The organism is Arenibaculum pallidiluteum, assembly GCF_017355985.1.
In the GTDB taxonomy this organism is placed as follows: Bacteria; Pseudomonadota; Alphaproteobacteria; order Azospirillales; family Azospirillaceae; genus Arenibaculum; species Arenibaculum pallidiluteum.
This window is the reverse complement of sequence record NZ_JAFIQU010000008.1, coordinates 1-53,466: the sequence shown is the minus strand read 5'-3', so window position 1 is coordinate 53,466 and position 53,466 is coordinate 1. Positions and strand designations below refer to the sequence as shown.

Annotated in this window: 57 protein-coding genes and 1 pseudogene (1 of these 58 only partly in view); 37 read left to right on the top strand and 21 right to left on the bottom strand. The window is 70.7% G+C overall.

The features are described 5' to 3' along the window. From JUB13_RS17170 to JUB13_RS17160, 3 genes are all read right to left on the bottom strand, one after another. Positions 1-286: the 5' portion of a hypothetical protein gene (locus JUB13_RS17170; protein ID WP_207481142.1), read on the bottom strand. Its footprint begins 227 nt before the window's first position; only the first 286 of its 513 coding nucleotides appear in the window; its start codon is at positions 284-286; the stop codon falls past the left edge of the window. Between the two features lie 127 nt (positions 287-413). Further along, on the bottom strand, positions 414-1,031 hold the full coding sequence (locus tag JUB13_RS17165; RefSeq protein WP_207481140.1) for a hypothetical protein: 618 nt from the start codon (positions 1,029-1,031) through the stop codon (positions 414-416). Beyond that, positions 1,022-1,717 carry an extensin-like domain-containing protein gene (locus JUB13_RS17160; RefSeq protein ID WP_207481138.1) on the bottom strand — a complete coding sequence of 232 codons (696 nt, stop codon included), beginning with the start codon at positions 1,715-1,717 and terminating at the stop codon, positions 1,022-1,024. The genes JUB13_RS17165 and JUB13_RS17160 overlap by 10 nt, the downstream gene beginning before the upstream one ends. A 131-nt stretch (positions 1,718-1,848) precedes the next feature. Here JUB13_RS17160 and ruvB point away from each other — a divergent pair, with 131 nt between their 5' ends. After that, the gene (gene ruvB / locus JUB13_RS17155; RefSeq protein ID WP_207481135.1) at positions 1,849-2,928 is read left to right on the top strand and encodes a Holliday junction branch migration DNA helicase RuvB; all 1,080 of its coding nucleotides are present in this window, start codon (positions 1,849-1,851) and stop codon (positions 2,926-2,928) included. A 90-nt stretch (positions 2,929-3,018) separates the two neighbouring features. Beyond that, the gene (locus JUB13_RS17150) at positions 3,019-3,450 is read left to right on the top strand and encodes a GNAT family acetyltransferase (RefSeq protein WP_207481133.1); all 432 of its coding nucleotides are present in this window, start codon (positions 3,019-3,021) and stop codon (positions 3,448-3,450) included. 21 nt (positions 3,451-3,471) lie between these two features. Here JUB13_RS17150 and JUB13_RS17145 read toward each other — a convergent pair whose 3' ends face one another. Next, positions 3,472-4,095, bottom strand: coding sequence for a DUF938 domain-containing protein (locus JUB13_RS17145; protein ID WP_207481131.1), 624 nt, complete (start codon positions 4,093-4,095; stop codon positions 3,472-3,474). A 141-nt stretch (positions 4,096-4,236) separates the two neighbouring features. Here JUB13_RS17145 and JUB13_RS17140 point away from each other — a divergent pair, with 141 nt between their 5' ends. Further along, entirely contained in the window at positions 4,237-4,623 is a 387-nt protein-coding gene (locus tag JUB13_RS17140) for a response regulator (RefSeq protein WP_207481129.1), read from the top strand. Positions 4,624-4,630: 7 nt separating this feature from the next. On the opposite strand, the gene JUB13_RS17135 is transcribed toward JUB13_RS17140, so the two are convergent. Beyond that, positions 4,631-5,041: a response regulator gene (locus tag JUB13_RS17135; protein WP_207481127.1), complete on the bottom strand. Its 411-nt coding sequence runs from the start codon at positions 5,039-5,041 to the stop codon at positions 4,631-4,633. A gap of 71 nt (positions 5,042-5,112) precedes the next feature. Beyond that, positions 5,113-5,583 (bottom strand): MarR family winged helix-turn-helix transcriptional regulator, encoded by a 471-nt coding sequence (locus JUB13_RS17130; RefSeq protein WP_207481125.1) that lies wholly within the window; start codon positions 5,581-5,583, stop codon positions 5,113-5,115. Between the two features lie 223 nt (positions 5,584-5,806). Between JUB13_RS17130 and JUB13_RS17125 the strand changes: the two genes are divergently transcribed. From JUB13_RS17125 to JUB13_RS17105, 5 genes are all read left to right on the top strand, one after another. Then, a complete protein-coding gene (locus JUB13_RS17125; protein WP_207481123.1) occupies positions 5,807-8,023 on the top strand; it encodes a S8 family serine peptidase in 2,217 nt (738 codons plus the stop codon). 132 nt (positions 8,024-8,155) lie between these two features. After that, complete coding sequence (locus JUB13_RS17120) at positions 8,156-9,571, top strand: YcjX family GTP-binding protein (protein WP_207481121.1); 1,416 nt, start codon at positions 8,156-8,158, stop codon at positions 9,569-9,571. After that, the gene (locus JUB13_RS17115) at positions 9,568-10,536 is read left to right on the top strand and encodes a TIGR01620 family protein (RefSeq protein ID WP_207481119.1); all 969 of its coding nucleotides are present in this window, start codon (positions 9,568-9,570) and stop codon (positions 10,534-10,536) included. Before JUB13_RS17120 ends, JUB13_RS17115 begins: the two co-directional genes overlap by 4 nt. A 26-nt stretch (positions 10,537-10,562) precedes the next feature. Beyond that, positions 10,563-11,153 (top strand): NAD(P)H-dependent oxidoreductase, encoded by a 591-nt coding sequence (locus tag JUB13_RS17110; RefSeq protein WP_207481117.1) that lies wholly within the window; start codon positions 10,563-10,565, stop codon positions 11,151-11,153. Positions 11,154-11,259: 106 nt separating this feature from the next. Then, on the top strand, positions 11,260-11,703 hold the full coding sequence (locus JUB13_RS17105) for a hypothetical protein (protein WP_207481115.1): 444 nt from the start codon (positions 11,260-11,262) through the stop codon (positions 11,701-11,703). A 39-nt stretch (positions 11,704-11,742) separates the two neighbouring features. Here JUB13_RS17105 and JUB13_RS17100 read toward each other — a convergent pair whose 3' ends face one another. Further along, positions 11,743-11,907, bottom strand: a complete 165-nt coding sequence (locus JUB13_RS17100) for a hypothetical protein (protein ID WP_207481113.1) — start codon at positions 11,905-11,907, stop codon at positions 11,743-11,745. Between the two features lie 145 nt (positions 11,908-12,052). Next, complete coding sequence (locus JUB13_RS17095) at positions 12,053-12,217, bottom strand: hypothetical protein (protein ID WP_207481111.1); 165 nt, start codon at positions 12,215-12,217, stop codon at positions 12,053-12,055. A gap of 178 nt (positions 12,218-12,395) precedes the next feature. Between JUB13_RS17095 and JUB13_RS17090 the strand changes: the two genes are divergently transcribed. The 4 genes from JUB13_RS17090 (at position 12,396) to purU (ending at position 16,245) form a co-directional block, all read left to right on the top strand. Beyond that, on the top strand, positions 12,396-13,199 hold the full coding sequence (locus JUB13_RS17090; RefSeq protein ID WP_207481109.1) for an N-acetylmuramoyl-L-alanine amidase family protein: 804 nt from the start codon (positions 12,396-12,398) through the stop codon (positions 13,197-13,199). A gap of 126 nt (positions 13,200-13,325) precedes the next feature. Continuing rightward, positions 13,326-13,907 carry a BON domain-containing protein gene (locus JUB13_RS17085; RefSeq protein WP_207481107.1) on the top strand — a complete coding sequence of 194 codons (582 nt, stop codon included), beginning with the start codon at positions 13,326-13,328 and terminating at the stop codon, positions 13,905-13,907. Next, a complete protein-coding gene (locus JUB13_RS17080; protein ID WP_236025019.1) occupies positions 13,894-15,261 on the top strand; it encodes a hypothetical protein in 1,368 nt (455 codons plus the stop codon). Before JUB13_RS17085 ends, JUB13_RS17080 begins: the two co-directional genes overlap by 14 nt. Positions 15,262-15,381: 120 nt before the next feature. Further along, positions 15,382-16,245, top strand: a complete 864-nt coding sequence (purU, locus tag JUB13_RS17075; protein WP_207481105.1) for a formyltetrahydrofolate deformylase — start codon at positions 15,382-15,384, stop codon at positions 16,243-16,245. A gap of 11 nt (positions 16,246-16,256) precedes the next feature. Here purU and JUB13_RS17070 read toward each other — a convergent pair whose 3' ends face one another. Both JUB13_RS17070 and JUB13_RS17065 read right to left on the bottom strand, forming a co-directional pair. Next, the gene (locus tag JUB13_RS17070) at positions 16,257-16,958 is read right to left on the bottom strand and encodes an SGNH/GDSL hydrolase family protein (protein ID WP_207481103.1); all 702 of its coding nucleotides are present in this window, start codon (positions 16,956-16,958) and stop codon (positions 16,257-16,259) included. A gap of 129 nt (positions 16,959-17,087) precedes the next feature. After that, entirely contained in the window at positions 17,088-17,897 is an 810-nt protein-coding gene (locus JUB13_RS17065) for a PhyR family response regulator anti-anti-sigma factor (RefSeq protein ID WP_207481101.1), read from the bottom strand. Positions 17,898-18,186: 289 nt separating this feature from the next. Between JUB13_RS17065 and JUB13_RS17060 the strand changes: the two genes are divergently transcribed. The 4 genes from JUB13_RS17060 to JUB13_RS17045 all read left to right on the top strand — a co-directional run bounded on the left by JUB13_RS17060 (position 18,187) and on the right by JUB13_RS17045 (position 22,306). Continuing rightward, the gene (locus JUB13_RS17060) at positions 18,187-19,440 is read left to right on the top strand and encodes a glycosyltransferase (RefSeq protein ID WP_207481099.1); all 1,254 of its coding nucleotides are present in this window, start codon (positions 18,187-18,189) and stop codon (positions 19,438-19,440) included. A 120-nt stretch (positions 19,441-19,560) separates the two neighbouring features. Continuing rightward, positions 19,561-19,794, top strand: a complete 234-nt coding sequence (locus JUB13_RS17055) for a DUF4170 domain-containing protein (RefSeq protein WP_236025017.1) — start codon at positions 19,561-19,563, stop codon at positions 19,792-19,794. Positions 19,795-20,099: 305 nt separating this feature from the next. Next, positions 20,100-20,627 carry a hypothetical protein gene (locus tag JUB13_RS17050; protein WP_207481097.1) on the top strand — a complete coding sequence of 176 codons (528 nt, stop codon included), beginning with the start codon at positions 20,100-20,102 and terminating at the stop codon, positions 20,625-20,627. A gap of 5 nt (positions 20,628-20,632) precedes the next feature. After that, the gene (locus tag JUB13_RS17045) at positions 20,633-22,306 is read left to right on the top strand and encodes an AMP-binding protein (RefSeq protein ID WP_236025016.1); all 1,674 of its coding nucleotides are present in this window, start codon (positions 20,633-20,635) and stop codon (positions 22,304-22,306) included. 31 nt (positions 22,307-22,337) lie between these two features. On the opposite strand, the gene JUB13_RS17040 is transcribed toward JUB13_RS17045, so the two are convergent. Beyond that, positions 22,338-23,174 carry a ChbG/HpnK family deacetylase gene (locus tag JUB13_RS17040; RefSeq protein ID WP_207481096.1) on the bottom strand — a complete coding sequence of 279 codons (837 nt, stop codon included), beginning with the start codon at positions 23,172-23,174 and terminating at the stop codon, positions 22,338-22,340. Between the two features lie 180 nt (positions 23,175-23,354). On the opposite strand from JUB13_RS17040, the gene JUB13_RS17035 reads away from it, so the two are divergent. From JUB13_RS17035 to JUB13_RS17020, 4 genes are read left to right on the top strand one after another with little or no spacing between them, the layout of a single operon-like run. After that, positions 23,355-24,938, top strand: coding sequence for an ABC transporter substrate-binding protein (locus JUB13_RS17035; protein ID WP_207481095.1), 1,584 nt, complete (start codon positions 23,355-23,357; stop codon positions 24,936-24,938). 19 nt (positions 24,939-24,957) lie between these two features. Then, positions 24,958-25,914: an ABC transporter permease gene (locus tag JUB13_RS17030; protein WP_207481094.1), complete on the top strand. Its 957-nt coding sequence runs from the start codon at positions 24,958-24,960 to the stop codon at positions 25,912-25,914. Beyond that, the gene (locus tag JUB13_RS17025; RefSeq protein ID WP_207481093.1) at positions 25,895-26,734 is read left to right on the top strand and encodes an ABC transporter permease; all 840 of its coding nucleotides are present in this window, start codon (positions 25,895-25,897) and stop codon (positions 26,732-26,734) included. Before JUB13_RS17030 ends, JUB13_RS17025 begins: the two co-directional genes overlap by 20 nt. Further along, positions 26,731-28,743, top strand: coding sequence for a dipeptide ABC transporter ATP-binding protein (locus JUB13_RS17020; RefSeq protein ID WP_207481092.1), 2,013 nt, complete (start codon positions 26,731-26,733; stop codon positions 28,741-28,743). The genes JUB13_RS17025 and JUB13_RS17020 overlap by 4 nt, the downstream gene beginning before the upstream one ends. Before the next feature lie 69 nt (positions 28,744-28,812). Here the strand turns inward: JUB13_RS17020 and JUB13_RS17015 are convergent, their stop codons facing one another. Next, positions 28,813-29,235, bottom strand: a complete 423-nt coding sequence (locus tag JUB13_RS17015; protein WP_207481091.1) for a CBS domain-containing protein — start codon at positions 29,233-29,235, stop codon at positions 28,813-28,815. A 308-nt stretch (positions 29,236-29,543) separates the two neighbouring features. Between JUB13_RS17015 and JUB13_RS17010 the strand changes: the two genes are divergently transcribed. From JUB13_RS17010 to JUB13_RS32225, 10 genes and pseudogenes are all read left to right on the top strand, one after another. Next, positions 29,544-30,194, top strand: coding sequence for a MotA/TolQ/ExbB proton channel family protein (locus JUB13_RS17010; protein ID WP_207481090.1), 651 nt, complete (start codon positions 29,544-29,546; stop codon positions 30,192-30,194). Then, positions 30,187-30,798 carry a hypothetical protein gene (locus JUB13_RS17005; RefSeq protein ID WP_207481089.1) on the top strand — a complete coding sequence of 204 codons (612 nt, stop codon included), beginning with the start codon at positions 30,187-30,189 and terminating at the stop codon, positions 30,796-30,798. The genes JUB13_RS17010 and JUB13_RS17005 overlap by 8 nt, the downstream gene beginning before the upstream one ends. Positions 30,799-30,812: 14 nt before the next feature. Further along, the gene (locus tag JUB13_RS17000) at positions 30,813-31,352 is read left to right on the top strand and encodes a hypothetical protein (protein ID WP_207481088.1); all 540 of its coding nucleotides are present in this window, start codon (positions 30,813-30,815) and stop codon (positions 31,350-31,352) included. A 230-nt stretch (positions 31,353-31,582) separates the two neighbouring features. Continuing rightward, positions 31,583-33,178: an ABC transporter substrate-binding protein gene (locus tag JUB13_RS16995; protein WP_207481420.1), complete on the top strand. Its 1,596-nt coding sequence runs from the start codon at positions 31,583-31,585 to the stop codon at positions 33,176-33,178. Positions 33,179-33,263: 85 nt separating this feature from the next. Beyond that, on the top strand, positions 33,264-34,274 hold the full coding sequence (locus JUB13_RS16990) for an ABC transporter permease subunit (protein ID WP_207481087.1): 1,011 nt from the start codon (positions 33,264-33,266) through the stop codon (positions 34,272-34,274). A gap of 4 nt (positions 34,275-34,278) precedes the next feature. Then, the gene (locus tag JUB13_RS16985) at positions 34,279-35,190 is read left to right on the top strand and encodes an ABC transporter permease subunit (RefSeq protein WP_207481086.1); all 912 of its coding nucleotides are present in this window, start codon (positions 34,279-34,281) and stop codon (positions 35,188-35,190) included. 5 nt (positions 35,191-35,195) lie between these two features. Then, the gene (locus tag JUB13_RS16980; RefSeq protein ID WP_207481084.1) at positions 35,196-36,176 is read left to right on the top strand and encodes an ABC transporter ATP-binding protein; all 981 of its coding nucleotides are present in this window, start codon (positions 35,196-35,198) and stop codon (positions 36,174-36,176) included. A 17-nt stretch (positions 36,177-36,193) separates the two neighbouring features. Continuing rightward, the gene (locus JUB13_RS16975; RefSeq protein WP_207481418.1) at positions 36,194-37,189 is read left to right on the top strand and encodes a peptide ABC transporter ATP-binding protein; all 996 of its coding nucleotides are present in this window, start codon (positions 36,194-36,196) and stop codon (positions 37,187-37,189) included. 103 nt (positions 37,190-37,292) lie between these two features. Continuing rightward, positions 37,293-38,441 (top strand): annotated as a pseudogene (locus JUB13_RS16970) (sensor histidine kinase); the annotation flags it as partial. 103 nt (positions 38,442-38,544) lie between these two features. After that, positions 38,545-38,880: a response regulator gene (locus tag JUB13_RS32225; RefSeq protein WP_407928156.1), complete on the top strand. Its 336-nt coding sequence runs from the start codon at positions 38,545-38,547 to the stop codon at positions 38,878-38,880. Between the two features lie 16 nt (positions 38,881-38,896). On the opposite strand, the gene JUB13_RS16965 is transcribed toward JUB13_RS32225, so the two are convergent. Together JUB13_RS16965 and JUB13_RS16960 are read right to left on the bottom strand one after the other, a co-directional pair. Next, positions 38,897-39,658 (bottom strand): metallophosphoesterase family protein, encoded by a 762-nt coding sequence (locus tag JUB13_RS16965; protein WP_207481081.1) that lies wholly within the window; start codon positions 39,656-39,658, stop codon positions 38,897-38,899. A 127-nt stretch (positions 39,659-39,785) separates the two neighbouring features. Next, positions 39,786-40,466, bottom strand: a complete 681-nt coding sequence (locus tag JUB13_RS16960) for a hypothetical protein (RefSeq protein WP_207481079.1) — start codon at positions 40,464-40,466, stop codon at positions 39,786-39,788. 147 nt (positions 40,467-40,613) lie between these two features. Between JUB13_RS16960 and JUB13_RS16955 the strand changes: the two genes are divergently transcribed. Together JUB13_RS16955 and JUB13_RS16950 are read left to right on the top strand one after the other, a co-directional pair. Further along, positions 40,614-41,675: a DNA topoisomerase IB gene (locus JUB13_RS16955; RefSeq protein ID WP_207481077.1), complete on the top strand. Its 1,062-nt coding sequence runs from the start codon at positions 40,614-40,616 to the stop codon at positions 41,673-41,675. A 60-nt stretch (positions 41,676-41,735) separates the two neighbouring features. Then, positions 41,736-42,176 carry a hypothetical protein gene (locus JUB13_RS16950; protein ID WP_207481075.1) on the top strand — a complete coding sequence of 147 codons (441 nt, stop codon included), beginning with the start codon at positions 41,736-41,738 and terminating at the stop codon, positions 42,174-42,176. Between the two features lie 35 nt (positions 42,177-42,211). On the opposite strand, the gene JUB13_RS16945 is transcribed toward JUB13_RS16950, so the two are convergent. Next, entirely contained in the window at positions 42,212-43,360 is a 1,149-nt protein-coding gene (locus tag JUB13_RS16945; RefSeq protein WP_207481073.1) for a pentapeptide repeat-containing protein, read from the bottom strand. Between the two features lie 187 nt (positions 43,361-43,547). Here JUB13_RS16945 and JUB13_RS16940 point away from each other — a divergent pair, with 187 nt between their 5' ends. Beyond that, the gene (locus tag JUB13_RS16940; protein WP_207481071.1) at positions 43,548-45,290 is read left to right on the top strand and encodes a L,D-transpeptidase family protein; all 1,743 of its coding nucleotides are present in this window, start codon (positions 43,548-43,550) and stop codon (positions 45,288-45,290) included. 230 nt (positions 45,291-45,520) lie between these two features. Further along, positions 45,521-46,093 (top strand): DUF882 domain-containing protein, encoded by a 573-nt coding sequence (locus JUB13_RS16935; RefSeq protein WP_207481069.1) that lies wholly within the window; start codon positions 45,521-45,523, stop codon positions 46,091-46,093. Between the two features lie 124 nt (positions 46,094-46,217). Here the strand turns inward: JUB13_RS16935 and JUB13_RS16930 are convergent, their stop codons facing one another. Together JUB13_RS16930 and JUB13_RS16925 are read right to left on the bottom strand one after the other, a co-directional pair. After that, on the bottom strand, positions 46,218-46,397 hold the full coding sequence (locus JUB13_RS16930; protein ID WP_207481067.1) for a hypothetical protein: 180 nt from the start codon (positions 46,395-46,397) through the stop codon (positions 46,218-46,220). A gap of 252 nt (positions 46,398-46,649) precedes the next feature. After that, the gene (locus JUB13_RS16925; RefSeq protein WP_207481065.1) at positions 46,650-47,003 is read right to left on the bottom strand and encodes a hypothetical protein; all 354 of its coding nucleotides are present in this window, start codon (positions 47,001-47,003) and stop codon (positions 46,650-46,652) included. A gap of 243 nt (positions 47,004-47,246) precedes the next feature. Between JUB13_RS16925 and JUB13_RS16920 the strand changes: the two genes are divergently transcribed. After that, the gene (locus tag JUB13_RS16920) at positions 47,247-47,687 is read left to right on the top strand and encodes a hypothetical protein (RefSeq protein ID WP_207481063.1); all 441 of its coding nucleotides are present in this window, start codon (positions 47,247-47,249) and stop codon (positions 47,685-47,687) included. A gap of 57 nt (positions 47,688-47,744) precedes the next feature. On the opposite strand, the gene JUB13_RS16915 is transcribed toward JUB13_RS16920, so the two are convergent. Together JUB13_RS16915 and JUB13_RS16910 are read right to left on the bottom strand one after the other, a co-directional pair. Further along, positions 47,745-48,737 carry an aldo/keto reductase gene (locus JUB13_RS16915; RefSeq protein WP_207481061.1) on the bottom strand — a complete coding sequence of 331 codons (993 nt, stop codon included), beginning with the start codon at positions 48,735-48,737 and terminating at the stop codon, positions 47,745-47,747. Between the two features lie 196 nt (positions 48,738-48,933). Further along, complete coding sequence (locus tag JUB13_RS16910) at positions 48,934-49,755, bottom strand: universal stress protein (protein WP_207481059.1); 822 nt, start codon at positions 49,753-49,755, stop codon at positions 48,934-48,936. 276 nt (positions 49,756-50,031) lie between these two features. On the opposite strand from JUB13_RS16910, the gene JUB13_RS16905 reads away from it, so the two are divergent. After that, positions 50,032-51,012, top strand: coding sequence for a S1C family serine protease (locus JUB13_RS16905; RefSeq protein ID WP_207481058.1), 981 nt, complete (start codon positions 50,032-50,034; stop codon positions 51,010-51,012). 61 nt (positions 51,013-51,073) lie between these two features. Here the strand turns inward: JUB13_RS16905 and JUB13_RS16900 are convergent, their stop codons facing one another. Next, a complete protein-coding gene (locus tag JUB13_RS16900; RefSeq protein WP_236025015.1) occupies positions 51,074-51,295 on the bottom strand; it encodes a DUF3072 domain-containing protein in 222 nt (73 codons plus the stop codon). A 68-nt stretch (positions 51,296-51,363) separates the two neighbouring features. Then, a complete protein-coding gene (locus JUB13_RS16895) occupies positions 51,364-52,203 on the bottom strand; it encodes a DUF3108 domain-containing protein (RefSeq protein ID WP_207481053.1) in 840 nt (279 codons plus the stop codon). A 256-nt stretch (positions 52,204-52,459) separates the two neighbouring features. Here JUB13_RS16895 and JUB13_RS16890 point away from each other — a divergent pair, with 256 nt between their 5' ends. Beyond that, on the top strand, positions 52,460-53,365 hold the full coding sequence (locus JUB13_RS16890) for a trypsin-like serine peptidase (protein WP_207481050.1): 906 nt from the start codon (positions 52,460-52,462) through the stop codon (positions 53,363-53,365). Positions 53,366-53,466: the final 101 nt, after the last annotated feature.

Below are 53,466 nucleotides of genomic sequence, written 5' to 3'. Positions count from 1 at the left end.
CCGCCGCACGGCCGAGGCCCGGCCCGGGCGGCCGCAGCGGAACCGGTTCGGGGTCGCGCAAGGAGACGGCGCGGCGGCGCAGGGCGTCGGTCAGCAACTCGTCGCGGACGGTCGCGTCGAGCCCCGAGGCCATGGTCGGGCCCGCCAGGCGGTCGATGGCGCGTCTCAGCAGGCGCAGGCCCGCGAGCGCGGCATGGACGAGATCGCCGGCCGTTGCACTGGCTGGCCCGGCGCGGCGTGCGGTCTGGAATGCGCTTTCGATCAGGATCTCAGCCGTCGGCTGCATGATGGTCCTACCCTCACCTGGAGCGATGGACGGGAGGGGCCCGCGAGGCGGCGCCCCCAGCGGTTCGATCTCGGGTTTTGATCTATTGCGCGTGGATCGCCCGTTCAAGGGGGGCGCCGGGAGGCCGTCAGGGCGGCTCCGCGCGCAGGGCCCGCAGTGCGCTGCGCAGCCGTCCGAGATCGTCGAGGAGCTCCTCGACCGGGCTGTTCCAGGAGAACGCAAAGAGCGGTCGGGGCAGGGTCCAGGCGAACTGCCGGGGCGGATCGCCCTGTGTCCGCCCCACGAGGAGTCCGCGTCCATCACGGTGCCGGGCGGCGAGCAGTGTCCAGCCGGCGCCGGCCGCGCTCCCCTCGATATAATCCTCCACGATCCAGCCGTCGCCTGAGACGAGCGGGCCCAGCGCCGCGTCGGGCGGCCGATGCCGGTGGGTGACGCCGGCGCCAAGCTCGGCCAGCAGCAGGATCCGCACGGCCTCGCGGAAGTCCCGGCCGGGCGGCACGGTCAACTGAAGCGCGGCATAGCCAAGGGCGCCCAGCAGCGGCACGAGGCCGAGCAGGGCCAAGCCGCCGGTGGCCGAGGCCCAGACGCCGTAGACCAGCGTGGCTCCGCCGATGGTCGCCGCGCGGCGCCGCAGAATCATACGCGAGACGCGCCGCGCCGCATCGAGCTGCCTCAGCGAGCGCGCGATCGCGCTCTCGTCCTCGGCGCCGCCATGGGGCTCCCTGTCCGCCAGTTCTAGCTGCACGCGCGGTAACGGCCCCTGTCCAGGTGGAAATGGTCTTGGTGCGCGCGATTGTAGTCGGGACCGAGCACCACGTCGAAGAAGCGACATGCGCCGGCATGGACCTCGCGCAGGAATGCCCCCTCGGGCCCGCCGGAATCCCAGTCGCGCGCAACCGAGATAGTGCGTCCGTCGGCCGTGCGGAAGGCGGCTATGTCGATGGCATTGGCACCTGCATGTTCGCTGCGGCGCCCGGTGCTCCGCCCATAGAGGTTGCGGCAGGCATAGGTGCCGAGATGGTCTATGCGCCGGATCTCCGTGCCGAGCCGGTCGCGGGCTGCCGGCGCAACCACGTGACGTTCGAACATGGCCAGGGACGCGACCAGCGGGCAGGTGGCGACGAAGCCCTGCGCCGCGCCGAGAAGGCCCGGCCTCGCCCTGCCGGCATCGGTCCATCCGCAGCCTTCCGACACCGCCCGGTCCGGGACCCGCTCGAGCGCGATGCCCGCGGCCTGCAGCGCCGCGAAGCAGGCGTTCCCGTCGCGCTCCAGCCGCGTGAGCTGCATGCCGGTGAACGGCCCCGGCGGGGCATCGATCACGAGCGGCCCGAAGGGGTTCCAGCCCGGGGAAAGCCGCAGATCTCCACGGTGTATGGCGGTGGCGAGGACGCCGGAGGCAAGGACGGCCAGAAGCAGGAGGATGCGCAGCATGGGGGCTCGTGCGTCGTTCCCTAGCTCCGAACACGCGAGGGCGCAGGGCAGCCATCCGCAGCGGCAGTTTTCAACGATCGTTCCGGGTCGGAAAGAATCGAAAATCCTGGAGTCCGCGTCATGTTCACTGTATGTTCTGGTTTCCGTTTCGCAATCGTAACAAGGGCAATCCCGTGGACGACAGGATCGTGGACCCGCACGAGATCGGGACCGACATCCATCCGGAGGATGAGGGCCATGGGCGTGCGCTGCGCCCGGCGAGCCTGGACAGCTTCATCGGCCAGCGCAAGGTGCGCGACAACCTGGCGATCTTCATCGCCGCAGCCCGGGACAGGGGCGAGGTGCTCGACCACGTGCTGCTGTCGGGCCCGCCCGGGCTCGGCAAGACGACGCTGGCGCAGATCGTCGCGCGGGAGATGGGCGTCGGCTTCCGCCCGACCTCCGCGCCGACCATCCAGAAGCCGGGCGAGCTTGCGGCGCTGCTCGGCAGCCTGCAGCCCCAGGACGTCCTCTTCATCGACGAGATCCACCGGCTTCATCCGGCGGTGGAGGAGATCCTCTACACGGCGATGGAGGACTTCCAGCTCGACCTGATCATCGGGGAGGGGCCCTCCGCCCGGTCGGTGCGCATCGACCTGCCGCCCTTCACCCTGGTCGGGGCGACGACCCGGGCGGGCGCCATCAGCCGCCCGCTGCGCGAACGCTTCGGCATCCCGCTGCATCTCGAGTTCTACGACCAGGCCGAGCTCGAGCTGATCGCCGGCCGCGCGGCGCGCCTTCTGGGCATCGCAGCGACCGCCGACGGCCTTGCCGAGATTGCATGCCGCGCACGCGGAACCCCGCGGATTTCGGGCAGGCTGCTGCGCCGCGTCCGCGACTACGTTCAGTATGCCGGCTTGCCGGTGCTCGACGGGCAGTCCGCCGCGGCGGCGCTGGACCGGCTGGAGGTCGACCGCCTGGGACTGGACGCCATGGACCGCCGCTACCTGCGTCTCGTCGCCGAGGGCTTCGGCGGCGGGCCCGTCGGCGTCGAGACGCTGGGCGCCGCGCTGGGCGAGCAGCGCGACGTGCTGGAGGAGGTCGTCGAGCCCTATCTGATCCAGCAGGGCCTGCTCCAGCGCACGCCGCGCGGACGCCTGCTGACCGCCAATGCGTGGCGCTATCTCGGACTTGCCGTGCCCGAGCTCCCGGCTCGGCGCGACGCCGCCTGAGGCGCCGGCGGGCAGCATCCTTGATCCAGGGGTCCTTGATCCGGGCGCGCGGCCGTGCTGACCTGCCGCCACGGCTGCGGAGTGGTCGGCATGACGGATCTTGTGGTGCGCCCGGCTGCGGCCGGGGACGAGGACACTGTGGTTGCTCTGTGGCGGGCCTGCGGCTTGACCGTGCCGTGGAACGATCCGGTCATGGACTTCCGGCGCGCCCTCGGCCGAGAAGGCTCGGACATACTCGTGGGCGAGCTTGCCGGGGCCGTGGTCGCCAGCGCCATGGTCGGCCATGATGGTCACCGGGGATGGCTCTACTACGTCGCGACCGATCCGGCCTGCCGCGGCCGCGGCTTCGGCCGGCACGTGACCGCCGCGGCCGAGGACTGGGTGAGGGCGCAGGGAATCCGCAAGATCATGCTGATGGTGCGCGCCACGAACACCGCTGTTCTCGGCTTCTACGATTCCCTGGACTTCGCACCGTCCCAGGTCGTCGTGCTGCAGAAGTGGCTGGACGGCACCAGGGCCTGAACACTTGGGGTGCTGTCCAGGTCAGCCTCGCCGGAACACGACCGTCAGATTGTTCGCCGGCATGGGATGGATCTCCGGCGCCGTGAAGCCGACCGCAGCCGCGGCTTCGGCGACCCTCTCCAGGTCGCGCACGCCCCAGGCCGGGTCGCGGGCGCGCAGATCCTCATCGAAGGCCGCATTGCTGGGTGCCGTATGCGCGCCGCCCCGCCGGAACGGGCCATAGAGGACCAGCGGCGCGCCGCCGGGCAGCAGCTCGGCCGCGCCGGCCACCAGGCCGAGCGCCGCATCCCACGGCGCGATGTGGATCATGTTCGCGCAGAAGACCGCATCGGCACGCGCGACCGGCCAGGGCCGGCGCGTCGCGTCGATTTCGAGGGGGGCCAGCAGGTTGGGCAACCCCGCGCTCCAGGCGGCAATGCTGGCCCGCAGCTCCGGATCGCGGTCGCTGGGCTGCCAGACGAGGCCGGGCAGCGCCGCGGCAAGGAAGGCGGCGTGCTGGCCGGTTCCGCTGGCCACCTCGAGCACGAGGCCCGAAGCCGGGAGCACCTGTCGCAGCACCGAGAGGATCGGATCCCGGTTGCGTTCGGTCGCCGGCGCGTGCCGGCGCGCATCGGGCGCCGGGGATCTCTCGTCCTGTCCTGCCATGGGGCTGCCTGTTCCGTCTCGGGCCGGGTGCTGCCCGCGGCGCTATGCTTCGGCATAGCCGGCCGGCAGGCGGGCTATACGAATAGCATTTCGACTTCACCGTCACGGACTCCAGATCTCTTCGGAAAAGGGGAGTTCGCAATGAAGCCGCGTATCCTCGTCGCCGAAGACGAGCTGCTGATCCGTTTCGCCCTGACCAAGCTGCTCGGGACCGAGGGCTATGATGTCGTCGCCGAGGCATCCGGCGCCGACGAGGCGCTCCATCTCGCCCGCGACATACTGCCGGACATCTGCCTGCTGGACGTGAATCTGAGTGGCGGATCCGACGGGTTCGCCGCGGGCCGTTGGATCGCCGGCGAGCTGGGAATTCCGGTCGTCTTCGTTTCGGCCACGGCATCCGCCGAGACCGTGCAGGGCATGCCCTTCCTCGAGAAGCCCTATTCGGCCGCGCGGCTCGTCGGCACGCTTGGCGCGGCCCTCGACGCGACTGAATTGGGCGGTGTCCGGGCCGATTGCGCCGGCGCTTAGCCGCGGCTCAGTTCCGATTGAAGAGCACGATGTCCCGGGGAACCGGATCCGGCGTCTCCCCGCCCCGGATCCTTTCGAGCATCCGGATGCTGTCGTGGAGCGTGGTCCGGCCCCATGGCTTGCGGATGTATCCGACCGCCACCGCGCACGCGCTGCTGTCCCGGACGATCTGGCCGCTGACGAACAGCGTCACGGTGCCCCAGCGCCGGTGCAGCTCGACGGCGAGCGCCTCGCCGGCGCCGTGGCCATCCGCGAGGTTGATGTTGACGAGCGCGACTTCGGGCGGCGTGGCCTCGGCCAGGGCCAGCCCCTCCAGGCGGGAGACGGCGGGGCCGAGAATGCTGTGCCCGGCGTTCTCGAGCGCCGCCTCGATCTCCATGGCGACAAGAGCCTCGTCCTCCACGACCAGCACTCGCAAGACGTGCCCTCTCTGGATTTCGGGCCGTCTTAATAGTGGCGCGGGGGCTGTTCCGCCATGGTCCGGTAGGGTTACGCCGCGCCCGCGGCCGATCCCTCCTTCGACAGGCTGCGCAGGTCGGCGCGCAGCCGTTCCGCATCGGCCCCTGCGAGGGTGCGTTCCGTCGCCGCATGGGCAGCCGTCCAGAGCGGGACCGCTGCGGCGAGGAGCGTGGCGCCCGCCGGGGTCAGCGCCAGGAGGCGGCTGCGCCGGTCGGCGCCGTCGACGCTCACGATGACCAGGCCGCGCCGCTCCAGCGGCTTGAGGGCCGCCGTCAAGGTGGTGCGGTCCATGGCGAGCAGCACCGACACCTGCCGCATGTTGGGCGGCTCCGGCCGGTTCAGGGACATCAGCAGCGAGAATTGGCCGCTGGTCAGGTCGAGCGGCCTCAGCACCTCGTCGAAGCGGCGTGCAAGCGCGCGCGCTGCCCTCTGCACGTGTAGGCACAGGCAGGTGTCGCGGACCAGAAGGGTTGTCTCGAAGGGTACGTCTTGCGTCGGCATCACGAGATAAATGTTGACGTCAACTTTTTCGTCAAGGCGGCACGGCGCCGCAGGTGCCCTGACCGCAGTTTCCGAGCCGATCAATGCAGCCAAGCAGCCATGGCGGCAGGAGCTGTGACAAACCTTGCCGCCGCTAATTAATGCATCATTAACCATAAAGGGGCGTGGTAGCGTCCGGAATAACGAGCCGTCACGCGAAGCGGTGGGGATGATGCGGTACCGAATGAAAATGCGTTCGCGCCTGCTCGTGGCAGGTGCCTCGGCGGGGGTCGCATGCGGTCTGGCCCTGGCTGCCGGGGCGGCGGGCGCCGGCGAGTTCCAGGCGTGGCAGGGGCGGATCGGGGTCAGTTCGAGCGTTCAGAAGAAGGGTCTGGACGGCAAGGATGTAAGGATCGGGATCCTCGACACGGGCGTGGAGACCTCCCACCCCGAGTTCAGGAACGCCGCGGTGCGATCGGCATCGACCAGCCTCGTCTCCACGCCCTGGAACGATGATGCGACGAACCATGGCACGGCCGTGGCTTCGGTCGCCCTGGCCCGGCGGGACGGCAAGGGGATCGTCGGCGTCGCGCCGGCGGCGAAGCTCGTCGGAGTCAAGATCGGCGACCCGGGTTCGACGATCCCATTGATCGCCGAGGGCATCCGCCATGCCGCCGACAACGGTGCCCAGGTCATCAATGTCAGCTTCGCTACGAACGGCTGGAGCCCGGCCTTGCCGGCGGATACGGCGCTTGCCGACGCGCTCGCCTATGCCGCGACCCGCAGCGTCCTCGTCTTCGCCGCCGGCAATGAGGGACTGACGGTTCCCAACTGGCTTGCGATGCATCTGCTGGGCGCCGGCGTTCGCGGCAGCGGGATCATCGTCGGCAGCGTCGATGCCGCCAACGCGCCCTCGGCCTTCTCCAACAAGCCCGGAGCCGCCGCCATCGACGGCGCCGCGGCGAAGAACCTGTTCCTGATGGCCCCGGGCGAGGCGCTGACGCTCGCGACGCCGGCGCTCGGCTACAGGACGGGCTCCGGCACGTCCTTCGCCGCGCCGGCGGTGGCCGGTGCCGCTGCGCTGGTCAAGGCGATGCACCCCCACCTGACCTCGGCCCAGATCGTCGACATCCTCCTGCGCACCGCCCAGGACATCGGTGCCGCGGGCGCCGACGACAACACGGGCCGCGGGCTGCTCCGGGTCGACAAGGCACTGGCGCCCGTCGGCACCACCAGGATCCCGACCGGCACCACCGTGGCGCAGGCCGTCCCAGCCAAGGCAAGCGGCATCTCGGCGCCGCGCGCAGCCGGAGCCATGCCGGGTGTCGCCGCGGCCCTGTCCGACGGCGTCATCGTCGACGACTACGGTCGCGACTTCGCGGCGGACCTTTCGGCCGGCCTCCTGCGCCCGGGGCCGCGGCTCGGCGTGCGCCAGCTTTTCGGGCTGGACTCCCGCGGGCGCCGCATGATCGAGACGAACCTGCCGGGAGGCTTCCGCTTCGCCACGACCGTCGATGCCTGGTCCGACAGACCGGCCGGGGGCGCCACGCGCTCGGCCCGCTTCACCACGGATCCCACGGTTCCCGACCGTGACACCTGGTCCCTGGGTGGCCGGATCGGCGCCGACAGCTTCGCGTTCGGCTTCGGCCCAGGCGCGGTCGCGCGCATGCCGGAGGCGCCGGCCGAGGCCTCCCTGTTCCTGAGCGCCGAGGGCGGGACCATCGCGCGCCCGGTCCTGGCGCTGGCCGAGGGCGGTGCCTATGTCCACGTGCTGCACGATCTTTCCGAGCAGTGGTCCCTCGGCGTCGGCTTCGTCCAGGGTGAGCGCTCCGCCTGGGGCGGCGAGGCGGCGGGGGCGCGGGCCCTGAGCTTCCGGACGCGCTTCACGCCCATGCCGGGCTTCGCCTTCGAACTGAGCCCGACGATGCTGGACGAGCGGGACTCGGCCCTGGGCGGTGTCTCGCAGGGGGCCTTCGACCTCGGGAGCCGGACGCGCACGGTCGGTCTGGACGCGTCCTTCACGGCCGAGATCGCCGAGGGCCTGACCTTTTCGGGCCATCTGACGCAGGCCTTCAGCCGGGTCGAGGGGGCGGGGAGCAGCCTGTTCCGCAATGTCTCGTCCCTGCGCAGCGAGGCGATGGGGGTCAGCCTCTCGCGTGCCAACGTGCTGTCCGACGGTGATCGCCTCGGCTTCGCGGTGGACCGTCCCCTGCGGCTGCGTTCCGGCCGGGCCGCCATGGACGTTCCCGTCGGCCGCGGCGAGGACGGCAGCGTTGCCTACGACCGCCGCGAGGTGGACCTCGAGCCCTCGGGCAGCGAGACCACCTTCGAGCTCAGCTATGCGCGTTCGCTGCCGCTCGGCGCGATCGGCAGCCTGCACCTGATCCACCAGGAGGATGCCGGGCACGTCGCCGGCGCCCGCGCCGAGGCCGTTGTCGGTCGGGTGCGGCTGGCCTTCTGACGCAAGTCCCACGGACCTGTCCAGGCGCGCCGCGGGGTACCCCTGCGGCGCGCCTTTGGCTTTCGCCTCCGTCGGCTTTGACGGGCCGCGCGGAGCGGGTAGGCTCCGCAGGCGCGGAGACGAGGAGGGACGGTGGCGGGACTGGGGGACTGGGCCGATGCCGGGCGCGATGCGCTCGGCCGGATCGGCGAGGCGGCGCGCGGCCTTCTGGCGCCCGAGCTGCGCCTGGGGGTGACGGGGCTGCGCCGCTCCGGGAAGACCGTCTTCGTCACCTCGGTGCTCGACAATCTGCTGAAGGCCGGGCGCCTGCCTTTCCTGGACGCCGTCGCCGAGGGGCGGTACCGGGCCGCCCAGCTCCGGCCGCAGCCCGACTGGGCGGTGCCGCGCTTCGCCTACGAGCGCCATCTGGCGGCGCTGACCGCCGCGGAGCCGGATTGGCCCGCGGCGACCTCGGCCGTCAGCGAGATCCGCCTGGCCGTCCGCTTCGAATCCGGATCGATGATCCGACGCAACCTGCCGGCCGCACCGACCCTGACCCTCGACATCGTCGACTATCCCGGGGAGTGGCTGATCGATCTCGGCCTGCTGGACCAGGATTTCGAGACCTGGTCGCGCACCACGCTGGACCTTGCCGCGCGCGAGCCGCGACGGTCCCTGGCTGCCGAGTGGGTCGCGGCCCTCGCCGGCACCGACCCCGCCGCCCCCTTCTCGGAAGGCGAGGGGCGGCGCCTGGGCGACCTCTATGCGTCCTATCTGCGCGCCTGCCGGGATGCGCCCACGGCCCATCTGAGCCTCCTGCAGCCCGGGCGGTTCCTGGAGCCCGGCGAGCTGGAGGGCTCGCCCATGCTGACCTTCTGCCCCCTGCCGGCCGCTGCGGGCCGGGCCGGACGCGGCAGCCTGCACGCGACCTTCTCGGCGCGCTTCGAGGCCTACAAGCGCAAGGTCGTCCAGGTCTTCTTCGCCGAGCATTTCCGGCGTCTCGACCGCCAGGTCGTGCTGGTCGACCTGCTGGGCGCGCTGAATGCCGGCCCGGCCGCGCTCGACGACATGCGCGCGGCCCTGGACCAGATCCTCGGCGCCTTCCGGCACGGCCGGGCGGGATGGCTCGCCCGCCTGACGGGCGGGCGGATCGACCGGGTCCTGTTCGCCGCGACCAAGGCCGACCACGTGGCCTCGAACCAGCACGGCAACCTGAAGAGCCTGCTGGCTGGCTTCGTGGCCGAGCGGGCGCGCGCCGTCCGCTTCCAGGGGGCCGAGGTCGAGTGCATGGCCCTGGCCGCCGTCAAGTGCACCGAGACCGTGACGACCGAGCATGACGGCCGGCAGCTCTATTGCGTGCAGGGGATTCCGCTGGGCCGGGATCGGCCGACCGTGCTCTTTCCCGGCGAGCTGCCGGACCATCCCGGACGGATCGGTCCTGACGACCTGGGCCGCTTCAGTTTCCTGAGCTTCAGGCCGCCTCCCGGGCTCGGCCGCGACGGGCGGGGGCTGCCCAATATCCGGCTCGACACGGCGCTGCAGTACCTGATCGGGGACCGTCTCGCATGAGCAAGGACCCGGAGACGCGCGAGGCTTCCGGCCTCCTTCCGCGCGAATTCGCGCCAGAGCAGGCCCGGCCGGCCGATCTGCCGGCCGAGATCGAGGGCGGCGTGCCCGCGCCGGTCGAGCCGGCGGTGCCGCGCGCCCGTCGCTGGGGCCTCCGGCTGTTCTTCGGATCGGCGGCGGCGCTGGTGGTGGCCTCGCTGGGCTTCGACACGGCCGCGCTGCTGGGGCGGGCCTGGGCGGTCAGCCCTTGGCTCGGCGGCGCCGTCGGGGCGCTGGTGATCGGGCTGCTGCTGGGCCTGATCGGTCTCGCCGCTGGAGAGATGGCCGGGCTGCGCCGCCTCGAGCGGGTCGAGGCGCTGCGCGCCCGGGACGGCGAGGGCGGCAAGGCCCATGCCGCCGCAATCGCCGGCCTGTACCGCGAGCGCCCGGATCTGCGCGCCGCCGTCGACGCGCTGCAGCGCCAGGTCACCGATGCCCATGACGAGGCCGAGGCGATGGCCCTGGTGGACCGCATCCTGATGAACCGCATCGATGCGCGAGCCTACGAGCTGGTCCTGCGCGCCGCGCGCGACACGGCCCTCGCCACGGCGGTCAGCCCCTCGGCGCTGCTGGACGCGGCGCTCGTGGTCTGGAGGAACCTGCGGCTCGTGCGCGAGATCGCGACGCTCTACGGCATCCGGCCGGGCTGGGTCGGGGGCGTGCGCCTGCTGCGGCGGATTACCGCGCATCTGGCGGTCGCCGGCGTCGCGGACACCGGCAGCGATCTCGTGGTCGAGGGGCTCGGAAGCGGGCTCGCCGCAGCGGTCTCGGCGCGGCTCGGCCAGGGAATGGTCAACGGGTTGCTGACGGCGCGGATCGGGCTCTCGGCCATGCAGGTGTGCCGGCCGCTGCCCTTCCCGGCCGGCGCCCGGCCCAGCCTCGGCAAGATCCGCCGTGCGCTGCGCTCGATCCCGAACCAGATTCTCTAGCCATAATCGAGACAGGTGCTCCGGCCATGCGGCTGCAGGTCGTCCACGCCCATCCCCTGCGGGACAGCTTCAACCACGCGGCCTTCCGCACCGTCGTCGACACGGCCCATGCCGCGGGGCATACGGTCGTCGAGACCGACCTCTACGCGATGGCCTTCGATCCTGCGCTGGGCGCGGAGGAGCGCGCCTCCTACTATGCGCCGCCCTATGACGACACGCGGGTGCGCGGCCTCGTGGAAGAGCTGCGCCGCGCGGAGGGCCTGATCTTCGTCTTCCCGACCTGGTGGTTCGGCATGCCGGCCATGATGAAGGGCTATTTCGACCGCGTGTGGGGCCCGGGAATCGCCTTCGATCCCGATCCGGAGGGCGGGCGGATCCGCCCGCTGCTGACCCATGTCCGGCTGTTCGGCGTCGTCACCAGCTACGGATCGCCCTGGTGGCTCACGAAGCTGGTGGGGGATCCCGGGCGCAAGCAGATCATGCGCGCCCTGAAACCCATGTGCGGCAGCCGGACGAGGACGTTCTGGCTTGCGCTCCATGACATGGATCGGGCCACCGCGCGCGATCGCGAGGCCTTTCTCGGCCGCCTGCGCCGCAGGATCGGGAAGATTCGCTGACCGGCCAGGGAGCGGGTCCGCGGCCGCGCTGTTGCTCCACCCGTGATGGACACGGGCGGAGCGGGCAGGATGATCGTCTCGATCGTGCGGCGTGGTCGGGGCCCCGATGGCTGGTGACGTGGCCGGTGACGCGCCCCCGGCCGGCTACGTGCGGGCGCAGGGATCGGACGCGCCGCGTCGCGCCTTCCGCATCACGCTCGGCCTGCGCCGCGGGTTCGGCGAGGAGGGCCGCATCTACGACATGGAGGAGGCCGTGCGCGCGGCCCTGGCGTGGATGCGCCGGCGGTCCGCGGAGGGCGAGCCGTTCGTGACGGGGATGTTCACCCGTGGCGAGGTTCTCTATGCGAACCCCCGGGACGGCGCAGCCGACCGCGAGCCGGTCGCCGTCTTCTCGGGCGAGATTCTCTGGGGCATGCCGGGCAGCGACCTCGACGACGAGGCGGTCATGGCCGTGCTCGACGACCTGGCCGGCTCGGTCGGCGCCGTGCTCGGCCAGGAGGAGGTGCATGTCGCGTTCCGCGACCGTGGCTGGACGCTGCGGCGAGCCTGAACCCCGGTTCGGTTCTCCGGCCCAGGGTCGGACCTGCGCTCAGGCGGCGCCGGCGCCGTCCGCAGGAACGGGCGGGAAGGCCAGGGCTTGGTCGCCGCGCAGCTTGTGGGCGATCGCGAAGAGACCCGTCGCGGCGAAGGACGCCAGCACGAACACGACGCCGGCGACCAGAATGGCGAGGACGACGAAGATCAGCGTTTCCATTTTCGACCTCTCGGTGAAGCTGGAGAACGCTAGCGCAGGCCCGGCATCGGAACATTGAGGCACGTCAAAGAACGTGACGCGACCGGAAGAACTAGCCGGTCGGCGCCCCGGCCCAGGAAGAAGCCCCCGGTTTCGAGTTCTCGGTCTAGTTGTCGCCGTATCGGTCGAGCTGGCGCCGCAGGTCCGATGCCTCGCGGCGCAGCCCTTCGAGACGCAGGCGATCCGGATCCGTCCGGCACATTTCCGACGCGATCAGCGCCTCGAGCTGCAACTGCTCCTGGCGCATGATGCCGATCAGCATGTCCTTCATGGCCACCCTCCGTTGCCCCGCCGCCGACATTTTCCCGTAATGCCCGCAGGGTGGCAATGCGGCGCCAGGGTGCGGGACGATCCGGTATCCAAAAGATCCGCAGGCCCTGGACAATTAACCAATCCAAGGGTAGTAGTCGGCTCAATTCCCTTCCTTCCCGCCGGTCCGGAATCCGTCCATGCACCGCCGATTCCTGCTGCGACTCGTGCTGGGAGCGCCAACAATGCTCGTGCTCGGGAGGGGCGGCGGAGCGCTGGCCGCCGCCATCCCGCCGCCGCGTCGCAAGCCCGCGCTGCGCGTGCCGCCTCTGGTGATCCTCGATCCCGGCCATGGCGGACGGGATCCCGGCGCGGTGGGGCGCCGCGGCACTCAGGAGAAGGACGTGGTGCTCGATATCGCACGGGCCGTTCAGCGGAGGCTGGCCGGCTCGGGGCAGGCCCGCGTCGACATGACGCGCAGCACGGACGTGTTCCTGGCGCTCGACGAAAGGGTGGAGATCGCGCGCCGCGCTGGCGCCGACCTGTTCGTCTCCATCCATGCGGACAGCGCGCCGAACCTGGAGGCGCGCGGCCTCTCGGCCTATACGCTCGACGAGAACGCGACGGACGACTTCGCCCGCAAGCTCGCCCAGCAGGAGAACCTGGCCGACCGCTTCGCCGGCCTGGACCGCCGCGGGGCGAAGGCCGTCGCCGCCATCCTGAACGACCTGCGCGCGCGCCACACCAGAGACACCGCCCTGCGCGCGCGGGCGGCCCTCGTCGATGGGGCGGGGCGCACGCTTCGCCTGCTCGAAAATCCCATGCGCTCGGCGAACTTCGCCGTGCTACGCGCGCCCGACGTGCCTTCCATGCTGATCGAGACCGGCTTCCTGTCCAACCGCGAGGACGAGTCCATGCTGCGCGACCAGCGGCAGCGGCGCCGCATCGCCGAGGTAATCGCCGACGAACTGGCCTCGCTGGCTGGCAGCGCGCTGTTCGCCTGACCCGGTGCCATCCTGGCGCCACACATCACGACCATTTTAGGAATCGTGGCAGAAAGGCGTTGCAATCGAGGGGACCCTGTGACTTTTACGCTTCACCCGCCGCGCGGCGGGCAACGGAGGGATGTCTTGAGATCCTGGTCGCGTCCGGCGGCCCTGGCCGCCCTGGCGGGTGTGATCCTGGTGACGAGCGGCTGCGCCCCGCTCGCGGTCGGCGCTGCGGCGACCGCGGCCGGCACCGCGGCAGCGCAGGAGGGCGGCGTTCAGGGCGCCGTCACCGACGCCGGGATCCATGCCGAGATCAACCATCTCTGGTTCCAGCACGACGTCGAGATGCAGCGTGTCCTCGACATGACAGTCACCAATGGCCGCGTGCTGCTGACGGGACGTGCGACGACGCCCGAGATGCGTCTCGACGCCGTGCGCCTTGCCTGGCAGGCGCGGGGCGTCAAGGAGGTCATCAACGAGGTCGAGGTCGGCGACAGCGGCGGCCTGGGCGCTACCGCGACCGACACGTGGATCACCACCCAGCTCCGCTCCCGCCTTCTGTTCGACCGCGACATCGCCTCGCGCAACTACTCCATCGACACGGTCGGTGGGGTCGTCTACCTGATGGGCGCGGCGCGCGACCAGACCGAACTCGACCGCGTCATCGGCCACGCGCGGGCGGTCGCGAACGTCAAGCGCGTGGTCAGCTATGTCCGGGTCTGAGGCGGGCGGCCCGTCACGGCGGCTCACCTCCCTGGCGGCGCTTCTCCTGGTCTTCCTCGGGCTTCTCTGCCCGCCCGCCTGGGCGGCCGCGGCCGAGGATGCCCAGGCCGCCGCCAACAAGCAGTTCGTGCAGGCCCTGATGTTGGTTCGCAAGGCCGAGGTGAGCTTCGATCCCAAGGACGAGGCAGCTCTGCTGCGCGAGGCCGAGAGGCTGATCGACGAGATCGTGCAGCGCTGGCCCGAGAGCGCAATTGCGGTTCAGATCGTCACGAACCAGTACATCGGCGATTTCGACGTCTACGAATTCCGGCAGAAGGTTCGCTCGCTGGTCTGCAACGAGGCGCTGAGCACGGCGTGCTTCCTCTACCGCATCGAGGAGATGCTGCCGCCGCTCGACGACCCCATCACGACGCCGCGCTGGGACTGGCTCTCGCTGGCGGTCGCGCATCACCTCAAGGGATCGCAGGACCACGCGCGCGAGCTGATCCAGCCCTTCGTCGCGGCAGCGCGCAGGGGCGGCGTTCAGGGCGACGCCGGCGATCTGTTCGTGTCACGCGCGCTCGCGCTGATGGGACAGACGGATCTTGCGCTCCAGATCACCCGCGGCATCCCCGATTGCTCGACGCGGCTCTACAACCTCACCGACATCGCCGAGGTGTTGAGCTGGCGCGGTGCCAAGGAGCAGGCCGCGCAGCTCGCCGAGGAGGCCAAGGGGTACGCGGCCGCGCACAAATGCACCTGGGAGCTGGGCCTCGTGGTCCAGGCTCTGCTGCAAACCGGTCGGGAGGCCGAGGCGCGGACCTTGTTCCTGAACACGGTCGAGCAGCAGTTCTCGCGCTTCCAGGCCAACCGGTCGAAGACGCAGTGCTGCCCCGCCGAGCTGGCGGTGGCGGCGGCCCAGGTCGGCGACCCGAACCTCGCGCTGAACATCCTGCGCACCGTCCAGGACGAGAGCCCCTGGACAATTCCCGCGGTGCTCGGCCGCCTGGCCCGGCGGGGCGAGACGCAGTTGACCGGCGCCTTCCTGGAGCAGGTGCAGGATGTCGACCTGCGCGCCGAGATCCTGGGACAGTTCGTCTCCGCCGCCATCGGGCGCGGCGATCCCGCGGCCGCTCAGGAGAACCTGCGCGCCCTGGTCGAGCTCAGCGAGCAGCCGTCGGGGCGCCGACCCACAGTTCTCGCCCAGCGGGCCGTCGCCGAACGCCAGAGCTTCGAGGACGAGCGCTGGCGTACCAGCTTCCAGGCGGCGCTGAACGCGGCCGAGAAGAGCAGCGCCTTCGTGCGCCGGGACATCGGCGCGCCGCTGCTGGCCGCGCTGATCGAGATCGAGACCGGCAATCCGCTTCTCGACTGATCCGGTGCTCCCGCAGTCTTCCGGGCCGCCCGGCCCATGCTAGAGCAGACCCCGCGTCCCCGATCAGGGTGGACGCCGGACCGCAACAGGTAACCGACCCAGCCCGCCGCAGGACCAAAGATGACCGAGAGCCAGCCCGCCTACATCCTGACGATCTCGTGCCCGGACACGCTCGGCATCGTCGCCGCCGTCTCGGGCTTCCTGTCGGGTGCGGGCTGCAACATCCTCGACAGCCAGCAGTTCGGCGACAGCCTGAGCGGGCTGTTCTTCCTGCGCGTCCATTTCGAGGCACCGCCCAGCGTCGGCGGGCAGGCGGAGATCGAGCGCGGCTTCGCCGAGGTCGCGGCGCGCTTTTCCATGAACTGGGCGCTGCATGACGCCGCGCGCAAGGCGCGCGTGCTGATCATGGTCTCTCGCCTGGGGCATTGCCTCAACGACCTGCTGTACCGGTACCGCACAGACAGCCTGGCGATCGAGATCCCGGCCATCGTCTCGAACCACCGCGACTTCTATCAGCTCGCGGCCTGGCACAACGTGCCGTTCCATCATCTCCCGGTCGCTCCCGAGACCAAGGCGCAGCAGGAGAGGCGCCTGCTGGAGATCGTCGAGGCCGAGAAGGTGGACCTGGTCGTCCTCGCCCGCTACATGCAGATCCTGTCGCCGGAGCTGTGCACGGCGCTGCAGGGCCGGTGCATCAACATCCATCACTCCTTCCTCCCGAGCTTCAAAGGCGCGCGGCCGTACCACCAGGCCTTCTCGCGCGGGGTGAAGCTGATCGGTGCGACTGCCCACTACGTCACGAACGAGCTGGACGAGGGCCCGATCATCGAGCAGGAGGTGGAGCGCGTGGACCATCGCCTGACCCCCGAGGAACTCGAGGGCGTCGGCAGGGACATCGAGAGCGTCGTGCTGGCGCGCGCCGTCCGATACCACGTGGAGCACCGCGTGCTCCGAAACGGCAACAAGACCGTCGTCTTCCGCTGAGCCGAGGCCGCCTAGGACATCCAGAAGTCGCCAGGCTGGCCGGCCCCGCCCCCGACGAGCCATTCGTCGATTGCCTGATCCCAGGCCGCCGCGGCGCGCAGATAGCCCGCCGCGTTGAGGTGGATGCCGTCGGGCGAGAGATCGTCGGACGTCGCCAGCATGTCGACGACGCGGGCGTCCGAGCCCGTGTACCCCACCAGCGTACCGAGCATCGTGTTGTAGCGTTCGATGACCTCGTTGCCGGTCTCCGCGCGCAGCGGCGATACCGGAAGCTGGGGACCCAGCGGCTGCAGCTTCATGACGAAGACCGCCGGATCCGCGGGATGGTCGTCTATCAGGCGCAGGAGCTGGACCATCTCCGCGATCATGGTCTCGGCGCTGTCGCCGCCGTTCACGTCGTTGGTACCGACGAGCAGCAGCACCACATCGGCCGGATTGGCGTCCAGCAGCGCTTCGACCCGCGTCCTGCCGGTCGTGGGATCCAGCGCCTGGGCGTACCAGTCGATCGTCATGCCGCCGTGCCCCTCATGGTCGGGGTCGGCGATCGCCCCGCCCCGCAGCGAGCCGACGAAGTCGAAGGGGACGCCGCCGGCGGCCAGCATGGCCTGCAGCGGGCCGCGATAGCCCCCCGGAGACTGCGGGTCGACGGCCATGCCCTGGGTGTTCGACGCACCGAGCGGCATGATCCGCAGGGGCTGCTCTGCCGAGAACATGGGGAGGGCTCCTGGACCTGATGGAGCCGGCAGATGGGATGGGCGGAGGCTCCTGTGAACCCTTGGGCGCGTGAGCCTTGGGGCGTGATCCCTGGAACAGCGAGCCCGCCGCGCGGTCGCGGCGTTGCGTCAGCGGGCCAGGGTTGTGGGCTTCTCGGCCGTACGCGGCGTGAACACCGCCTGGGTGATGGCGCGCTCGATCTGCTCGCGGGTGAAGGGCTTCTTGATCACCGGGCCGAGATGGTCGAGCCCGCGCTGGCGAAGTTCCTCGGCGAAGGCGGTGACGAAGATGATGGGCAGGCTGCTCCGCTCGCGCAGCGCCTGGGCGGTCGCGATCCCGCTGTCGCCATGGGCGAGCCGCAGATCCATGAGGGCCAGGGTCGGGTTCTGCGCGGCAGCGACGGCCAGCGCCTCGTCCTGGGTGGCGGCGGTGCCGGCGACCCGGTGCCCCATGGAGATCACGGTCTCGCTGAGGTCGAAGGCGATGATCGCGTCGTCCTCGACGATCAGGATGGTTGCGACGAGCTGCTCGCGCACGGCGGCCTGGGCGCCCGCCATCGCCTCGCGCACCCGTTCTGGGGCGATTGCCATTACCTCGGCGACCTGCGAGAAGGACAGTTCCTCCAGGCTCACCAGCACGAAGATCCGCCGGTACTCCTCGGGCAGCCGGCGCAGCGCCTGCTCGATCGGATGCAGGACCGCGGACGCGGGGGGCTTGCCGCCTCGCTCGTCGAACAGCCGGTTGATGGCGGCGTAGAGGGGGATGCGGCTCGCCGGGACCACCGGTTGGTCGAGGCGGTAGGCCTCGGGTGCATCGAAGGCCTCCTCGACGGCGCGGGTGACCAGCGCATCGCCCTCCTCGGTCGAACCCGCGAGGGCACGGCCGTAGCGGCGCAGGAAGGGAAGGTGCGCCATCAGATTGTCGGCGAGGGCGTCCATATCCGTCCCGCTACGGTCCAGGAGATCGCTTGGAAATGTTCAATTTATTAGGGTCGCCGGCAGTGTTTTTCAAGTTGCGCTCCCGATTTCGGCCTCTTGCCTTAGCCGTAAGTCCAAGAGCCGGAGACCTACCCGAATGGGGGAAGGGAAGCTCCCCCCCGCCGCCCGGCGGCCGGGTCTGGCGCGCTGCGTGAAGGGCGGAAAAGCCCGCGCGGAAAGGGGCGCGGGGCCCTCGGGCGCCGTGCCCGGCATGGAACCGGGGCCGGCGCGGGCGGGTTAACTCACAACCATGCAAGACCTCCTCCTCGTCGCCTCGCGCATGCCTGTCCCCGCGATCGCCGGGGAGGACGCGCGGGCCTGGCGGATGCTGCGGCACCTGGCGGGGCGTTACCGCGTCCATCTCGGCTGCGTCGGCAATCCCGAGAGCGACCGGCGGAGCGAGGGGCTGGTGCGCCAGTTCTGCCAGAGCATGCATGTGGCGAAGCCGGTCGAGGCGCCGCGGCGGCCGGGTCTGCTGACCTCGCTCCTCGGGGGCGGCGCCGATTCGCGGCTCAATCCGGGCCTGCTGGCCTGGGTCCAGAGGGTCTGGAACGAGCAGCGCCCCGCCCGGGCGCTGGCCCTCGGCGGCGATGCCGCTCCCTTCGCGCTTCTGCGCCCGGATCTCCAGGCCGTCCGAATCCTCGACCGCGCCGACCTGTGCCGCGGGGCGGCCGCGCTCCGCTGGGCGGAGCCGCCGGCGGGCCTGTCCGCGCTGCGGAGATGGTTCCGCGACCGCGAGGCGCGGGGGCTGGTCACCCAAGGGCGGGGCGATGCCGACGGCGCGGTTCAGCTCTTTCCGGACCCCGCCGCGGTCGACCGCTTCAAGGGACTCCTTCCTACCGATGCCGAACGGTTCCGCCATCTGCCGGACGGCGTGGATGTCGAGCATTTCACCCCCTCGCGCAGCTATCCCGACCCCGGTGGCCTGGGAGCCCCCACGCTCGTCCTCGCCGGCAGCGGCGGGGGCTCTGCGCAGCCGGACTTCGAGGCGATCCTCTGGTTCACGGCGCTGGTCTTCCCGGTGGTGCGCGCGGGCGTGCCGGAGCTGCGCCTCGTGATTTCCGGCGGCGCCGGCATGGCGGCGCTGGACATGATCCGCGGCCTGCAGGGCGTGGTCCTTGCCCCTTCGGACCCGGATCCGCGGCCCTGGCTCGCCCATAGCAGCGCGGTCGTCCTGCCCCAGCGCGCTGCGGCCCGCGAGGCGGCGCTCCAGGCCATGTCCATGGCCCGTCCCGTGGTCGGCACGGCAGCCGCCCTGGCCGATCTCGGGGAGGCGTCGGGACGCGAGCTCTGGCGCGCGGATACGGCCGAGGAGTTCGCCCGGGCCGTCCTGGCCGCGATGAACCCGCAGATCGGGAATGCCGCCGGGCGTGCCGCGCGCGCCCGGGCCGTGGCGGACCATAGCTGGGAGCGGGTGTTGGCGAGGCTCGACCGCCTCCTGGAGGGGGAGCCCGTCGCGACGAGCCTTGCCGGCTGGCCCCTGCCCACCCGGCTGCGCCCCTGAGCCACGCCCCACCGAGCCGCGCCCCACCGAGCCGCGCCCCACCGGCGTCGCCGGTTCCGCTCGCCCACGGCGGGGAATAGGTGCTATAGCGCCTGCGCGATTTCCGGCATGGAGGCGTCCTTGGCACAGGGGCAGAAGCTTCATCTCGTCTTCGGCGGTCAGCTCGTCCGTCCCGACACCACCGAATTCATCGACCCCGCGAAGATCGACATCGTCGGCATCTACCCGAACTATGCCGAGGCCTACAAGGCATGGCGGGGTGCGACGGCGCGGACCATCGACGACGCGCACATGCGCTACTTCATCGTGCACCTTCACCGCTTCCTGGATCCGGACGCCGAAGGAAAAGGGTGAAGACCCCGCCAAAAGTGGTAGTCAGCCACTTATTTTCTGCTGGGATCCGAATGAGTCGGACGTGCGAACGAAACGGAATCCCGCTGCCCGTGTTAACTGGGCAATGGTGTGATTCCTCCCTGAACCGCCAGTGACTGACGGCCGCCGATGCGCAAGCGTCGGCGGCTTCTTTTTTTCTTACCCCTTCACGGCGTTGACGGTATCACAGCGGCGCAATTGCGCCGCCCACGCAGACGGAGGAGGGGCGACCTGTCGCTAATCCGTTTTCTGGCTATGATGGCCTGCCGAGGACGACCGGACCCGAGATGGCCGAACACAGTGATGACCACATCCTCAACGGGATTCCCAAGGCCGACCGCGAGGAGTTCCTGCGATGGCGCGAGCGGGTCCGCGGCACGAACATCTCGGGGAAGACGCTTCTTGCGACGGACTACCTCAATCATTTCAACGAGATCGTGATGCTCGTCGAGATGGTCCCGGACATGCCGGACATGATCGACGAGTGCCGGGCCTGGTGCCCCAAGGGCTACCAGCAGCATTTCCGCGAGAGCGGGTTCCATGACCGCGACCTCGCCATCGAGGCGTACGAGCATGTGCCGAAGCCGTTCCGCGACGCCTTCGAGGCCACGATCGAGCAGATGAATGCCGTGGTCGCCTTCACCGTCGGCCGGATCGAGGAGGCGAGGTCGGCCGGTGACGAGGAGAGGCTCCGACGCGACTGCCAGCTCGCCGTCGGGATGATGCAGCGCATCGTCCAGGTGGCGAACGGCATCATCCACGGCAGCGCCCACGTGATGCAGCAGGACGAGATCGACGCGACCCTGGGGCTGTGACGGACATGACCGGACAGACCATGAAGATGCCGCAGGCCACCGAGCGCACGGGCCATGTCGACACCTTCGTCCGCGACCGGCTGCCGCCGGCGGACGAATGGCCGGTGCTGCCGATCGAGCCGCCCTATCGCCAGCCCGCCCGGGTCAATGCTGCCGCGGCCCTGCTCGACGCCCGGGTCGCGGCGGGCGACGGCGCACGGCCCTGCCTGCTTTCGATGCGGGAGGGGTGGAGCTATGCCGAGACGCTCGACCGCGTCGACCGCATCGCCCGGGTGCTGACCGAGACGGCTGGGCTCGTGCCGGGTGGACGGGTGCTGCTGCGCGCGCCCAACTCGCCGATGCTCGCGACCTGCTGGCTGGCCGTCGTGAAGGCGGGCGGCATCGTCGTGGCGACGACGCCGATGCTGCGCGCGGCCGAGATCGCGCAGACGCTGGAGCGTGCACGCATCGACATCGCCCTCGCCGAGGACCAGCTCTGCGACGAGCTGCAGGTCGCCAGCTCGCTGACGGAGCCGCGGCCTCGGGTGATCGGGTTCTCGGAGCTCGCGCGTCGCGCTGCGAATGCCGCTCCAGGCTTCCCGGCGGCCGACACGGCGGGGGACGACCCCTGCATGATCGCCTTCACCTCGGGCACCACCGGGGCCCCGAAGGCCGCCGTGCACTTCCACCGAGACGTGCTGGCGGTGACGCAGGGCCTGCCCAGGCTGCTGGGAGCGCGGCGCGACGATGTCTTCTGCGGCGTGCCGTCGCTGGCCTTCGTCTATGGTCTCGGCGGCCTGCTGCTGTTTCCCCTGAGCCTGGGCGCCGCGGCCGTGCTGATCGAGAACCCGACGCCCGCCGCAGTGACCGAGGCCATCGCGCGGCATCGCGCGACGATCCTGTTCGGCGTGCCGACGGCCTATCGCCGGCTGCTGGACACGGGCTTCGGCGAGATGCCCACCCTGCGCGCCTGCGTCTCGGCGGGCGAGGCCCTGCCAGCAGCCCTGTTCGACCAGTGGCTGTCGCGGACGGGTCTGCCGCTGCTGGATTCGATCGGCTCGACCGAGATGCTGCACACCTTCATCGCGGCATCGCCCCACGACGCCGTGGCGGGCTCCACCGGGCGGCTGCTGCCGGGCTATTCCGCGGAGATCTTCGACGCCGACTTCCGCCCCGTGCCGCCGGGCGCCGCCGGGCGGCTGGGAGTGCGCGGCCCCGTGGGCTGCCGCTATCTCGACGACCGGCGGCAGACGCTTTACGTCCAGCGCGGCTGGAACATGACCGGCGATGCCTTCATCCGGGACGAGGGCGGGCGCTTCTGGTACCAGTCGCGCACCGACGACCTGATCGTCTCCGCGGGCTACAACATCTCCGGCCAGGAGGTCGAGGCCCTTCTCGCGACGCATCCGGCGGTCGCGGAATGCGCGGTCGTAGCGGTCCCGGACATCGAGCGGGGCTTCGTGCCCAAGGCATTCGTGGTGCCCGCCGCCGGGCGCAGCCCGGGCCCCGAGCTCGGGGAGGAACTGAAGCTCTGGGTACGCGACCGGCTGGCGCCCTACAAGTATCCGCGCCTCGTCGAGTTCGTGCAGGACCTGCCGAGGACCGAGACCGGCAAGCTGCAGCGCTACAAGCTGCGCCAGCTCGAGGAACGGCGCGCCCAGGGCTGGGCGGGCCCGGCCGCCGGCGCGATGCCGGCCTGACCTCGCGCGCCGGCCGCCGAAGCGGGCGCGGTCAGGACAGGCAGTCGGCGAGCCGGGCCGGCCGAAGCCGGTGTCGCGCCAGCAGCTCCGCGAAGCCGTCGCCGGCGAGATAGTCGTATTCGGCGCGCCGGGGCGTGGTCACAGGATCGACCTCGGCGAGCTCGGCGTCCGGGAAGCCGGGATGGCACATGACCAGCCCGCCGCGAGGCAGGGCTGTCACGAAACGCTCCATCAGCGGTCCGAAGGGCTCGCGGCCGGACAGGTCGTAGATGCCGCTGAAGCCGTGGTTGTGGGGCAGGCCGCCGCGCAGCGCCCGCCGACGCAGCCCCCAGCCCAGGCGCGAGATCAGCAGCGCCTTGGAGATGGCGACGCCGCGGCGGAGGATCCGTGCGGTCGGCTCGGCGCAGATGCGCAGGTAGATGCCGGTCCCGGCGAGCCGCTCGATCAGCGCCTCGCGGATCCCGGGAAGCTGGTGAACGTGCTGGTGCCCGTCCACGAAGGCCGGCGGGCGGCCGAGGGCGGCCTCGAAGGCGGCGAGCTGGCGGTCAATCTCGGCGCCGATCTCGGCTTGGTCGAGACGTCGCCCCAGGGCGAGCGCCATCAGCCGGGGCAGCGGCGGCAGGCGCCCATTGGGAGCGAGCCGCGGCATCGGGCCGAGCGCCCGCTGGTCGGTCAGCGTCAGGTGCAGGCCGGCATCGATGCCGTCCGCATGCGGGCGCAGCCAGGCGGCGTGCTCGGGCCAGAAGGGGCTGACGGTCATGCTCCCCGTGGCCGAGAGCCGCCCGCGGGCGACGAGGTCCAGGATCGCGCGGCTCACGCCGGGCGACAGGCCGTAGTCGTCGGCGCACAGGACGAAGGGCATAGTCATGCGCCGCAGCTAAGCATTGCCGCGTGCTGACGCCAAGTGCGCGCGGCATGACGGCGGCTCCTCCCTCCCCCTTTCGCGGGACTCGACCCCTCGGAGGCCCGCGGGCATTGTTGTGGGCCGCGGTCTCCGCGGCCGGCGCCGGGTGACACTGCCAAGAGCCGAGGACCCAGAGGAACCGCCATGCCGACCGATTCCGAGAGTGCCCGCCCGCCGTTCGATCCGCTGGCGCTCGGGCGCCGCGACTTCCTGGAGCTGACCGGAGCGGGAGCCGCCGTCCTCGGCGCGGCCTTGCTGGGCGGGTTGCCGCTCGTCTCTGGCGGGGCGCTGGCGCAGGCGGCGCCCAAGCGCGGCGGCACGCTGAAGGTCGCCTGCCCCCCGGCCACCGGCATCGACCCCGTCAAGATGGACAGCTCCGGCGCCATCGCGATCGTCCAGCAGGTCGCGGAATACCTGGTCTGGACGGAGCCCGACCTGACGCTGCGCCCGGTACTCGCGACGTCCTGGCGGGCCGAGGACGGCGGGCGGAGCTGGATCTTCGAACTCAGGCGCGGCGTGAAGTTCCATGACGGCCGAGACTTCACGGCCGACGACGTGGTGGCGAGCTTCCAGCGGCTGGTCGACCCGCAGCAAGCCTCGGCCGCCCGCGCCCAGCTCGGGTTCCTGCGCAAGGAGTACATCACCAAGATCGACAGCCACACGGTCCGCTTCGACCTGGACCGCCCGATCGGGGCCTTCCCCTATTACACGCAGGTCTACAACGCCGTGATCCTGCCGGCGGACTACAAGGGCGACTTCGCCGAGAAGCCGATCGGCACCGGCCCCTTCCGCATGACCGAGTTCAAGCCGCAGCAGGGCGCCGTGCTGGTGCGCAACGAAACCTATTGGGACGAGGGGCGGCCCTATCTCGACCGCGTCGAGATCCAGAACTACGAGGCGCAGCCGCCGATGATCCTGGCGCTCAAGGGCGGCCAGGCCGACATGATGCTGCTGACGACCTTCATCGACGGACGCCCGCTGCTGGACGACCCTGCCATCGAGGTGATCGCCTCGCCCTCGGCCGAGCACCGGCAGCTAACGATGCGCACGGACCGCAAGCCCTTCGACGACAAGCGGGTGCGCCAAGCGGTGGCGCTGTGCCTGGACCGCCAGGCGCTGATCCAGGGTCTGCTCGGCGGGCGTGCGGAGCTCGGCAACGACCACCCGGTGGCGCCGATCTATCCCGAGAAGGTGCAGCTCGCGCAGCGCAAGGCGGATCTCGGCCAGGCGCGCCGGCTGCTCGCCGAGGCGGGCTATCCCAACGGGATCGATGTCGAGCTCTACACCGCCCAGTACCAGGAGCTGCCCCAGTACACCGCGCTGATCCAGCAGATGCTGGCGCCGGCCGGGATCCGCGTGACGCCGAAGGTCGAGCCGGTCAACGCCTACTACGACCACTGGACGGAGGTCCCCATGGGCCTCACGGACTGGACCAGCAGGCCCACCGCCGCCCAGATCCTGAACGTCGCCTTCAAGGGCGGGGCCGAGTGGAACGCCGCCAAGTGGCGGAACGCAGAGTTCGACACGCTGCTGGAGAGCCTGGACGCCGAGCCGGACCTGGCCAAGCGCACCGAGATCGCCGGGCGTATCGCGGCCATCATGAACGACGAGGTGCCGGCGGTGATCGCCTACTTCACGCGCAACCTGCGCCCGGTGCGCAAGGGCGTGAACGGCGTGCCTGCGAGTCTGTCGCAGTTCCTCGACCTCACCCGGGCCTGGAAGGCCTGACGGCGGGAGGAAGTCAACGGTGCTCGCCTATGCGTCGAGGCGCCTGGCGCTGCTGACGGTGACCCTGCTCGCGGCCTCGATGCTGATCTTCCTGGTGACCTCGGTGCTGCCGGGCAATGTCGGGCGCATCATGCTGGGACCCTTCGCGGCCCAGGATTCGGTCGATACGCTCAACCGCCAGCTCGGCCTCGACCGGCCAGTGCTGGAGCGCTACGCGGTGTGGCTGGCGGCGGTGGTGCAGGGGGACTGGGGGCGCTCGCTGCATTTCAATGCGCCCGTCCTGCCGCTTGTGATCGAGCGGCTCGGCCGATCGCTCCTGCTGGCCGCGGTGACGCTGGCGATCCTGGTGCCCAGCGCCGTCGCCGCCGGCATCCATGCCGCCCGCCGCGAGGGCGGCGTCTTCGATCGCACGGTCTCGCTGCTGGGGCTCTCGGTGCGGGCGCTGCCCGAATTCGTGACCGGCGTCGTTCTGATCGTGGTCTTCGGCATCCAGCTCGGCTGGCTTCCCGTGCAGGCGCTGCCGCCGGAAGGCGCGGGACCGGTCGAGGTGCTGCGCCACCTGCTGATGCCGGCCCTGTGCCTGGTGCTCGTGCTCTTCGCCTACGTGTTCCGCATGACGCGCGCCGGCGTGATCGAGGCGCTGGCGGCCGACTGGACGCGCACCGCGCGCCTGAAGGGGCTGCCGCCCAGTGTCGTCGTGCTGCGCCACGTCCTGCGCAACGCCCTGCTGCCGACCATCGCCGTGCTCGGGGCGCAGATTGGCTGGCTCGTGGGCGGGCTCGTGGTGGTCGAGACCCTGTTCCGCTATCCCGGCATCGGCACCCTGATCCAGTTCGCCGCCACCGCGAAGGACCTGCCGCTGCTGGTGGGCTGCGCGGTGGCCGTGACGGCGGTCTTCGCGCTGGGCAACTTGGCGGCCGACCTTCTGGCCGCGTCCCTGGACCCGAGGATCCGCCATGGCAGCCCCCGCGGTTGACCTGCGCGTCGGGCGCCGCGCGCGGCGCATGCCGCCCTCGCTGCTGGCCGGGGCGGCGATGCTGCTGGCCTGGGTCGCGGCCTCGCTGCTCGCCCCCTGGATCGCGCCGCATCCGCCGCTTGCCTCGGACTTCCTGGCGCTGCTCCAGCCTCCGGGGCCTGGCCATCCCTTCGGGACAGATCAGATCGGCCGCGACGTGCTCAGCCGGGTGCTCCATGGCGGGCGCTCGGTGCTCGCCGTGGCGCCCGCCGCGACTGCGCTGGGCTTGGCGCTCGGCACGACGATCGGGCTCGCCGCGGCCTATTTCGGCGGCTGGACGGACGAGATCGCCATGCGCCTGCTCGACGCGGTGATGGCGCTGCCCATCGTGATCGTGGCGATGCTGGCGCTCACCTTCCTCGGCGCCTCGACCCTGAACGTGATCCTGGTGATCGGGATCGTCTTCGCGCCGCTGGTCGCGCGGACCATGCGCGCCGCGGCGCTGGTCGAGGTGCGCAAGGACTACGTGCGGGCGGCCGAGCTGCGCGGCGAGGGCATCGCCTATGTGATGTTCCGCGAGGTCCTGCCCAACGTGGCGGGACCGCTCGCCGTGGAGGCGACGCTGCGCCTGGGCTATGCCGTCTTCACCGCGGCCACGCTGGGCTTCCTGGGCCTCGGCGCCCAGCCGCCGGCGCCCGACTGGGGGCTGATGGTGGCCGAAAACCAGGCGCTGCTGACCACGGCGCCATGGACCGTGCTGTTCCCGGCCCTTGCCATCGCATGGGTCGTGGTCGGGATCGCGCTGGTCAGCGACGGGCTGCGGGTGGGGCAGGGGCCATGAGCACCCCTGTTCTCGAGCTCGACGGCGTCACCGTCTCCTATCCCCGTCCCGACGGGTTCCGCGGCGCCGCCGTGCGCGATGTCTCGCTCGCGGTCGCGCCCGGCCAGGCGCTGGGCCTTGCCGGCGAGAGCGGATGCGGAAAGTCGACCCTCGCCTTCGCGGCCCTGCGGCACCTGCCGCGCGGCGGCCGGCTCGAGGCCGGGAGCGTCCGGTTCCTCGGCAGCGACCTCTACGCCCTGTCCCGGTCCGAGCTGCGCGGCCTGTGGGGCCGCCGCATGGCCGTCGTCTACCAGAACCCGGGCGGAGCTCTCAATCCCACCATCCCGGTGGGTGAGCAGATCGCCGAGGTCTATCGCTACCATCTCGGGCTCGACCGCGCGGCGGCGCGCGACGCGGCGATCGGCATGCTGGAGCGCGTGCGCATGGCCAACCCCGGCCGCGTCGCGGACCTCTACCCGCACGAACTCTCGGGGGGCATGCAGCAGCGGGCGGTGATCGCCATGGCGCTGGCCACCGATCCCGAGCTGCTGGTGCTGGACGAGCCGACGACGGCCCTGGACACGACCGTCCAGGCCGAGATCCTGGACCTCTTCGCGGCCCTGCGGCGCGAGTTCCGGGCCGCGCTGCTGCTGGTCGGCCACAATCTCGGCGTGCTGAGGCGCGTCTGCGACACGCTGGCCGTGATGTATGCCGGCGAGATCGTGGAGCAGGGCCCGACCGCCGCGCTTCTGGCCCGCCCGCGCCACCCCTACGCCTCGGCCCTCCTCGGCTGCGTTCCCGACGCGGGGCGCGGCGCGCGCGAGGGGCGCCTCGCATCGATCCCCGGCTTGCCGCCGTCGCCGGGCACGGCGGGGCCGGGCTGCAGCTTCGTGCGGCGCTGCCCCATCGCCCGGCCGGCCTTCTGCGGGGCGGAACATCCGCCGCTCTATCCGCAGGGTCCGGGACGCGCGGCCCGCTGCCATTTCGCAGAGGAGACCCCGGAGCCCGGCACCGGCGCGGCGGTCGCGGCCGGTGGCTCCGCGCCGGTGCCGGCGCCGGGGGCGGAAGCGCCGGTCCTGCACGTCAGCGGCCTGTCCTTCGCCCGCGGCCCGGTGGAGATCCTGCGAGACATCGACCTGCGCGTGGCCGCGGGGGAGACGCTCGGCCTGGTCGGCGAGAGCGGCAGCGGAAAGTCGACGTTGGCCCTCCTCGTCGCCGGGTTGCTGGCGCCCTCGGGGGGCGAGATCCGCCTGGACGGGGCGGCGCTCGCCGGGCGCAGCCGTCGGCGCAGCACGCTCCAGCGCCGCGCCGTCCAGATGGTCTTCCAGTCCCCCGACACCGCGCTGAACCCCCGTCGGCGGGTCGGGCGGATCCTGGAGCGCCCCGCGCGCGTCCTGGCCGGCCTGGGACGTGCCGCCGCCCGCGAGAAGGCACGCGCGCTGCTCGAGGATGTTGCGCTGCCCGAAGGCCTGATCGACTCCTTCCCCGTCCAGCTCTCGGGCGGGCAGCGCCAGCGCATCGCGATCGCCCGCGCATTCGTGGGCGAGCCGCGCCTCGTGCTGCTGGACGAGCCGACCTCCGCTCTGGACGTCTCTGTCCAGGCGGCGGTGCTGAACCTGCTGCGCGACCTGCAGCGCCGCAGCGGCGCCGCATACCTCTTCATCAGCCACGACCTCGCCGTGGTCCGGTACATGGCCGACCGGATCGCTGTGCTGTACCAGGGCGAACTCGTGGAGGAGGGGCCCGCCGAGCGCGTCTTCGCGCCGCCCCACCACCCCTACACCGAGGCGCTGATCGCCGCCGTGCCGCGGCTGGACGGGACAAGCGCGGCAGCGGGCGCGGACGAGGGCGGCGACGCGGCCGATGGCGAGGGCCAGGCCCGGGCGGCGGGATGCGTGTTCCGGCGCCGCTGCGCCGCGGCGGGACCGCGCTGCGCCGAGCCTCCGCCGTGGCGCGACCTCGGCGGAGGGCACCGGATCCGCTGCTGGGTCCGCCCCGGCGCGGGCGACGCCGCAGGGCGCGCCTCCTAAGGCGATGAGGTCAGAGCGGATTCGCGCGAACTGGCGGCCACGCCCGATCGCGATCCGCTCCGGTCGCTTCTAGTCGCCCTTGCGCGAGATCTGCTCGACCGTCTGGCCAAGCAGATCGTCTTCGGAGGAGCGGGTCGCGATGTCGCCCTGAGAGAGCACGCCGACGAGCCGCTTGTCGCGGTTCAGGACGGCGAGCCGACGGATCTGGTGGTCGGCCATGACCTGGGCGGCTTCGGCCGTATCCTGGTCCTCGTAGACCCATCGGACGTGATCGGACATGGCGTCGCGCACGGTTGCGCTGCCCAGGTCCTTGCCTTCGGCAACGGCGCGGATCGCGATGTCGCGATCGGTCAAGGTGCCGACGAGGCGGTCGTTCTCGCCCACCGGCAGGAAGCCGGTGTCGAGGTCGCGCATCATGCGCGCCGCCTCGGACAGGGCGGTATCGGGGGCGACGGTCTCAACGCTCTCGGTCATGACTTCGCGGACCTTCATGGGTGCCTCCTTCGGTCATGATAGAACCCCACCCAACGACAACCGTAGATTCCGGAAGCAGTTCCGGCGGCCGTCTCTCCCGGAGGGGTGGCCGTGCGCCGGACTGGGAGAGGCGGAGGAACTTTCACAAGACGATGACGTTCCCTCAAGGACGATTCGTGACCGGAGGCCCGCGGTGGGCCGGAGCCGGAAGCACCAGCGGGGCGGGCCATAAGGCACCGCCATCTTAGAACGCGCGACTGGGCGGGCGTGGCCGAATCGACTTCTGCATCCCCGACGGATTCCTTCCTGATCGGAGAGGGAATGCCATGCATCATTGGCTGCTCTGGAGTCGTTTTGCTGCGTTGAACTTGGTCGGGATCGCCGGCCTTTTCCTGGTCTGGATCAATGGCTGGGTCGACCGCATCGTGCAGGGAGACAGCAGCGGGATCTCGATCCTGATCTTCGCGCTGTTCGTTGTCGGCCTTGTCGCGAGTGCCTGGCGGATTGACAAGGTGACGCGTGAACTCGACTACCTGCGCGTGGGGCAGGGCGGGCGCCTCGCGGCCTACAGGCAATCCGTCGTCAACAACGACCGATCGACCGCGACCCGGGCGCTGGAACTGCGCCTCTTCTCGCGGATCGCCTTCATCCGCCACATCGCCAACACGCTCGTGCTGCTCGGCCTGATCGGGACCGTGGTCGGCTTCGTCTTGGCGCTGTCGGGCGTCAGCGCCGAGGCGGTCTCGGACCCCACCGCCGTCGCAGGCATGGTCAGCCAGCTCATCAGCGGCATGGGCGTTGCGCTCTACACGACGCTGGTCGGCTCGGTCCTGAACCTGTGGCTCGCCGCCAACTACCAGCTGCTTGCCACCGGGACCGCGAATCTCGCCGCCGCGCTGATCGATGCCGGATATGCGAACGGCCCAATCCCGGCAGGGCCAGGCGGCGGCACCTATCCGGCCGACGCCCATGCATGATCCCTGGCATGAGGGGGACGACGACGCCGGCACGGTCTTCAGGGACCTGATACTCCTGACCCTCTCCGGCTTCGTTTTCATCACGCTGCTGCTCCTGCCCCACATCAATCCCAAGGGCAAGGAGGCCAACGACGCATCGAGCGAGCCGCCCGGCAACGTGATCATCGAGGTGCGCTGGGACGACAAGCTGCGCACGGACGTGGACCTCTGGGTCCAGGCGCCGGGCGACGTACCGGTCGGCTATTCCAACAAGGGCGGTCTGATCTTCAACCTGCTGAGGGACGACCTGGGCAGCCAGGGGGATCCGACGGAGATCAACTTCGAGACGGCGTTCTCGCGCGGGATTCCCCCCGGCGAATACGCAATCAACGTCCACCTCTTCCGGAACCTCGATACCGTCTATCCGGTGCAGGTTCGCGTGGTGGCGCGCGTAAAGGCAGACAAGGACGGCGGGGCGCGGCCCATCGCGTCGACGACCGTTCGGCTGGAACGGGAGGGCCAGGAACTCACCGCTTTCCGATTCCGTCTGAACGAGCGCGGCGAACTCGTCGCGGGCAGCATCAACGCCCTGCACAAGCCGCTCCGCGCTGCGAAGGCCCTCTAACGGGAAACGAGGTCATGGAAACGCTGACCTATCTGTTCGTCTTCGTCGCCGTCGTCGCGCTCCTTCTGGTCTTTGTCGCCCTGCGCTGGGCGAGCTCGGGACTCGCGCGCGTCCTGATCGTGGCGCTCTTCGCGCTTCTCCTGCCGGCGGCCTACGCCGCGCCGGCCAGCCTGCTGGGGCGCGCGAAGCCGGTCACGCTGGAATGGGTGAACACCCAGGTCAAGGAGGCCTCGGTTCTCTCGGCAACTCTCATCGAGGGCGATGCGATCTATCTCACCCTGCGCTGGAACGACGCGCCGAGCCTCTACAAGATGCCATGGGACCGCAAGCTGGCCGAGCAGCTGCAGCAGACCATGGAGGAGTCGAGCCGCCAGGGCACGCAGCCCATGATGCGCCAGCCCTTCGAGCCCAGCTGGGATCGCCAGGAGCCGCGCTTCTACACGCCTCCGCAGCCGAAGATGCCGGACAAGCCCTATGCGCCGGGCGGCCAGGGTGGGCCGGGCGGGCAGGGGCCGAGCTACTACGAGTTCCGGCACCCCGGCCAGCCTGCCTGAGAGCGGCCCGGCGGGCCTTCGGAGGCCCGCCGCAGCCGGTCGCGGCGCCGCCTGGAGGCATGCCGTTGCGGCCCCGGCGCAGCGCCGCGGCGGCGGCCCGGCCAAGGCTGACCGCCCGATCAACTTGGGTTTGACAGCGCTGACCTGCGAAGGTCTATTCTCGGGCCCGGGCCCACAAGGGCTTAATGATAATAGACCCGTAAGCAGGGAGTTCTGTCGTGAGGAAGGTCATGTACGGTGCAGCCATGGGCCTGGCCCTGGCGGCGGGAGCCATCGCGCCGGCGCAGGCGCAGGGCTCCAAGACCCTCGTCTACTGCTCCGAGGGAAGCCCGGAGAACTTCAATCCCCAGATCAACACCACCGGCACGACGTTCGATGCGACGCAGCCGGTCTACAACCGCCTCGCCGAGTTCGAGCGCGGCACGACCAACGTGATCCCCGGGCTCGCCGAGCGCTGGGAGGTCTCCGACGAGGGCAAGACCTACACGTTCTTCCTGCGCAAGGGCGTGAAGTGGCACTCCAGCCGCGAGTTCAAGCCGACGCGCGACTTCAACGCCGACGACGTGCTGTTCTCGTTCAGCCGGATGTGGAAGAAGGATCATCCCTACCACAACGTGTCCGGCGGCGAGTACGACTACTTCAACGACATGGGCATGGCGGACCTTCTCGAGTCCATCGACAGGGTCGACGACTACACCGTCCGCTTCAAGCTGAAGCGCCCCGAGGCCCCGTTCATCGCCAACATGGCGATGATGTTCGCCTCGATCCTCTCGGCGGAGTACGCCGACTTCCAGATGAAGAAGGGCACGCCGGAGAAGCTCGACCAGGAGCCGATCGGCACCGGTCCCTTCACCTTCGTGAACTACCAGAAGGACGCGCAGATCCGTTACCGGGCCAATGACCAGTACTTCCGCGGCCGCGAGAAGCTGGACAACCTGGTGTTCTCGATCACGTCCGATGCCTCGGTCGCCTATCAGAAGCTGAAGGCCGGCGAGTGCCACGTGATGCCCTATCCGAACCCGGCGGACCTCGCGTCCATGCGGACGGATCCGAACATCAACCTGATGTCGCAGGAAGGCCTGAACGTCGGCTATCTCGCCTTCAACGTCACGAAGAAGCCCTTCGACGACAAGCGCGTGCGCAAGGCGCTGAACATGGCCATCGACAAGAAGGCCATCATCGAGGCGGTCTATCAGGGCGCCGGCGTCGCCGCGCACAATCCGATCCCGCCGACCATCTGGTCCTACAACAAGGAGACGAAGGCCTATCCGTACGACCCGGACCAGGCCAAGAAGCTCCTGGCGGAGGCCGGGCTCGCCAACGGCTTCGAGACCGACCTGTGGGCGATGCCGGTGAAGCGTCCCTACAATCCGAACGCCCAGCGCATCGCCGAACTCGTCCAGGCCGACCTCGCCAAGCTCGGCATCAAGGCGAACATCGTCTCCTACGAGTGGGGCGAGTACCGCAAGCGCGCCCAGCAGGGCGAGCACATGATGGCCCAGCTCGGCTGGACCGGCGACAACGGCGACCCCGACAACTTCCTGAACGTGCTGCTGGGCTGCGATGCGGCCCGCGCGGGCGGGTCGAACATCGCGAAGTGGTGCAACCAGCCCTTCAACGATCTCGTGACCAAGGCGCGGCAGTCTTCGGACAAGGCCGAGCGCACCAAGCTCTACGAGCAGGCGCAGGCCATCTTCGTCGAGGAGGCGCCGTGGTTCGCGATCGCGCATTCGGTCAGCTTCAAGCCGGTGCGCAAGGAGGTCGTCGACTTCAAGATCTCGCCCTTCGGCCGGCATGAGTTCCATGGGGTCGACCTGAAGCGTTGATCCTCGACTAGCGTAGCAGAGCCAAGGCGGGAAGGCGGGGGAGCCCCAGGGCTCCCCCGCCATTCGTCATTGGACGGATCGGTTCATGTTCAAATTCATCATCTCGCGCGCCGCGCTTGTGATCCCGACCTTCCTCGGAATCACCTTCCTGAGCTTCTTCCTGATCCGCCTCGTTCCCGGTGACCCGATCGAGGTCCGGGTGGGCGAGCGCGGCATCACGCCCGAGCGCCTGGCGATGCTGCGCGAGCAGCTCGGCCTGGATCAGCCGCTGTGGGTGCAGTTCGCCTCCTATGTCGGGGACATCCTGTCGGGAAACTTCGGGACCTCGCTGGTGACCAAGAACCCTGTGCTCCTCGAATTCCTGGAGCTGTTCCCGGCCACGGTCGAGCTTTCGGTCTGCGCGATCCTCTTCGCGGTGATCCTCGGCCTCCCGGCCGGCGTCATGGCGGCCAGCCGGCGCGGATCCTTCTGGGACCACACCGTGATGGGGGTCAGCCTCGGCGGCTATTCGATGCCGATCTTCTGGTGGGCGCTGCTGCTGATCCTGCTGTTCTCGGTCTCGCTGGGCTGGACGCCGGTCTCAGGCCGGCTCTCCGTCATGTACTACGTCGAGCCCGTGACCGGCTTCATGCTGATCGACACGCTGCTCTCGGACGAGCCCGGGGCCTTCCGCTCGGCGGTGCACCACCTGGTCCTTCCGTCGGTCGTGCTCGGCACCATCCCGCTGGCGGTGATCGCGCGCATGACGCGGTCCTCCATGCTCGAGGTGCTCGGCGAGGACTACATCCGCACCGCCCGTGCCAAGGGGCTGAGCGCCGGCCGGATCGTCGGCCTGCACGCCCTGCGCAACGCCATGATCCCCGTCGTCACGGTGATCGGCCTGCAGGTGGGCACGCTGCTGGGCGGCGCGATCCTGACCGAGACGATCTTCTCCTGGCCCGGGATCGGCAAATGGCTGATCGAATCGATCAACCGCCGTGACTACCCGGTCCTGCAGGGCGGCGTGCTTCTGGTCGCGACGCTGGTGATCGTCGTGAACCTGATCGTCGACCTGCTCTACGGCATCCTCAATCCCCGCATCCGCCACGGACGCTGAAGCCATGTCCGCCACTGACGACATCGAGATGATGGCCAGCCCCGCGAAGGCGGCGCCGCCATCCCCGCTGCGCACCTTCTGGTGGAGCTTCGCCGAGAACAAGGGGGCCGTCGCCGGCCTCCTGGTGATCGTGGTGATCGCCATCCTGGCCATCTTCGCGGACTGGATCGCGCCCCATTCGCCCACCGAGCAGTTCCGCGACTTCCGCCTGCTGCCGCCCTTCTGGGCGGATGGCGGGACGCTGCGCTTCCCGCTGGGCACCGACGACATCGGGCGCGACATCCTCTCGCGCCTGATCCACGGCGCGCGGCTCTCCATGGCCATCGGCCTGATCGTGGTGACGCTTGCGCTGGGCATGGGGATCGTGCTCGGCCTTGTCGCCGGCTTCTACCGGGGCTGGATCGACGTCGCGATCATGCGGCTGATGGACATGATGCTGGCGCTGCCTTCGCTGCTGCTGGCGATCGTGGTGGTCGCCATCCTGGGGCCCGGCCTGTCCAACGCCATGTTCGCGGTATCCATCGTGGTGCTGCCGCACTATGCGCGACTGACCCGCGCGGCGGTGATCTCGGAACTCGGCAAGGACTACGTGGTGGCCTCGCGGGTCAGCGGAGCCGGGACCCTGCGCCTGATGTTCTCCACGATCCTGCCCAACTGCATGGCGCCCCTGATCGTGCAGGCGACGCTGGGCTTCTCGACCGCGATCCTGGATGCGGCCGCGCTCGGCTTCCTCGGCCTGGGAGCCCAGCCTCCCACTCCGGAATGGGGAACCATGCTGGCCTCCGCGCGCGAGTTCGTGACCCGCGCCTGGTGGGTCGTCACCTTCCCGGGCATCGCGATCCTGGTCACCGTTCTCGCCTTCAACCTCATGGGCGACGGGCTTCGCGACGCCCTCGATCCCAAGCTCAAGCGTTGACAGCCATGCCGCTACTCGACATCCGCAACCTGTCGGTGGAGTTCGCGACCCGCTCCGGCACCTTCCGCGCCGTGGACGGCGTGGACCTCCACGTGGAGGAAGGGGAGGTGCTGGGCATCGTCGGCGAATCCGGATCCGGCAAGTCCGTCACCTCGCTCGCCGTGATGGGGCTGATTGGCCACAACGGCCGCATCGTCGCCGACCGCATGGAATTCGCGGGCACCGACCTGCGCAGCCTGTCGCCGCGCCAGCGCCGCCGGCTCACGGGCAAGGACGTGGCGATGGTGTTCCAGGAGCCCATGTCCTCGCTGAACCCGTGCTTCACGGTGGGCTTCCAGATCATGGAGACCCTGAAGGTCCACGAGGGGCTGGACCGGGCGCAGCGCCGCCGCCGCGCCATCGAGCTGCTGGATCAGGTCGGGATCCCGGACCCGGAAAGCCGCCTCTCGGCCTTCCCGCACCAGCTCTCGGGCGGCATGAGCCAGCGCGTGATGATCGCCATGGCGATCGCGTGCAGCCCGCGCCTGCTGATCGCCGACGAGCCGACGACCGCGCTCGACGTCACGATCCAGAAGCAGATCCTGGACCTGCTCGTCTCGCTGCAGAGGGACCGGGGCATGGCCCTGGTCCTGATCACCCACGACATGGGCGTGGTCGCAGAGACAGCGCACCGGGTCGCCGTGATGTATGCCGGCCAGGTCGTCGAGACCCGCCCCGCGCGCGCCCTCTTCGAGGCGCCGCGGCACCCTTATACCGGCGCCCTGCTGGATGCGCTGCCCGAGCGTGCGCTGGGCCGGCGGCGGCTGCCCACGATCCCGGGCGTGGTGCCCGGCATCGCCGACCGTCCGCCCGGCTGCGTCTTCAATCCGCGCTGCCCGAAGGCGCAGGCGGACTGCCGCATGGGACCGATCCCGATGTTTCCCGACGAGACGGGCGCCGCGCGGTGCCTGCATCCATTGCGCCAGGTTGGAGGGCAGGCGGCATGACCGGTACCGCCATGGACATGCGGCAGGGGCCCGGCAGCGGGACCGAGACGGCCTCGCCGGTCGTGCTCGAGGCGCGCGATCTGAAACGCTACTACTCGATCCGCCGCGGCATGTTCGCTGCCGATGCCACGGTGAAGGCCGTGGACGGCGTGTCCTTCGCGCTACGCGCCGGCAGCACGCTCGCCGTCGTGGGTGAGTCCGGCTGCGGGAAGTCGACGCTGGCCCGCGTGGTCACGCTGATCGACGAGCCGACCTCGGGCGAAATGCGTTTCGACGGGCGGCTCGCGGCCGAGTTCGATGGCAGGACGCTGCGCCGGAAGGTGCAGATGATCTTCCAGAACCCCTACGGCTCGCTGAACCCGCGCAAGAAGGTCGGGCAGATCCTCGAGGAGCCGCTGGAGATCAACACCAGCCTTTCCAAGGCCGAGCGGCGCGAGCGGGCGCACGTGATCATGGCCAAGGTCGGCATGCGCCCCGACCAGTACGACCGCTACCCGCACATGTTCTCGGGCGGCCAGCGCCAGCGCATCGCTATCGCCCGCGCCCTGATGCTGAACCCCGAGGTGGTCGTCGCCGACGAGCCGGTCTCGGCCCTGGACGTGTCGATCCAGGCGCAGGTCCTCAACCTGATGATGGACCTCCAGGAGGAGTTCAAGCTCGCGTACCTCTTCATCAGCCACGACCTGTCGGTGGTCCGGCACATCGCCGAGGACGTGCTGGTGATGTATCTCGGCAAGCCCGTGGAGCACGGCCCCAAGGAGACGATCTTCGCCCGCGCGCGGCATCCCTATACCCGCACGCTGCTGGCGGCGACGCCAAGGGTCGCCTTCGAGGACAAGCCCCAGATACCGCCCCCGAAGGGCGAGCTTCCCTCGCCTCTGAACCCGCCCCCAGGCTGCGCCTATCATCGGCGATGCCCCTTCGCGACCGAACGCTGCGCAACGGAGGTGCCGCCGCTGCGCCCGGTCGATGGCCGATTGGTCGCGTGCCACTATGCCGAGCAGATGGCTTGATCGCCGCCCACGCCGGACGGCGCGGATTTCGGACGCTTGCATTGTCGCGTGACACTGGGCCACGCTTGTGGGCCGTGGCTCCGACTGGAACAGACGCACGGTCATGACCAAGGACCTCCGTCCCGCGCGGATAGCCCGCCTCGCCGCAGCGCTGTTCGACGCGCCCATGGCGGCGCTTTGTCAGGCCGAGGGGGACGATCTCAGGCTGGAGGCGGCCGTGGGCGCCGACACGCCCTCGATCGAGCGGGGTCTTCTGGCCCTGTGCCGGCGGGGCGCGCGCGACGGGCTGGTGTTCGAGCCGGACCTGCGCCAGGACCCGTCCCGGACGGGCGAGGCGCTGCCGGCGGGGATGGGGCCCGGCTTCCGCTTCGCGGCGGCGGCGGCGCTCCGCGGGCCGGACGGCGAGATCGTCGGCGCCCTCTGCGTCGCCGATCGGCTGCCCCGGTCCGACACCGGCCAGGAGGGCCGGCAGCTTCTTGCGGATTTGGCGGCCCTCGCCGTCGAGGGGGAGGTGGCCGCCGCCGGCGACGGGCTGGCCCAGGAGCGCGCCGCGCGCGAGGCGGCCGAGCGCGATGCCGCCGAGGCCCGCGAGCGGCTGGAGCAGGAGCAGCGCACCCGCTCGCGCTTTCTGTCGGCCGCCAATCATGACCTGCGCCAGCCCTTCCAGGCCCTGCACCTGTTCCTGCACCTGCTGCAGGCCAAGCTGACGGACCCGGCGCAGCGCGAACTCGCCGACCGGATCGAGCAGGCCGTCAGGAACGGCGAGGCCATGCTGACCGGCCTTCTCGACCTCAGCGCCCTCGAGATGGGCCGGACTCGGGTCACGACCTCCCGGATCCGCCTCTCCGAGGTGCTGGAGCGCCTCGTCGAGGAGTTCGAGCCCCAGACCCAGGCCAAGGGCCTGCGCCTGCGCTTCTCCCCGACCGAGCTGGAGGCCGAGACCGACCAGACGCTGCTGGAGCGGATCCTGCGCCACATCCTCGCCAATGCCGTGCGCTACACGATGCAGGGCAGCGTGCTCTTGGGGGTGCGGCGGCGGGCGGGGCATGCGGTCATCGAGGTCTGGGACACCGGGCCGGGGATCGCGCAGACCGACCGCGAGCGGATCTTCGAGCCCTTCGAGCAGGTCGCCTCGGGCGCCAAGGGCGATCAGGGCGGGCGGCTGGGCCTCGGCCTCGCCATCGTCGAGCGGACGGCGAGGCTGCTGAACATCACGGTCGAGCTGTGCTCGGTCCCGGGCCGCGGCTCGGTGTTCCGCATCCGCCGTGCCCCGCGTGGTGTCCGTGCCCGTGCCCGAGCCCCAGAAGCCCGAGGCCGAGGCGGTGGTGGTGATCGAGGACGACCCCGTCCAGCTCATGGCGGTGCGCATGATCCTGGAGGGCTGGGGTCTCAGCGTCGTGGCGGCGCCCAGCCGCGAGCGCGCCCAGGCCGCTCTGCAGCAGGGCGGGCTGAGGCCCGGGCTGGTGCTCTCGGACCTGCGCCTGCGGGGAAGCGAGACCGGGATCGACGCGGTCGCCGCCCTGCGCGAGGTGCTGGAGGCGATTCCCGCCATCCTGATGACGGGCGACACGAGCCCCGAGCAGGTGCGCGCCGCCCAGTCCGCGGGGATCCACCTGCTGCAGAAGCCCTTCGGCCCCGAGCATCTGCGCAGCGCCATCGAGCGCGTGACCGGCTGGACGCTGGCGGGGTGAGCCCTGCCGCGGCGCGTCAGGTCCCTATGAAGCGGCGCTCCTCGCCCTCGAGCGCCAGGCAGGTCAGGTGGCCGGTCGCGTAGGCGCCGGTGTCGATTCCGATGCGGTTGGCGCGAATCACGGGCAGCTCGGCGATCGTGTGGCCGTGGACGACGATCTTGCCGAAATCGTCGTCGCACTTCAGGAACTCGTCCCGGATCCAGAGCAGGTCGTCAGGGCTCTGGCGGGACAGGGGCACGCTGGGTCGCACCCCGGCATGGGCGAAGAAGTAGTCGCCGATCGTCAGGCTCATCCGCGTATGACGCAGGAACGCGGCATGGGCCGGCGGCAGGGCCGATGCGAGTGCCCGGCTCGTCGCTTCCAGCAGGGCGGGATCCGGCCTTTCCGTGGGAGGAATGCGGATGCCATAGCTCGCGAGCGTCTCGCGCCCGCCGAAGCGCAGCCAGTGCTGCCCGCTGGCGGGGTTCTCCAGGAAGTCGAGCATCGCCTGCTCGTGGTTGCCGCGCAGGAACACGGCGCCGAAGCCCGGCAGCGGCGGCCGCAGCAGCAGCTCGATCACCTGGCGGGACCAGTGCCCGCGGTCGACATAGTCGCCGAGATAGACGAGGTAGTTGGCGGGGCCCGGGCGCTCCGCCGCGTCCGTTTCGATCTGGTGCAGCAGCGTCGTCAGCAGGTCCAGGCGGCCGTGGATGTCCCCGACCGCGTAGACGCGCACGCCCCTGGGCACGCTGGCCGCGCGCGCCTCTTCATGCGGCTTCTGCCGATGCAACAGGTTCATGACCACGTCGGCACCCGATTCCGAACCGCTCGCCCGGAGCATGGACCACGGAGCGGAAGTCGCGCAACGGGCCTGCTCCGCCCGGTCCGTTCCCGTCCCGACCCGCAAGGCGCGGGCCATTCGACAATTAATCGCGGGGTGCCGTGCTGTCGAGTGTGAGGGTCATGCCCTCCAGAGGTACCGAAACCCGACGGGTCGCCATACGCGGCCAGTGGTAGGGCTCAGTCTCCCCTTTGCCGCCGGGCGTGAACTCGATGGTCAGGACCCTGCCGCGGGCAAGGTCGGGCATGAGCCTCGCCGTCGCGGCGCAGGCGAGGCCCAGGCCGTGGCTGTCCTTCACGCGGGCAAAGCGCGCCACCAGCTCGTTTCCGGCCGAGGTGACGCGGCCCTGCTTCACCTCGGCATAGAAGCCGCGGAACTCGTCGGGGCCCCAGGCGGGTTCCTGGTCCGCATCGACCGCCCGAGCGAGCCGGGTGAGCTCCGCCTCGGTGTAGAAGGGCAGCCGCGCGCCATCGTCGATGGCGATCCAGGCGGGCCGCTCGGCCGCGACGGGCGCGTCGAACGCCACGTGGAGGGTCACGCAGGACCGGCTGCGCCGCAGGGTCACGGCGACCTCGCCATCCTTGCCGATCGCCGCGTCATAGCGCTGGCGCAGGGTCAGATGGCACTGCCTGTCCCCGCCGTCGCTGCACGAGTGCGTCCAGACGGGCCGGTCGCCGCCGGGCTTCTCCGGCGACGCCGACGCCGCAGCGGGCGCGAGCGCCGCAAGGGCAGTCAGCAGGAGGAGGTAAGGGAACGGACGGAGCATGGAGATCGCCGGACGGTGTCTGCCTCGGTGATCATGGACCACTCGGATTTCGGCTTGGTTAATGGCTGCGCTGCTGCGAATCGGTGTAGGTCCATGTGCCTTTGGAGGAGGCTGCGGCACAATGCGATGCGTGCCAGTTGATTAGGCATGACCGCAATACCCGCCGTTCCGACCGAAGTTCTCGATGCAGCCAAGGAGGCGCGCCTCCGCTACGTGGACGATCGCCGGCCGGGTATCCGGCGTCGCGCGCGCGGAAAGGGCTTCGTCTACGAGATGCAGGACGGCTCGACGGTCCGCGATCCCGCCATCCTCGAAAGGATCGCAGGGCTCGTGATCCCGCCGGCCTGGACGGATGTGTGGATCTGCACCGTGCCCAACGGACACGTCCAGGCGACCGGCCGGGATGCCAAGGGACGCAAGCAGTACCTTTATCATCCGCGCTGGCGCGAGGTGCGCGACTCCCACAAGTTCGAGCGTGTGGTCGGCTTCGTGGACGCCCTGCCGACCCTGCGCACGCAGGTCGAGGCCGACCTGGCACTCCGCGGCCTGCCTCGAGACAAGGTGATCGCGCTGATCATCGAGCTGATGGGGCGGACCTTGATCCGGATCGGGAACCGGCAGTATGCCGTCGCGAACGGCTCCTACGGGCTGACGACACTGCGCGACGAGCATGTCGAGGCCGAGCGGGGACGGCTTGTCTTCGACTTCGTGGGCAAGCACGGGAAGGAGCACCGGATCGAGCTGCGCTCGCCACGCCTCGCCCGGCTGGTCCGGAAGGTCCAGGACCTGCCGGGCCACGAGCTCTTCCAGTTCGTGGACGAGGACGGAAGCCGGCACACCGTCGAATCCGCCGATGTGAACGAGTATCTTCGCCGCGTCACTGGCGAAGAGTACACCGCCAAGGACTTCCGCACCTGGGGCGCGACGGTTGCCGCCGCAGCCGAGCTGTGCGCCCTGCCGCCGGCGGCGCTCAAGACCGAGGCCAAGCGCAACGTCAGCGCGGTCATCAAGAACGTCGCGCGCCGGCTCGGCAATACGCCGGCCCTTTGCCGGAAGGCCTACGTCCATCCGGTCGTGCCGAGCAGCTATCTCGACGGAACGCTGGTGGAGGGACTCGCCACATGCCGCGCGGCGCTGGAGGGCGCTTGCCCGCCGAAGCTCGACCTGGACGAGGCGGCGGTCGCGGCCTATCTCCGATCCGTCCGGTAGGCTTTCCTTTACCCCGCCGACGGTATCAGGCTTCCGACGGATCACGGAAGGCGATGTCCCATGAGACCAGGAACCCGCTTCGTCCTGGGCACTGCGGCAGCGATCGGCGTTGCGGCGCTCGTTCGGCCGGTTCTGGCCCAGGACCAGCCCTCCTCCCGCATCGAGATCGAGCGTCCAGTGCGACGGCAGGTCCCGCCGCCGGAGGGGTGGCAGACCTTGATCCCGCCGCCCGCGCCCAAGGCCCAGCCCGATCCGAGGCTGCTGCTGGCCCCGCGCGACCAGGGCATCCCGATGGTGGGCGATCGCATGGACCGCCAGCAGACCGAGGAGGAACTCGTCAGGACCACGCTGCTCAACCGGTTCGGCGGCCTCGGATTCTCGCAGCTCGGCTCCTTCTCGCGCGAAGGGGAGTTCTACGCGGCCGAGGTGCAGAGGATCGACGGGCGCTGGGTCTGGATCCTGATCGACCCCCGCACCGGCGAGATCACGCCACGGCCCTGAGCCGGCTTCTGCCCCTGGCGATGCCGAGTCTGCCGTCAGTAAAGGCCGAGGACGCCCACGCGGGTGGCGGGACGACGGGCATCCTCGAACTCGGCTTCGTCGAGCCGGGCCTCCGTCGTCATGCAGCCCTGCAGCGCGCCGACGGACAGGCGCGCCCGGGTCAGATCCGCGCCACGCAGGCTGACGACCCAGGTCCGGCCCGTCGGGCGACCCCTGGGGTCGAGGATCTCGGCCGGAGCGAGACGGGCACCCTGAAGGTCCGCGCCGACCAGCCGGGCATAGCCGAAATCCGCTCCAGACAGGTCGGCGCCGCGAAGGATCGCCCCGCTGAGGTCGGCTCCCGAGAGATCCGCCATCACGAGCTTCGCCTGCGCCAGCACCGCCTCGACCAACGAGGCGCCGCGCAGCGTGGCGCCGCTCAGGTCGACGTCGCGCAGGTCGATCCGGTCCAGCCGCTGGCCGTCCAGATCGGCCCGGGCGCCACGGCGCCCATTGCTCTGGATCCAGCGCTCGTGGTCGTGGATGATCCGCTGGATCTCGGAACCCATCGAATCCATCAGGGCCGAGAAGCGCGCGCCCTGGATGTCGGCAGGCGAAAGATCACAGCCTTCCAGGATCGCGCCCACCAGTTCGGCATCCCTGAGGATGGCGCCCCCCAGCCGAGTCTCGGCCAGCCGCGCGCCGAACAGGCGGGCTCCTGTCAGGTTCGCCCGCGACAGGTCGGCGCCGGTCAGGTCGGCGTTCTGCAGGTCGCAGCCGCGCAGGTCGGCGCCGGTCAGGTCCGCGCCGCGCAGCACCGTCTCCATCAGGTCGGTGCGTTCGGCCGCGCCGCCATGGCGCGCGCGCGGCGGAGGGCTCAGATCCGCGGCCCGGAGCTTCGCGTCGGTGCAATCGGCGCCCCGCATGCGCGCCCCGCGCATCAGGCTGCGCGAGAGGTCCGCCCCGCCCAGGCGGGAGCGTCGCAGGTCCGCACCGGACAGGTCGGCACCTTCCAGCCGGGCATCATCCAGCCGCGCCCGCGACAGCTTCGCCCCGGCCAGGCGTGCTCCGCGCAGATCTGCCCTCGACAGGTTGATGCCCTCGAGCTCCGCACGGCTGAGCTCCGCGCGCATGCCGTCGGCCGCGCCAGCGACCCAGCGGGCGTGGCGTTCAAGGATGTCATCGACCCAGGATGGACGCACCATGGCTACCTCTTTCGGTCGGATGATCGGTAAGAGTCATTACGAACCCTTAAAAGAAGCTGCAGCATGATCCGCAACGGCATGTTGACGGCACGTTGCGGTGCGGCAACGGCACGGGACATTTTTGGCGCGTGCCTTGGCTTCGGCAGGAATCGAGGCTAAGACCGGACGAAATGCGTAAGGACGATCGATGAAGCGCGTGCTGACGGTGGTGCTCGCCGGCCTGGCGATCGGAACCCAATTTTCCGCGGCGGCGTCGGTGGCGGCGCCGACTCCGGCGGTCGCCGGCGCGGCGGTGCGGCCGGCCGCGGTCGCGGATGGCGCGCTCGCGGGGCGCCTTGCAGCGCCGGGACCGCTAGCGGTCGAGGGGCGGGCCCTCGCCCATGGCGATTCGGTCCGCCGCTTCTACACCGAGCGCAAGGGGCAGGCGGCCTGGACCGGGCCTTCGGGCCTGACGGCGCAGGGCGCTGCCGTGGTCGCGGCCCTGCAGGATGCCGCAGCCGAGGGGCTGGACCCCGCCGACTACCTGCCTGCATCCATCAAAGCGCGGCTGGTCCCCGCCACGGCCGAGCGACGCGTCGAGCTGGAACTGCTGATCTCCGACGCGCTGATGTCCTATGCGGTCCATCTGCGGTCCGGCCGGCTGGACCCCGCCGGCCTGGACGAAGCCTTCGCCGTGGCGCCGGTCGCGCTCGACCCCGTGGCGGCCGCCCAGGCGATCGCGACCGCGCCAGACGCCACGGCCAAGCTGGCGGCGCTGGCCCCGCCACACCTCGACTACGCGGCCCTCAGAAAGGCGCTGGCGGTCTATCGCGAGGCCGTCGCCGCCGGCCGCGGCTGGCCGGCGGCCGGCCCCGGGCCGATCCTGAAGCCCGGCATGCAGGACGCCTCGGTGCCCGCGCTGCGCCGGCGCCTCGCCTCCACGGGGGAGTTCGCCGGCGCAGATCTCGACTCCGACATCTACGACGAGGAGCTGGAAGCGGCGGTGAAGCTGTTCCAGGCCCGGACCGGCCTCGGCGACGACGGTGTCGTGGGCGTGCGCACGCGCGCACAGCTCAACGTCTCGCTGGAGCGGCGGATCCAGCAGATCGTCGTGAACATGGAGCGGCTGCGCTGGCTTCCCGACCGTCTCGGCGACCGGCACGTGATCGTCAACCAGCCGGACTATTCCCTGAAGGCGGTCGAGGGTGGCGCCGTCAAGCTGCAGATGCCGGTGATCGTCGGATCCGCCGTGCGCCAGACCCCGATCCTGGCGAGCCGGATCGGGCATCTCGTGTTCAATCCCACCTGGACGGTGCCTGAGACCATCGCCCGCGAGGACATCCTGCCCAAGGCGATCAAGGATCCCGGTTTCTTCATCCGCGAGAACATCACGATCCGCGAAGGCTGGGGCGAGGACGCGATGGTCGTGAACCCCTACGACGTCGATTGGAAGCGCGTCGGCAAGGGCATCACGCGCTACCGGCTGCGCCAGGAGGCCGGGCCGACGAACCCGCTGGGCACGGTCAAGTTCATGTTCCCCAACGCGTTCGACGTCTATCTCCACGACACCCCGCAGCGCGGGAAGTTCACCCGGGACGTCCGTACCCTGTCCTCGGGCTGCGTGCGCGTGGGCGATCCCGATGCGCTGACGGCCTTCCTGTTCTCCGGGATGGCCGACTGGCCCGCCGAGAGGATCCAGCAGGTGCGTGACGCCGGACAGACCCGCACGGTCTATCTGCGGCGTCCGGTCCCGGTCTACCTGACCTATCAGACCGTGGTCCCGGACCCCGAGAGCGGCGTGCAGTTCCGCCCAGACATCTATGACCGCGACCAGCTGATGATCCAGGCTCTGGCGAAGCGGCACGCGGGATCCCTGAAGGTGGCCGCCGTCCCGGCCACGACTCCGGCCATGGTCCCGGCAGCGACACCCGCCAAGGCCACGAGCCCCTGACCGCGGGCCGGGGCCCACGAAGCCCCGGCTCGCCCGTCCCGCAAGGGCACCCCGAACGGGCGGGAATGCTGGTTCTGCCTCTATCGTGAGCACATCGGCAGTCACACCTATCAACCTTTGCTTAACACGCCCCCGTTAAATACTTTGGGCAGCAGTTGGGTCGAAATCGGGCAGAACCGGGGCTAACTCCGGCTCCGATCCCAACGAGGAACCGAAGCTGCGGGGGCTTCATGGACCAGGATCGTGCCGGAGATGCGCCGGCGATCGGGCGCAGGCGTCTTCTGATGCTGGGGGCTGCGGCCCTTGCGACGGCGGCCACGCTTCCCGCGGGCGAAGCCGAAGCGGCCGCCCGAACGCTTCCGCCGCGGCGGCTGTCCTTCCTGAACCTGCATACGGGCGAGCGGCTTTCGGCGGAGTACTGGTCCCGGGGCAGCTACCAGAAGGATGCGCTCCGGGCGATCGAGCGGCTCCTGCGCGATCACCGCAACGACCAGGTCCATCCCATCGACCCGCGGCTGCTGGATCTCGTGCACGGCCTCTATGCCAAGATCGGGCGCCGCGATCCCCTGCATGTGATCTCCGGCTATCGCTCGCCCGCGACCAACGCGATGCTGCACGAGACCACCGACGGCGTCGCCAACTTCAGCTATCACATGCGCGGGATGGCGATCGACATCCGCATGCCCGGCGTGGACACGCGGCGGATCTATCGCTCCGCGCTCGCGATGCGCCGCGGCGGCGTCGGCTTCTATCCCCGCAGCAACTTCGTCCATGTCGACGTGGGCCCGGTCCGCACCTGGTAACTGTCCGCCGATCGACAGGATCGTGTGAAGCGGCACCGGCTTCGGTGAACTGGGAATGGTTTGAGGTTCGAGGCGGACCCGAGACCGCTCCCGGCTGACGCGGGCTGGCGCAGGCAGAACGCGGTCAGGATGCGGTCAGGACGTGGGCGGCCGAGACCGCCGCCGCGGCGCGGGCGGCAAGAGGCTGGATCTCCCCGGCGAAGGCCATGTCGCTGGCGCCGCAATGTTGGAGAACCACGTCGGGACGGCCCGCCACCGTCTCTTCGTGCGCCCAATCGCGCCGCCATTCGCCGACCACGGCCATCCAGGTGATCGGCCGGCGCCGGCCGTGGCCAAGCGGCGCGCGGGAGCAAGTTCACGGGGGTCGGCGCTCTGCGGCGTCGCGGAACCCGGTGTCACACCGTCACTTCAGTGACCAGAGGCCACCGGAAAGGCGCGGACGTGCCCCGCCTGGAAGTCTTCTTCCCTAAACTCGTCTGCTGCCCCGAGGCCGAGCCTCGCCGGCAGACCCGCGCGGATCACCCCGCGCGGGTCCGCGCTCAGGCGGTGGCGCGCGTCACCACGGCGCCGCGGCCATCGCCTTGACGCTCTCGGGGAAGGGGCATTCCTTCCGGACCGCGGGCATGTACTTGCTGATGAGCTGGATCGCCTCGGGCGAAGGGCCCTTGAGCTGGTTCATGGTCGAGGTGACGGCGCGATGCTCGTCCGCCGTCATGTTCTTGGCCCAGCTCGCATTCATGCACTGGCACAGGTTCCAGGCGTCCGCCGCCTGACGGTCGTCGGCGGGGCGGCGCTGGAACATCTCGTAGCACTGGACGGGCGTGGGGATCACGCCTCCGGCGGTCTGGGCCTGAGCGGCGCCCGCAAGGACGAGCACGGAGAGGACGGGAACGGACGCGAGAAGGCGCATGATGGTGAAACTCCCTTTGGGCCGTCTCGAATCGTGGCTGCCGCGGAAGCGGCCCGTCCATTGCCCGAAGGTGCATGAAGAGATCCGCGGCCTTCGTCCACGACTCCACCCTGCGGCAGCCCTTCCAGGGACATTGCCGACAAGCTGATATATTAGTATATCATCCGTGGCCGGCTGGAACGGGGTGCCACTCCATGGTCGGCTGTCCCGTTGCCGACCTCGCCGGATCCCGGAGCGCGCCGCATGTCCTCGGATGGTCGTCCCTCGTCCAGTGCCGGCCCGATGCCGGCACCGACGGTCGTGGATTTCTCCGCGCGCCGCCAGGAGGCGCTCCTGCGCGAGGCCGCGTTCCTGGCGGCCGACCTCGTCAACGAGATCGCGGTGGCGCAGGCGGGTATCGCGGCGGCCCGGACCGCCGCCCAGGCGCTGCGCGAGCGGATCGCAGCGCTGCCGCATTCCGATGCCGAGCACGAGGATCTCGAACGTCTGTGCCGCCACGCTCTCCAGCGCGGCGACCTGGCGGGGCTAAAGGCGCTGCGCGAGGCCGTGTCGCGCCGCTTCCTCGGCGAGGCGGGCCCGGCGCCCGCCGGGCTGCGCTCGTCCGGCGGCCCGGCGGAGATGAAGTCGCCGCTTTTCGCGGGCTATGAGGAAGGACGCCCCGACGACGGCAGCCGCTCGGTCTGAGGCGCCTTTGGCGCCGGCTCTTCCTGGCGCCGTGTCCCGGTGCTGCTCAGCCGCGGCTTAGTCGCCGGGCGTGGGGGCGTGCTCCGGAACGATCCCGCCCTCCTTCAGGCGCCGCCAGAACTCGCCCGGGATCCGCTGCCGCATCAGCTCCGCATTCAGGCGGACCTTCTCGGCGCTCTTCGCACCGGGGATCACCGATGCGACGACCGGATGGGCGGCACAGAACTGCAGTGCCGCCGCACGCATGTCGACCTCGTAGTCCCGGCACAGCGCCGCGATGCGGTCCCGCGCCGCGACCTTCTCGGGCTGGGCGGGCGCGTAGTCGAAGCTGGTCCCGCCGGCCAGCAGGCCCGAGTTGTAGGGTCCGCCGATCACCACGCTGACGCCGCGCTCCGCGCAGGCCGGGAACAGCTCGTCGAGCGCCGAGAAGTCCAGGAGGCTGTACCGTCCGGCGAGCAGGAAGACGTCGGGATCGGCCATGCGCAGGGCCCTGAGGCAAGGCTCCGTCAGGTTCACGCCGAGGCCCCAGGCGCGGATGACGCCCTCCTCGCGCAACCGCGTGAGGGCGGCCGCCGCGCCGCCCATGGCGGTCTCGAACATGTCGGTCCACAGGGCGCCGTGATGGTCCTCGGCGATGTCGTGGATGAAGGCGATGTCGATGCGGGCGAGGCCGAGGCGCTGCAGGCTGTCTTCGATCGAGCGCCGCGCGCCGTCGGCGGAGTAGTCGTAGACCGGGCGGAACGGCATGCCGCTCTTCACGAAGGGCGGGTTCTCCGGCTGGCTCTCGTCCGGCAAGAGAAGCCGCCCGACCTTGGTCGACAGCACGAAGTCGTCGCGCTCGCGGGCGCGCAGCGCCTGGCCGAAGCGATGCTCGGACAGCCCGCTGCCGTAATGGGGGGCGGTGTCGAAGTAGCGCACACCGCTGTCCCATGCGGCGGCCAGGGCGCCCTGCGCGGTCTCCTCGTCGACAGGCGCGAACATGTTGCCGAGCGGGGCGCCTCCGAAGCCCAGAGGTCCTGGCGGGCGGAAGCGCGGCTTTGCGTCGGCCATCGGGCTCTCCTGCATCGTGGGGGCTTCGCCGCATGGCGGCGCGATGCATGCTTCAACGCGGCGGCCGGCGCGACGTTTCGTGGACCATCCGGGAATCTGCCGGCATGGCAGGCAGTCACCCGGGGCCATGGATGCCCCGGGCGTCGCGTCCCCGCGGTCGAGGGAAGGTCCGCCGAAGGGCGTGGGGGCCCTCCGCCTAATGCGCCATCAGGACCGGCAGCGTGGTGGTCTTCAGGATGTCCCGCGTCACGCCGCCGAATGCCATCTCGCGCAGGCGGGAATGGCCGTACCCGCCCATGACCAGGAGATCGGCGCCCTCGTCGGCTGAGAAGTTCAGCAGCACGTCGCTGATGGCGAGCTCGCGGCTCTCGGTCCGGCTCACCGTCACCTCGATCCCGTGGCGGGCAAGATGCCGGGCGATATCCGCGCCGGGCAGCGCGCCGACGGCCTCGGCATCGGGGTTGACCACCAGGATCGTGACCTTGCGCGCGGCGGCCAGGAATGGAAAGGCGTCGTTGACGGCCCGCGCTGCCTCGGCGCTGCCGTCCCAGGCGACCAGCACGCGCTCTCCGATGCTCGGATACTCGCCGAAGCGCGGGATCACCAGGACAGGGCGCCCGCTGCCGAAGAGAAGGTCCTCCGGCCGGGGGCCGTTCATCTGGATGTAGCCGTCCTGCGGCGCCTGACAGACCACGGCGAGGTCGGCGCGGCGCGCCGAACGGCGGGCCCCAATCGCGGGCTCGCCGATCTCGGAGCGCCACTCGGAGCGCGCCTGGATGCCGGCCTCGGCGATGCAGGCCTCGAAGACGGTCTTCACCTCGTCGACGGCCTCTGCGCGCCTCTGGCGCAGCGCGTCCTGGATCAGCTCGCCTCCCTGGCCCGCGACGGGGGCCACGGGCGGGGCGACGAAAAGCCCCGTGACGTGGGCGTCGTGACGGCGCGCGAGCTGCGCCGCGGCCCGCGGCACGGAGGCGGGAACACCGCTTCCGACGAGCAGGAGAATATCTCGAAGCTGCATTTCCGCCTCCCCTGTGATCGGCGGCGCTCCCGCCGCACGTACGCCGAAGAATGCGCCCGGCGGGGCCAGCCGTGATTGATCGAGGTCAACCGCGCCGCATCCGCGCATCGGCCGGGCCGGGCCGGGCCGGGGCGGGGCGGGCGGGGCAGGGGGCAGGCGTGCCGAGCTGCCGGCGACGCCGTGGCTTCGCGGCCTTCGACCCCTGGTCGAAGGAAGCCGGAACTCCTACCTAGCAAAGGGGCGCGACCTTGGGCGGCCCTTCCAGGGAGGCTTCCGATGCGTTCACCGGACGACTGGCAGATCCCGCCGGAGTTCCAGCCCGATCCGAAGGCGCTGGGCTACGATCTCGACCACGCCCTCGCATCCGTGGTTTCGCTGCGCGCGCGGGTGCCGGGCGACGCCTTCACGGCCGAGGTCCTGGGGACGGAGCGCTCCGGCCAGGGCGTGGTGATCCGCGCCGACGGGCTCGTGCTGACAATCGGCTACCTGATCACCGAAGCGGAGGAGGTCTGGCTCACGAACCGGGACGGGCGGGTCGTGCCGGGCCATGCGCTGGCTTACGACTATGGCAGCGGCTTCGGCCTCGTGCAGGCCCTTGCGCCGCTTGGGGCCCCGGCCATGCCGCTGGGGGACTCCCGGCGCGCGGCACTCGGCGATTCGGTGGTCATCGGCGGGGCCGGCGGGCGCAGCCGCTCGCTGTCGGCCCGCATCGTGGCCCGGCAGGAGTTCGCGGGTTACTGGGAATACCTGATCGAGGATGCGATCTTCACCGCGCCGTCCCATCCCAACTGGGGCGGAACCGCGCTGATCGGCTCGCGCGGCGAGCTGCTGGGCATCGGGTCGCTGCAGCTCCAGCATCAGGCGCCCGGTGGGCGCGTCGTTCCTCTGAACATGAGCGTTCCCATCGACCTGCTGAAGCCGATCCTGGACGATCTTCTGACCCGCGGCCGCGCGGCCGGACCCTCGCGGCCCTGGCTTGGGCTGTACGCCATGGAGGACGAAGGCAACCGGGTCATCGTCGTCGGCCTGGCCGGTGACGGTCCTGCCAAGCGCGCCGAGCTGCGTGCCCGCGACGTCGTGCGCGCGGTCGCTGGAAAGCCCGTCGGGACGCTCGCCGGGTTCTACCAGGCGCTTTGGGCCGTCGGCCCTGCGGGGATCGACATCCCTCTGACCCTGGAGCGCGACGGGGATGTCTTCGACGTCCGGGTCGGCTCGGCGGACCGGGACGCCTTCTTGAAGCCGGCCCGCCTGCATTGAGGACGGCGGACCGGACGGAGCGCCGTCCGGTCCGCCGCCGTCTCCGGCAGCATTGCCGCGGTCACCTGCCGCGGCCGGTCTTCTCCTGGAGCGCGTCGATGCGCTTGGAGGCGTCGGCCTTTGTCAGGCCTTCTTCGAAGCGCTCTCCGGCCTCCTCGCTCAGGGTCTTCAGGTACGAGGCCTGGGCGCCGGTCATCGGCTCGTCACCGGTTGTCCAGTCCTCGGGATCCTTCTCGAGGTTGGAATCCTTCGCATAGGATTCGTCGACCTTCTGCCTCGTCATTCCGGACTCCATTGTTCTTGGTCCGTTCTCATCAACCATCTGTGCGGGAGTTGGTTCCCCAAGGGTGCCTATGGGGCGGGCACGGCTTCCGCGGCGTCGGCGCCGAGCTCCAGGCCGGTGCCGCCGACGAGATGGACGACGACGGAGCCGAACCATCCTTCCAACTCGGCGCGGACCGGCAGGGGCAGGCCGCCGGGTCCGATTGGCGCGAGCCACAGCGTCATGGGACGCCGATCCGCCTGGTTCGCGCTCGAAGCCGACCGGCCGCGCCAGAAGCCCGCGAGCATGCGCTGGTCCAGGGAGCAGCGGATGGCCGGGCCGGAATAGATGCCGTAGCTGGTGGCGGTGAGCGCCGCCGTTCCCGTGTCGCTGGCCACGAGGTCGTAGCGCGCAAGCCCGTCGAAGATGCGTTCCGTGCCGCCACAGCGCCCATCCCGAAAGGCCGCGAGCACCGTCGATAGCCCCGCGCTCAAGGGATCCACGGTCCCGGGCTTCACGGCGTCCGGCACGGGATCCCGATCCTGCCTGGCCGCGGGAGGCTCGACCGCCTCCGCCACTCCGCCATTGCCGTACTCCACGGTGACCGTGCGCGCGCTGCCGCGGAACGTCCGGTCCGAGCGGTATCGTTCCGGGCGGGCCCCGGACGGCACCAGCGTCCCTTCGGCGCGCGAGCGCCCCCGGAACGATGCCAGCCAGTCGGCCAGGCCGCGCGACGCCGCCTCTCCCTCGAGCTCGTAGCGTCCCTCGTGCAGCCGCGCGACGATGCCCGCGTCGAAGGCGTGAAGGCCGCCGACATGGATCGCATAGCGCAGCGCCACGTCGCTGGGGGACGGCGCGGCCTCGGCCCGGGGCCACGCGGACGGGGCGGCCAGCAGAAGCACCAGCGCGGGGAGCAGGCGGACGTGCATCGGGCGGCTCTCCTGGTCGCGGGCATCGCGGCCGGGCGCAGGATGCGCCACGGCGCGCCGTGCCGGGTTCCGGCGCATGGCCGTTGAGATGGGGTGCCGGATGGAGCTTGCCAGGGGCGCTGCCTGAAGGTCCAGGGCGCGAAGGTCCGGACAGGGTGCCGCCCGGCGCCATGGATCTCCGCCCGCGCCCGCGCGTTCTGCTGCTGGGGACGCCGCTCGGGGAGCCGCCGCGGCGCCGCCCGCAGGAGGCGTGCCTGTGGACGATCACCCCGGCCGCGGAGCCCGGCAGCACCGCGCGTGGAGCCTGCTTGCCGCCGGATGGTCCCTGCTGGCGCCGGTGGCGATCCTGGCGGTCGTCCTGGTGGTTCTGGGGCCCGCCATGTTCCGGACCGCGGGGGCCGAGGCGGACGACCGCCGTCCGCTCGGGCCCGGCGACAGGGCACTGTTCGGGCCCGTGGCGCTCGTCCTGCCGGACCGGCCAGCCGCGGACGAGGCGGGGGGTGCCCTGGGAACCGGGACCTTCGTATCGCCCTGCCACGTCCTCACTGCCTATCACCTGGCCTTCGAGCCCGACGGGATCGCCGACGACAGCCGTACCTACCGCGTGCGAGCCACCGTCGCCGGCCTTCAGGCCCGGGGCCGGCCGGTGACCTGGGGGCGGCCGCGGGACTGGGCGCTCCTGGAGGTCAGGCCCTGCATCGGCTGGCGCACGGGCTGGTATGCGATGGCGGCGCTCAACACCGGCCGCGCGTCCCGTCAAGGCATGGACGTCGCCCTGGCGGGCTATCCCGCCGACAAGGGCGGCGAGGCCGCCTGGCTGGACCCCGCCTGCAGGATCCTGGGCACGGCGGATTTCGGCATGTCCTGGGTGCACGACTGCATGACCGCCCCGGGGAACTCGGGCGGGCCGCTCCTGCGGCTGGATGGTTCCGGCGAGCCTTGCCTGATCGGGATGGTGACCGGCTTCGCGCCGCGCGACGGCCAGCGGTCGCCGCCGGATCTCGCCCCGGGCGGCGTCGCGGTCGCCGCGGCCCAGTTCATCAGCGACGTGCTGCCCTACGTGGCGGACGCCGCGGTGCCGGGGCAGGGCAGGCTTCCGGCGAAGCCTGCGGGGTTGCGCGGGCGCGGCTGTGCGCCGGTCTCCCTGGCGCTCGGCCCCTGAGCGGCGTATCCCCGCTCACGATCCCGTGTACTGCGCGGCATGGGCCTGAGCGAGGCGGATCATCTGGACCTTGCGCAGGGCGATCTCGGCACGCAGGCGGA

What these genes read in the sequence shown, in the direction of transcription:
- JUB13_RS17160 (WP_207481138.1), bottom strand. Translation starts at nt 1,717, where the DNA reads ATGCTGCGCATCCTCCTGCTTCTGGCCGTCCTTGCCTCCGGCGTCCTC.
- ruvB (WP_207481135.1), top strand. Translation starts at nt 1,849, where the DNA reads ATGTTCTGGTTTCCGTTTCGCAATCGTAACAAGGGCAATCCCGTGGAC.
- JUB13_RS17150 (WP_207481133.1), top strand. Translation starts at nt 3,019, where the DNA reads ATGACGGATCTTGTGGTGCGCCCGGCTGCGGCCGGGGACGAGGACACT.
- JUB13_RS17145 (WP_207481131.1), bottom strand. Translation starts at nt 4,095, where the DNA reads ATGGCAGGACAGGACGAGAGATCCCCGGCGCCCGATGCGCGCCGGCAC.
- JUB13_RS17140 (WP_207481129.1), top strand. Translation starts at nt 4,237, where the DNA reads ATGAAGCCGCGTATCCTCGTCGCCGAAGACGAGCTGCTGATCCGTTTC.
- JUB13_RS17130 (WP_207481125.1), bottom strand. Translation starts at nt 5,583, where the DNA reads ATGCCGACGCAAGACGTACCCTTCGAGACAACCCTTCTGGTCCGCGAC.
- JUB13_RS17125 (WP_207481123.1), top strand. Translation starts at nt 5,807, where the DNA reads ATGAAAATGCGTTCGCGCCTGCTCGTGGCAGGTGCCTCGGCGGGGGTC.
- JUB13_RS17115 (WP_207481119.1), top strand. Translation starts at nt 9,568, where the DNA reads ATGAGCAAGGACCCGGAGACGCGCGAGGCTTCCGGCCTCCTTCCGCGC.
- JUB13_RS17110 (WP_207481117.1), top strand. Translation starts at nt 10,563, where the DNA reads ATGCGGCTGCAGGTCGTCCACGCCCATCCCCTGCGGGACAGCTTCAAC.
- JUB13_RS17105 (WP_207481115.1), top strand. Translation starts at nt 11,260, where the DNA reads ATGGCTGGTGACGTGGCCGGTGACGCGCCCCCGGCCGGCTACGTGCGG.
- JUB13_RS17100 (WP_207481113.1), bottom strand. Translation starts at nt 11,907, where the DNA reads ATGGAAACGCTGATCTTCGTCGTCCTCGCCATTCTGGTCGCCGGCGTC.
- JUB13_RS17095 (WP_207481111.1), bottom strand. Translation starts at nt 12,217, where the DNA reads ATGAAGGACATGCTGATCGGCATCATGCGCCAGGAGCAGTTGCAGCTC.
- JUB13_RS17090 (WP_207481109.1), top strand. Translation starts at nt 12,396, where the DNA reads ATGCACCGCCGATTCCTGCTGCGACTCGTGCTGGGAGCGCCAACAATG.
- JUB13_RS17080 (WP_236025019.1), top strand. Translation starts at nt 13,894, where the DNA reads ATGTCCGGGTCTGAGGCGGGCGGCCCGTCACGGCGGCTCACCTCCCTG.
- purU (WP_207481105.1), top strand. Translation starts at nt 15,382, where the DNA reads ATGACCGAGAGCCAGCCCGCCTACATCCTGACGATCTCGTGCCCGGAC.
- JUB13_RS17070 (WP_207481103.1), bottom strand. Translation starts at nt 16,958, where the DNA reads ATGTTCTCGGCAGAGCAGCCCCTGCGGATCATGCCGCTCGGTGCGTCG.
- JUB13_RS17065 (WP_207481101.1), bottom strand. Translation starts at nt 17,897, where the DNA reads ATGGACGCCCTCGCCGACAATCTGATGGCGCACCTTCCCTTCCTGCGC.
- JUB13_RS17060 (WP_207481099.1), top strand. Translation starts at nt 18,187, where the DNA reads ATGCAAGACCTCCTCCTCGTCGCCTCGCGCATGCCTGTCCCCGCGATC.
- JUB13_RS17050 (WP_207481097.1), top strand. Translation starts at nt 20,100, where the DNA reads ATGGCCGAACACAGTGATGACCACATCCTCAACGGGATTCCCAAGGCC.
- JUB13_RS17045 (WP_236025016.1), top strand. Translation starts at nt 20,633, where the DNA reads ATGACCGGACAGACCATGAAGATGCCGCAGGCCACCGAGCGCACGGGC.
- JUB13_RS17040 (WP_207481096.1), bottom strand. Translation starts at nt 23,174, where the DNA reads ATGACTATGCCCTTCGTCCTGTGCGCCGACGACTACGGCCTGTCGCCC.
- JUB13_RS17035 (WP_207481095.1), top strand. Translation starts at nt 23,355, where the DNA reads ATGCCGACCGATTCCGAGAGTGCCCGCCCGCCGTTCGATCCGCTGGCG.
- JUB13_RS17025 (WP_207481093.1), top strand. Translation starts at nt 25,895, where the DNA reads ATGGCAGCCCCCGCGGTTGACCTGCGCGTCGGGCGCCGCGCGCGGCGC.
- JUB13_RS17020 (WP_207481092.1), top strand. Translation starts at nt 26,731, where the DNA reads ATGAGCACCCCTGTTCTCGAGCTCGACGGCGTCACCGTCTCCTATCCC.
- JUB13_RS17015 (WP_207481091.1), bottom strand. Translation starts at nt 29,235, where the DNA reads ATGAAGGTCCGCGAAGTCATGACCGAGAGCGTTGAGACCGTCGCCCCC.
- JUB13_RS17010 (WP_207481090.1), top strand. Translation starts at nt 29,544, where the DNA reads ATGCATCATTGGCTGCTCTGGAGTCGTTTTGCTGCGTTGAACTTGGTC.
- JUB13_RS17005 (WP_207481089.1), top strand. Translation starts at nt 30,187, where the DNA reads ATGCATGATCCCTGGCATGAGGGGGACGACGACGCCGGCACGGTCTTC.
- JUB13_RS17000 (WP_207481088.1), top strand. Translation starts at nt 30,813, where the DNA reads ATGGAAACGCTGACCTATCTGTTCGTCTTCGTCGCCGTCGTCGCGCTC.
- JUB13_RS16995 (WP_207481420.1), top strand. Translation starts at nt 31,583, where the DNA reads ATGTACGGTGCAGCCATGGGCCTGGCCCTGGCGGCGGGAGCCATCGCG.
- JUB13_RS16990 (WP_207481087.1), top strand. Translation starts at nt 33,264, where the DNA reads ATGTTCAAATTCATCATCTCGCGCGCCGCGCTTGTGATCCCGACCTTC.
- JUB13_RS16985 (WP_207481086.1), top strand. Translation starts at nt 34,279, where the DNA reads ATGTCCGCCACTGACGACATCGAGATGATGGCCAGCCCCGCGAAGGCG.
- JUB13_RS16980 (WP_207481084.1), top strand. Translation starts at nt 35,196, where the DNA reads ATGCCGCTACTCGACATCCGCAACCTGTCGGTGGAGTTCGCGACCCGC.
- JUB13_RS16975 (WP_207481418.1), top strand. Translation starts at nt 36,194, where the DNA reads ATGCGGCAGGGGCCCGGCAGCGGGACCGAGACGGCCTCGCCGGTCGTG.
- JUB13_RS32225 (WP_407928156.1), top strand. Translation starts at nt 38,545, where the DNA reads ATGGCGGTGCGCATGATCCTGGAGGGCTGGGGTCTCAGCGTCGTGGCG.
- JUB13_RS16965 (WP_207481081.1), bottom strand. Translation starts at nt 39,658, where the DNA reads ATGAACCTGTTGCATCGGCAGAAGCCGCATGAAGAGGCGCGCGCGGCC.
- JUB13_RS16960 (WP_207481079.1), bottom strand. Translation starts at nt 40,466, where the DNA reads ATGCTCCGTCCGTTCCCTTACCTCCTCCTGCTGACTGCCCTTGCGGCG.
- JUB13_RS16955 (WP_207481077.1), top strand. Translation starts at nt 40,614, where the DNA reads ATGACCGCAATACCCGCCGTTCCGACCGAAGTTCTCGATGCAGCCAAG.
- JUB13_RS16950 (WP_207481075.1), top strand. Translation starts at nt 41,736, where the DNA reads ATGAGACCAGGAACCCGCTTCGTCCTGGGCACTGCGGCAGCGATCGGC.
- JUB13_RS16945 (WP_207481073.1), bottom strand. Translation starts at nt 43,360, where the DNA reads ATGGTGCGTCCATCCTGGGTCGATGACATCCTTGAACGCCACGCCCGC.
- JUB13_RS16940 (WP_207481071.1), top strand. Translation starts at nt 43,548, where the DNA reads ATGAAGCGCGTGCTGACGGTGGTGCTCGCCGGCCTGGCGATCGGAACC.
- JUB13_RS16935 (WP_207481069.1), top strand. Translation starts at nt 45,521, where the DNA reads ATGGACCAGGATCGTGCCGGAGATGCGCCGGCGATCGGGCGCAGGCGT.
- JUB13_RS16930 (WP_207481067.1), bottom strand. Translation starts at nt 46,397, where the DNA reads ATGGCCGTGGTCGGCGAATGGCGGCGCGATTGGGCGCACGAAGAGACG.
- JUB13_RS16925 (WP_207481065.1), bottom strand. Translation starts at nt 47,003, where the DNA reads ATGCGCCTTCTCGCGTCCGTTCCCGTCCTCTCCGTGCTCGTCCTTGCG.
- JUB13_RS16920 (WP_207481063.1), top strand. Translation starts at nt 47,247, where the DNA reads ATGTCCTCGGATGGTCGTCCCTCGTCCAGTGCCGGCCCGATGCCGGCA.
- JUB13_RS16915 (WP_207481061.1), bottom strand. Translation starts at nt 48,737, where the DNA reads ATGGCCGACGCAAAGCCGCGCTTCCGCCCGCCAGGACCTCTGGGCTTC.
- JUB13_RS16910 (WP_207481059.1), bottom strand. Translation starts at nt 49,755, where the DNA reads ATGCAGCTTCGAGATATTCTCCTGCTCGTCGGAAGCGGTGTTCCCGCC.
- JUB13_RS16905 (WP_207481058.1), top strand. Translation starts at nt 50,032, where the DNA reads ATGCGTTCACCGGACGACTGGCAGATCCCGCCGGAGTTCCAGCCCGAT.
- JUB13_RS16900 (WP_236025015.1), bottom strand. Translation starts at nt 51,295, where the DNA reads ATGACGAGGCAGAAGGTCGACGAATCCTATGCGAAGGATTCCAACCTC.
- JUB13_RS16895 (WP_207481053.1), bottom strand. Translation starts at nt 52,203, where the DNA reads ATGCACGTCCGCCTGCTCCCCGCGCTGGTGCTTCTGCTGGCCGCCCCG.